We start from the raw sequence: 57671 nt of genomic DNA, 5'->3' as shown, positions 1-57671 counted from the left end.
AACTGTGGCCGATCGCGACATGAGCCTGGACATGATGGCACATACCATTGACCGAAAACTTCCGAAAGTATTTCCGAAATTGATAAAACGCATCGATTTAGGACCTTTGCACAACGTTTTTGCCAAGGATGAAAACAAAATTACCCACGCCATTATAGAAAGTATTGGTAAAAAGGAAGTGGCTCTGGAATCGTATGCCCTGTCACTTAAAGTCCACGAAGTAACCTCGCAAAGTGAATTTAAGGAAGGCGGGTTTTTCAGCAAGCAGATTTTACAAAAATGGGGCGATGCGTTTAAACAAAAATATGTTTTGGCCCCGCATCGGGTCATCCAATTGCTGTATAATAAAACCCCTGAAATTATGAATGGATTGGCAAAACCACCGATTGAAGTGGCTGAACTTAAAATAGATTTAAAAAAATAACGTCATAACGAGGAGCAAAGCGACGTGGTTATCTTTTTAAATTTAACAGATTGACACGTTTCACTAGCAATGAACTGAATACTTAACAGATGGAACATAACTCAACATTCCCCATAAAATTATCAGAACTGGATGTGCTTCGCGATGAGGCCACTTCCTATTTAAAAAGTGTACAATGGGAGCAGGGTTCGCGAGCCAAAAATCGCGATAAAGATGCCAAAGACGAGTCTATTTTACTTTATCTATCGAGAGCGAATAACGGAACGCAAACGGCGCAAATCACTTCGGTTTCCAAAACCATATTGACATTAAAAAAACGCTTATTACCCGATTCGGTTGCCATTCCCGTTTTTTTGAACCAAGCGCTTTTTGCGGTTCAGGAAGGCATCACTTTGGGTATTTGGGTAAAGGATAGTTATTCCGATGCATCGGGGCTTTCGCGATTAAATGAAAGCAAATCAGCCTTAGATACCAACGGAAAACGGGAGTACGAAAGCAAAATGCACACTGCCACGGCGTTTATGTTGTTTGCTTCGGCCTATAAAATATTGAACGATTTAAAACCTTATGCCTCTGATGACTTGAGTGTCATGAAACAAAAGTTTGCTGGCATTCCCGAAGTGTCGTTTTTGTCGCCCATCAAAGGTATTTCGTGTGCTTTATTTTACTACGATAAGTATTTGGGGCATCCCGAAATTATCAAGTCCGACAAGGATGTGATTGATTTTACGGTGGTGTATTTTGAAGCTTTGATTGATGAAATACAACTTCGGAAAAGTACTTTGGAATACACCGAGACCATTGTGGACCGAACTTACAAACTTGAAAAATCGGAGTTTGCCATTTCGGGTTGGAACAATGTTTTTGAGGGTACAGCAAAAAGTATAGAATTCAATAAAATACAATTCGAACAAATTGTTGGTAATCGTGATGCGAAACATTTTGCGCGCCGACTCACCGAGCGTTTGTTGAGTTACGATTTTACCGCAAAGAAAAATCCGTTTCAAGAATTGGGCGGTTTTATGCCCGTTTTTATGGGCTATGGTATTCCGGGTACTGGAAAAAGTATGCTTATCGCCGCTATTGCCACCCGATTGAAGGAACACTGCGATACTTTGGATATTCCGTTTTTATTCCACCCGATGCCCGATACTTTGATTAGTACCTTTCAAGGCGGTTCGGCCGAAAAAATGGTAGAGTGGATGAAACCCATGCAAGACCCCACAAAACTCATTTTTGCACCCATTGATGATGCTGAAAACAATTTGCAGGAACGTACCGCACAAGGTGTTTCGGCAGGTGTAAAGGAAGTTATTGGCGTGTTTTTGCGATATACCGAAGGTGCCTATGCTGTAAATTACGGCAACAGTTCCATTGGGCTGTTTACTAATTTGCCAGAAATGTTGGATAAGGCTGTGATTTCACGTGTTCAGGGGCGTTTTAAAATCGATGGTGCGCGTACCGAAACCGATTTTTTGGACCAAGACCATTTATGGTGGCGGAAACTGGACGATACCATGCCCGATTTTGTAAACATGCAAGGCCCTGAAAATTACAGCTATTTGCAAGACCAAGGTTTAGCAAAAAATATGGGTGAAATTCTCAACACGGTAGAAAAGCCTACTGAAGCGCGCGTACATGAAATTTACGATAGGGTTGAAAAACAATTTAAAACCAATCAGCATTTATTTTACGCGCATTTGTATAAAGACATGCAAAAGGCGTTTCCATTTTTCTCGTCACGTGATGTTCGGAACATTCAAAGTGCCATTTCGTTGCGACTGACCGATTTTGATTTGGATGAAAACTGGTTCGAAAATCCCGGAATTTATTTCAAACAGGATTATGACACCAAATTCAACATGCTTCAAGAATTGATGCGCGCCAATATGAAAGGATTGGATTTTTCAGAAATCCGTCGCCAAGAAGTGGTGCGCTACCTAGATAATGTCGCCACCATTGCCGATACCGATTTTAAGCGAAAAGTTGATGCCCGAGTGAACCAATTGAATATTGAAACCGAAGCGAGAAAGACTTTTGAAAGCCTATAATAGGCATTTGGCTAACAAGTGAATAACAAGGGGGTATGTCGGTTTCAGAAAAGGAATCGTGGAAAACTAAAAATGAAGAATGAGCGATAAACAAATAAAAAACATAGAAAAGAAACTGCTGTCTGATAATTATTATATCCTAAACCGGGTCACTTTTGATTATTTGATGAGCAGCGGAACATGGGTGAACCAAATGCGCGAGGTTTATGATAGGGGCGACGGCGCAGGAATCCTTCTTTATAATAAGGAAAAGCAAACGGTTATTTTAACCAAGCAGTTTAGAATGCCCACCTATTTGAACGATAATAAAGACGGCTTTTTGGTTGAAATCACGGCTGGCATGTTGGATAAAGATAACCCCGAAGTCTGCATTATCCGTGAAACCGAAGAAGAAGTGGGCTACCGATTAAAAAAAGTAAAAAAGGTTTACGAAGCCTATTCGTCGCCCGGAGTGATGACCGAAAAGATGCATTTTTTTGTTGGCGAATACACCGATGATATGAAGGTAAACGATGGCGGAGGATTGGACAGCGAACATGAAGATATTGAGGTTTTGGAGTTGCCATTTGAAAAAGCAATAAACATGCTCAACAATGGTAAAATTGAAGATACGCGAACCATTGTACTGTTGCAGTATGCCCAAATTTATAATTTGTTGGGTGATTAAAATTAGTGGTAATTCGTGAAATTCGTGTCTAAATGAACAAACTAAAAACAGCAAATCTATTTAAAAGTGAACTCATTCCGGTAAGCGGAAAACTGGTGGAGCGTTACAATAAATGCTTGGTGAAGCTTGGCTTTTCGGAAACGAAATTAAAGACTTTCCATATTGACGGAATGGGGTGGAGTCCCGAAGTAGCAGAAGAGAAGGGCGAAAAGTACTATTTATGTAACGGAGAGGCCAATCCGTGTGGCATCATTATTTCACCGTTGCAAAAAGGTAAACCGGTGTATTTGCCCGCCCACACTTTTGACCGCGATATTATGAAATTCGTTTTTAAAGTGCATGGCGAAAAAATAAAGGACATCACTCGCGATTGTGCCATTTGTTTGGATTTCGACCAAGGCATCGATGCGTTCTATGAGCCCTTGGATGTGCTGAAATACGATAAAGTAACCGTTCATTTCCATTTAATCAACGATTTGGATAAAATCCAAAAACAGCAGTTAAAATTGGTCGATACTTTTAGTAAAGGCAATAACTTTATCGATGATAATCTGCATCAGCAATTGTTGGAATCTGCCATAAAACATGGCGATTTGCGTTATCGTGATTTAGAGTTGCACGAACTGGAATACACTACCGATTCCTTCTTTACAAGATCGTTTGGCGGCGTTTACGTATTACGAGATTTTATAAAGCCCATCGTGGTTTTCGAAGATGAAAAGTGGTACAAGGAAGCCATCAAGAATACGAGCCATGACGTTTTGATTTATCACATTTCACAGCCTGAGCTCATGGAAAAACTACGCGACCACGTCATTGTGGAGTGCGATTTGGAAAAAGTGGTTAAAACAGATCAGTACGATCGTATTAAAAAATTTGAATTGGCACAATGTTTAAAAAAACCGCAACACCCTATCAATGATATTTTAAACGATTCCATTTTATTTAAAAGTTACCTGAACAAATTGGATATTGATTCGCGCAAAAAAGTGATGGGCGTAGAGCGCTATTTGGAAAAATTAGAGGTGAGCAACGAATTTAAAATAGGCGATGTTATCGATTTAAAATTCTATGAGGCATTGCACCAACCACATTCTTCGTTGGAAGCAAAGCACCAAGACTTAATTTGGAAACTATTGGTAAACATTTCACCAAAAGACGTGCTGTTTTGGTATTGGTACGATAAGGAAACGTTTTATGATGCCTATATAAACTGGGACGATTCCTTAAAAGATTGGGTTGTGGGGACGATAAGTGGGAACGTTGGTGGTTAGAAGTTAGAAGTTTGAAGCTGGAAGCACGAAGTTTGGAGCTTGGAGATGTAAGAAGAAAGCATGAAGTTTAATTTATTTATAAATGAAATTTAAGTTTGAAGATTTAATCATTTGGCAAAAAGGAATGGACTTAGGGGAAGACATGAATATTTTGGCATCTAAATTTCCTAAAGATGAAAGATATAATTTGTCATCGCAATTAAAAAGAGCTTCCGATTCTATTGCGTTAAATATTTCAGAAGGTTCAATTTTGCAATCTGGGCCTGAATATATAAAAATTTTAGGATACGCTATAAAATCTTTGGCAGAAGTAGTAACTTGTTTACACAAAGCAAAAAGGAGAAACTATCTTGAAGAAGATAGTTTTATTAGATATTATAAAGATTGTTTCGATTTAATGAATATGACCATAGCTTTCAGAAATAAAATAAAAATTAAAGCGCAAGAGTAAGAAAATTCCAGCTTCCCGCTCCGTGCTTCAAACAAAAAAAAGCAGCATGAGTAAGCAGCTTCAAGCTTCAAACTCCATGCTTCAAACTTTATAACTATGACACTAGAACTAATCATCTTCATCGCATCCATACTTTTTGGAGCATTAATTTATTGGCGCGAATCCAACGGAAATGGGCTATACCGATTTTTTAACAAACTTATGTATTCCAAAGAACTGCAAATGAAACCTGCCGATAAAACTGGATTTGTGTATCAGCAAAAATTTATTATTCGATTGGTATTCATTGGTTTTTTGTTTTTGATAGGCATCGTTATCACACGGTTTTTAATCCCTATTGACGTGGCCACGGTATCCATTTTTGCTTCCATGATTGTCGGCACATTACTAGGTACGTATTTAGCCAATTTTATTTTTAAATCGAGTGAAGTGATAGACGAAAAAAGCGATTCATTGGAAGATATGGTACAGGATACCATTGAAAAAGGAAAGGGTTTTATTGAGGATTTAAAAACCAAGGACGCAGAAGTGATTGATGAAGAGCCTAAAGACAGTCTGAAAAAAGAAGAAAAAAGTGCTCGTGAGCGGTTGAAGGATAAAGGGTTGCTTTAAATTTAGAATTAAAATGTCACACTGAGTGCAGTCGAAGTGTCTGTTGAAACGAAACAAGTTAAATTAAAAAAGATTCTGCCGAAGTTCATCTTGAGAGATAGCCGAAAGGCGGGAATGACAAAACATGATAAAAAACTACTGGAATAAAGGCAAAAAACAAAAAACAATAATCATAATTGTTTCCATTATTTTATTAATTGCGCTTTTTGTTTTGCGCGACGATTACCAACCTGCTTTATTATTTATCAGGAAATATATTTTTGTTATCCTGCTGAGTACCTTGGTGTTGTTTTTTGGTCTTCGGAAATTCAGAAAATCGGCCAGTACGGGTGGTAGATTGGGTATTTTGGCGTTGCTACTCATTTTCTTTGGCCTGCTGTATGTAGTGGGTTGGCATTTCAAAATGTACGATTATATGAAAACCTACAATGTTTTCAACCATTTGAATAAAGTTGAAATCAACGAGTTGCCATTAACACAAAACGAGCGCATTCAGCCGTTACGCAATATTTTTTCCATGGCTAACGAAAGTGTAGGCGAAACCAAAGATGTATCGCTGCCGCATTTGGTGCGTATTGGTAACGAAAATAAATGGACCATGGCCATCCAGCCCACTGAAAAATACATGTGGCAGGGCATGACCGATAATACTGAGGAAGTGTTTGCCGTTTCCAGTACCACACCGTTTCCGAGGTTTTCAAGTAAAAACCGAATTCCCGTTACCTTTTCCATTGGCGAATCATTAAAGTTTAGCCGAAATACCTACAACGCAGTGGTGCAACGTTTCAATATTTTCCAATTATTTACCATGGAACCCAGCGACACTTATTACATGAAAAATGATTCTGGGCAATGGGTAGAAGTGGTGAGCTTAATAAAGTGGAAAGGCTTTTTGTTTCCGTACCCAACCTTTGGCGGCGTAATGGTAATTGATAACGGCGAACATGATTTTAACGATTACATAGAGCGTATTTTAATTGGGAAAGGCACTTATGTGAGTCCCGAGGAAATGAAAAACCATCCATATTTAATGCGTCAAAACACTTTAGCGGAAAAGGTGTCGCGGTTGCAAGCGGAATCCTTAAAGTTTTTGGGCGGATTTAGCGATCCGTTGCCATGGAATATGGAAACAGCCGTTAAAATACCAACCATGCCCAAGGATCAAAATCAACAGCCTTACGTTACCGATTTCGTTTTTTCTCAAACCGACGTGGATGCTTACAGCGGCCTTTACCATTGGTTTGGTTTGGAGCCCGTTGGCGACGAGCGCACCAGTTTAAGTTTTAGTGTGTTTGTGCCTGCCGATGGTACCGACAAACTGTATTATTATAATCATGCTGCCAAAAAGCAAGGTTACGCCGGGGTTTCGGCCATGCCGTTAAAGGTAAAAGAATCGCGAAAGGAATACGACTGGAGTGCCAATACGCCGGTTGAATTTCGACCTTACATTAAAAATATCGCCGGTAAAAAGCGTATGTTTTTTATGGGAACGGTTTCGGCCATTAGTGACAGAAATGCGCAACAGTTTGACGGTTCGGCCACACCCGATTTGGTACTGGTAGATAGCGAGTACCGCGATGTGGTTTGGATTGATGTAAAGCACCCCAGCCAATGGGATAAAACGGTTTACGATCAACTCAACGAAGCCTGGCGAGCCAGTGAGGGCATTGGCTATTATTTTGTTGAGGAAAAGAAAGAAATTGATTTTGGTGAAGCTGTGAAAGATTCTATAAACCAAGTGGTTCCTGATACGGACGTTAAGGCTGAATTGCTTGAAAAATTGCAAAAGCAGATTGATTCTTTGAAGGCTGCTAAGTAAATTTTAAAACAGCAGTTTTACCCTGAGCCTTTCCACTTGAGCCTGTATCTAGCGCAGTCGAGATGCTAAAAATCAACTAGAATCGGAGGACATTTCGAATTCTCATTAGATTTTATTTGTATTATGAGATTCCGAAATAAATTCGGAATGACACAATAATATTATTTTTTATTGGCTCGAATAAAATCCGTAATCAAATAAGTAATGAGTTTTCCAACTTGGTCGGCCGATTTTTTTTTGGGTGCTGCTTCGCAAATATGCAAATACGTAGCGTACTGGTTGTTCGCAAAATGGCTCACAAATTGTCGGGCTTGGTTAACGGTAAATCCGCTGGGTGTTTGGGCGCTACTGGGTATGTTTTCAATGGCATCGCAATCTATTTCGATGCCGAAATGGTTTGTGGTAATGTGTTCGGTGGCCCGTGCCAATTCCTTTTTAAATCGGCGTTCATTTCTAATTTCCAAACTTTCAAAAGTGTTGTAATCCAAATATTTTGAATTTTCAAAAGTGCCGAAAATAGCATTTGAAGTATAATTTTCATGCAGCCCGAAAACGAAATAATTTTCCAAAAAACCTTCCGCGAAAGCGTAACTGAAACCGTTTCCGCTGTGCCGCCCTTCAACAGACCTAAAATCGGTATGGGCATCTAAATTAACAGCATTTATGGGGTTGTTAAGAGCCAAACTACTGCCTTTTATGTTTCCGTATGCATTGTTGTGCCCGCCGCCAATTACGATTGGAATTTTGCCCGCCGAAACTATTTGATGGATTATGTATGATACTTCGGTATCCATTTTTTCAACCCATTTTCTGGCTTTTAAAACATCCTTCTTTTTCGTTGGTTTTAATTTTGCAATTTCATTAAGTTCTTCGGTGAAATCCAAATGGCCTAAAATCAAAACATTAGAAGCATGGGTGTGTTCATTGCTCTGTACGTTTAGCAAACTTTTTAGAGCTGTATTCCAAGCGCTTGCAGTACCCGTTTTTCCGTAATTGGCAAACACGCCAACATCTTCGGGAAAACCTAAAATCACATAATTAACATCCAAATTACAGAGTTGTTCGTATATATTGGAAATGCTGGTTAATGTTTGAACATGTTGACCAAACTTAGACTCACCAGAGCGTTTTCTTAAAAGTTTATTTCGGGTAACGCTATTAAACAAAACGAGTTTATCCATAGGTTTCTTAAATGGGTTTGAATGTTAAAAATACGGCATTATTTGTTTATAGTTTTATAAAATTAATTAGATTAAACAAAAATTTAACCTTAACACATTAAATTAAAGATTATGGAAAATAGCAAAAGCAACACGGGGCTTAAAGTAGCCTTGGGAATTGCACTGGTTTTATTTTTAGCCACCGGCTTCTATACAATGAATTTGTATAAGAAAAGCAACGAAACCCAAAAAGAACTTACCGCTGAAAAAGAACTGGTAATGAACGATTTAAACGCCATGGCCAAGCAGTATGATGAAGCCATTGGTGAAAACGAAATTGCCAATGCCGATTTGGTTGAGGCCCGAGCACGTATTCAAGGTTTGATAGATTCTTTGAAAATTTCTGAAACCAATGTAAAAAGTTTATGGCGATATAAAAGTAAATACATGTCGTTACAAAAGGAAATGGATGTACTGTTGGCACAAAACGACTCGTTACGCATAGAAAATTCATATTTAGCAACTTCGCTTGACAGCACAAGAGTGCGTTTGGAAGAGCGTACCATTTTCACGGATTCGTTATTGGTACAAAACAACGCTTTGGCCGAAGTGGTTGAAAACGCATCAGCTTTAAATACCGTAGGACTTAAAGGTTTTGGGGTTATTGAAAGAACTTCGGGCAAATTAATCCCAACAGAACGTGCCAGAAGAGTAGATAAAATTAGAGTATGCTTTACTGTAGCCAAGAACGCATTGGTTTCTGAAGGCGACCAAGAACTTTACGTACAGGTAATTGGCCCAAAAAACAATATTTTAGGATTGAACCAACAAGTTCAGTTTGGCGAAAAGACTTTTAATTACAGTGTGATTAGTAAGTTTAACTACGAAAACACCAGTTTGAATGTTTGTGAGTTTGTGGCCTCAAAAGAAGATGCCGATTTTGAAGAGGGACGTTACGTGGTTAACGTATTCAATGAAAAAGACTTGGTATCAACCACAGAATTCACACTAAAATAAATCTTTATTTAACACTTAAGGTTTTATGAAAAGAGCTCCAAATTAATTTTTGGAGCTTTTTTATGCGTTCATTTTCAGATTCGTTTTTAACTGTTGTATAAACAACTAAACTGTTTTATCTGCTCATGGTAGATTAATTGTAGACCGATAATAAAAAGATAGTATTTTCGAAGTTCTGAAAGTAAATTGATATAGTAAAAAGGTTTTTAAAACTATAATCTCTCAAAAGTTGTTACAATCAAACAAGACTATTAATAGCAGTTTCGAATTTTTGAATTCCATAGGGGATATCCCAGAAGATTTATTCAAAGAACTCGAAAACATTAGTGAATTTAAAAGAGTAGAAGCGGGTACTCAAATCGTTAAGTTAAATGAAGTCCCTACAAAGGTCTATTTACTGCTATCTGGAGTTATACGATGCTATTTAAGTACCGAGTCTGGAAAAGAATACAATAAGAGTTTTTACTTTCCAACCTCATTTATGGGAGCTTTAACGGCTTTGGTTAAAAAACAGCCCTCGCGATTTGTATTTGAATCGATTTCCGAATGCGAACTTTATGAAGTGGACTACCTACAGTTAATGGAGCTATATAAAAAAAACACGACTCTTAAAGTGTTTTATAGCAGGGTTTTAGAAATGGTTTACATGCAGTACGAAAAGCGTTTGGTCGATTTAATTTCGCTGGATGCTACGCAGCGTTATTTAGAATTGCGAAAGCAAAATCCTAATATAGACCGCTTAATTTCACAATACCACATCGCCTCATATTTAGGTATAACGCCGGTTCAGCTAAGCAGGATAAGAAAAAAAATAGGGACGAATTAACATTTGTTATTTTCAAAAACACGGTTAAACTATATATTTGGTTCAACTTCTTATCATGTAAAATACCATCATAAGAAATGATTAATAGCTAACCAACCAAAAAAAAACAGGTAATAGTTTTTACCTGTTTTTTTTTATTTAAAAATAAAAATTTCCAATTTACTTATCGATAGAGCCCAGTACCCTCGACATAAACGTGTTTAGGGCTTCTTTTTTCGTGGTTCCATCCTTAATCATTTTGTTCACTTCCAAGGCACCGTACATGTTCGAAATAAGTTCGCCAATAACATCCAATTCTTCGTCCTTTAAAGAAGGGACTTCTGTTAAGGCTTCGAGGGTTTCAACGGTTTCAATAACGTAATCTTCGTCGTTTTCCTCAATAAATTGGGTTAAATGCTTAATTACTGGTAACTTCATTTACTAGATCTTTTAATACGTCAAACTTGTTGGTTTGCACTTGATTAACAAACGCCCCATCTTTGAAAGTTGCAAATGTTGGTAAATTATCTACTGTTGCCAATTTTCTTGATTCTGGAAATTTTTCAGCATCTACTATAAGAAACGAAGCACTCTCGTTTTCCGTAGCCAGTTTTTTAAATTTAGGCTTCATAATTCTACAATTTCCGCACCATGTGGCCGAAAATTGGACGATAACTGTACCGTTGTTTGAAACAATTTCGTTTAAATTGTCTTCTTCTAATTCTTGAACCATTTTCTTTTTTTTTAAGTAAACCAAAGCCAAACCAAAGTTGATAGGTTTGGCTTTGGTGTTATTGTTGTGGTTTTTAGTTTTTAGCTAAATACTCTGCAGTAGCTTTAGCATTGGCGTTCATAGCCTCTTTGCCTTCTTCCCAGTTTGCTGGACAAACCTCACCTTTTTCTTGTACGTGGGTTAAAGCGTCAACTAAACGAATGTACTCGTTTACGTTTCTTCCTAAAGGCATGTTGTTAATGCTTTCGTGCTGTACTACACCGTCTTCATCGATAATGTAAGTAGCTCTGTAAGTTACATTGTCGCCTTCTACTTGAACGGTACCGGTAGCTTCATCAAAAGTTTCATTAGTAATATCCAAAATACCTAAAATGCTAGACAGGTTTCTGTTGCTATCTGCAAGAATAGGGTAGGTTACACCTTCAATACCACCGTTGTCTTTTGCAGTGTTTAGCCATGCAAAGTGAACTTCTGGAGTATCGCAAGAAGCACCAATTACTACGGTGTTACGTTTTTCAAATTCTGGTAAAGCAGCTTGAAAAGCGTGTAATTCAGTTGGGCATACAAAAGTGAAATCTTTTGGGTACCAAAATAAAACTACTTTTTTCTTGTTGTCTCTTGCGGTTTCAAGAACGTTCAATTTAAAAGTGTCGCCCATTTCGTTCATTGCGTCAACATTTAAATCTGGAAATTGTTTTCCTACTAGTGCCATATTTTTTTCGTTTTTTAAATTATTAATTTGAAGCAAAACTACTAGAATATACGTGTTGACAAAATAAAGTTTGATTATATAATTTTATAACACAATAAGCATTATGAATAGTAATAAGAAAGATGATGCAAACTTGACAATCACATAACTAAAAATGATATAAAGTATGAAATTGTCAATTTACAGTGTTTAAATTTATGAATATTTTGGAGCACCAATAAGTTGCTTAATTTTTATTTGAAAAGCAGCGAAAATTAAAGTCATAAACGGACTTAGCCAGTTGAAGATGGCATAGAAAAAATAGTCGGCCACGGGTACCCCAAGTACGCCCGAGTGGTAAGCTCCGCAAGTATTCCAAGGTATAAGCACCGATGTAACTGTACCAGAATCTTCAAGGGTTCTACTCAAGTTTTCAGGAGCAAGACCTTTTTCTTGATATGCTTTTTGATACATTTTGCCAGGAACAACAATGGCTAAATATTGGTCGCTGGCCAAGGCATTCAGACCAAGGCAACTTATAACAGTACTGGCAAAAAGCCCAAATACCGAATCGAATAAATTCAATATCGATTTACTTATTTTGGCCAGTGCGCCAATGGCGTCCATAATGCCACCAAAAACCATGGCACAAATAATCAGCCAAATCGTTCCCAACATACCGCTCATTCCACCAGAAGAAAACAGGTCGTTGAGCTCTGCACTACTCGTTTCTACCGAAGCATCAACGGTTATAGCATTCATAACTCCCTTGTAGGCTGAAGTAAAAGTTAGGGATTCGGCTTCAGCCACCGATAATACAATATGGGGTTGGGCGATTATGGAAGCCACACCTCCCAAAAGTATACCAGCCAATAGCGCAACTAAGGGCGATGTTTTCTTTACTATCATTAAAATCACCACTACTGGTACTAAAAATAACCATGGTGAAATGTTGAAAGCTTGATCTATGGCTATCAATTTATCTGAAACATCTGGGGTTCCTGTGGTATTTATATTTAAACCGATAATGATGAATGCAATGAGCGTAACCACTACCGTTGGTACTGTGGTTAAGGCCATGTACCGAATGTGCGAAAATAATTCGCCGCCAGCCATGGCAGGGGCTAAATTGGTGGTATCGCTTAAAGGTGACATTTTATCTCCAAAATAGGCGCCCGATAATACGGCACCTGCAGTCATTCCCACCGATACATCCAGTGTTTTTGCAATTCCAATTAAGGCAATGCCAACAGTGGCTGAAGTAGTCCATGAGCTTCCCGTTGCCACAGAAATTATGGCGCATATAATTACGCAGGCTGCCAAAAATATGGTGGGGTTTAATATCTGTAAGCCGTAATAAATCATGGAAGGAATGATACCGCTAATGAGCCAAGTGCCGGCCAAAGCGCCCACCATGAGAAGTATTAAAATAGCACCGACGGTCGATTTTATGTTTTCGGCCACTTCTTCCAGCATTTGTTCGAAAGAGACTTTGTTGAAAAAACCAACAATAGCAGCTACAGCCGCACCAAGCAATAAAATAAACTGATTGCTACCGCTTAAAGCGTCGTCGCCATAAACAAAAAACACATTGTAAAACAACATACCCACCAAAGCAAAAACCGGTATAAGCGCTTCCCAAATGTTAAGTTCTTTATTTTCAATAATATCTTGGTTTTCGGGTTCGCTGGTTTTTATGTTTTGGCTATCCATAAAGCATGTTTAAAATTAACATGGTAATGTTACAACTTTCACATAAGGTATGCAAATACTGGAAAAATGGAGATATTTTATAAAACCCATTGAAGCTACTTTATAGTTTTCAGGAAGCATTTTAGAGGATTTTTAAAGTTTTCATGCAATGGTTCATTTTTTCATAAGTACGTTCAATATCGGCATCCAGCCCAATGGAAAAACGGATGAGTCCGTCGCTCAAGCCCATTGCTTTTTGTTCGTGCTCAGGGATTTCCGAAGAAGTAGAGCTGCCCGGTGCGCTAAAAAGCGTTTTATAAAAACCGAGGCTAACGGCTAAATAACCTAAGTTTTCATGTTGCATGCGTTCCATGAGTTGGTTGGCTTTTTCTAACGAACCCACATCGATGGTAAGCATGCCGCCAAAACCATATTCAGTGTTCATCATGCGCTTAAAAAGTTGGTGTGACGGATGAGATTTTAACCCAGGATAAACGGTCTTTAAGCCATCATTTTCAAACTTTTCGGCCAAAAACAGCGCATTTTTGCTGTGTTGCTGCATACGAATATGAAGGGTTCTCAGGTTTTTTAAAACAGAAGCAGCTCTTAGGCTATCCATGGTCGAGCCCAACAGCATCGACGCACCGTTGTTTACATCACGTAGGTCATCAATAAACTTTTGCGAACCACAAACCACACCGCCCACCGTGTCGCTGGTGCCATTTATAAATTTTGTTAAGCTATGGATGGTGATATGGGCGCCCAAAACTGCTGGAGAAATGGAAAGTGGTGAAAAGGTATTGTCTACCACTAGTTTTAAATCATGCTTTTCGGCCAACTTAGCGAGCGCTTTAATATCGGAAACTTCTAACAAAGGGTTGCTAACCGATTCGCAAAACAGAACTTTGGTTTTCGGTGTAATAGCAGCTTCCACTATTTCTAAGTCGGTAATATCAACAAAAGTTGTTTTTATGTGAAGGCGTGGGGCGAAATTTTTGAAAAAGGCATATGTACCGCCGTAAATGGTTCGGCTGGAAACAATTTGGTCGTTAGCGCCACAAAGTTGAAGTATTGTAGCCGTAATGGCACCCATTCCCGAGGCAAATACACTGGCCGTTTCGGTGCTTTCCATGGCGGCTAAAGCTTGGCCTAAATACAAATTTGAAGGCGAGGTATGACGTGAGTACAGATAGCACCCATCGGCATTGCCCTCGAAGGTATCGAACATGGTTTTTGCCGATAAAAATGTATAGGTGGATGAATCGGAAATAGACGGATTTACACCACCAAATTCGCCAAAATATTGTAAATCTTGTATTTGGTTTGCTGGTTTAAAGCTCATAATGTGTTGTTTTTATATAAATTTACATCATGTTAGTTTAAAAATCAATAGAATTGTATATGTTTAGAATATTAATCTATCATTTCGGTATTTATGGAGATTTTGTTTTAAACAGGGTTTGTCCGAAGCAATTATTTAGAAAAATTTTCAGCTATGATATTTGATGCCATCGATAAAAAGCTGTTGGAGTATTTGCAAACCGACAGCAAACAAACCAATAAAGAGCTTTCGGTTAAACTGAACCTATCGGTTACTGCTGTTTACGAACGCATTAAAAAGTTGGAACGCGAAGGCTTTATTGAAGGTTATACCGTTTTGCTCAACAAAGAAAAAATCAATAAAAATTTTATGGTGTTTTGTCATGTGAAGTTAGCACAACATAGCCATGACCACGTGATAAGTTTTGAGCGCGAGGTGGCCAAACTAAATGAGGTTTTAGAGTGCCACCATATCAGTGGCGATTACGACTATTTATTACGTGTTTTGGTGGCCGATATGGCGGCTTTTAGAGAGTTTATGGTAAAAAAATTAACAACCATTAGCCATATTGGTAGCACCCACAGTATGTTTGTTATCAATAAAGTGAAACACACTACGGTAATCAATTTCGATTAAAATTGCTGTAGGTTGTGCTTGCTCATTTTTGTTGTATTAACCGTAAATGTTGTAGATAAAATCTTTTTATTATTTTAGTCCGGCTATTATTAACCAATACCATTAATATGAAAAAACTAATCTACCTGATTCTAGGCTTTTTGATAGGAGCCGTTTTAACCTATTATTTTTGCCCCAGACCAGAAGTGGAGGAGGGCGAACCCAAAGTCGTTAAACCCAAAGGCGTTATTTCGGTGGAACAAGCCACTGTTTTAAGTGATAACTGGACCAGATACCGCAAGGCTGCTGTAGATTCTGCAGCACAGGCACAAGGTCGCGAGCAGGACGACCGTTCGGTTTATTGGCCGTTGGAAAATGTGGAGCAGTACCTCGAATATGCCAAACATTATTCCGATAGCTTGGGCTATAAAATGACGGGCATACAAGTATATTTGGGCGTTTATGGCAAAGATGCCGGGCCCGAAAAAAGTAACTTAACTACCATGTTCATTACACCCATAGGCGTGAAGAAGGACTCAAAAAGCAGCTCCACACCTTTTAAAATTAGAGTTAACGACAAGCCACCAATACCAGCGTTTAATGAAGGAACAGGAAGCAACGGTGGTTATCCATGATAGCATTGGAAGAGTTTTTATTTAAAAATTGTACGTTGTTAACACACTCGGTTGAGGCCATTGCGGCTTTAACCGGTGTGTTTTTTTATAGAAAATACCGAAATACTTCAACCAGATATTTTATTTATTTTCTAGTTTATATTATACTATTGGAAAAGTCTGGAAGTTATACTAGGTATGTTCGTCCTGATAGATTTTTGGAATTTCTTTTAGGGACGGTCATACAGAAAAATTACTGGATGTTTACAATAGGATGGACTGTTGTTTCCGCGATGTTTTTTGGGTTTTATTACCGAAAAATTTTAGAAAATGAAGCTTTTAAAAAGGTTATAAAATACACTAGCTATGCTTTTTTGTTGTTTTCGTTAAGCTATATTTTATTGCATTGGGATGCCTTTTTCAATATGTTTTTTCCTGTTATAAAAGTATCTGGAGGTATAGTGGTTTTACTGTGTACGGTATTCTATTTTTTTGAAACCTTGCAAAGTGATAAAATATTAACTTTTTATAAGTCTGTTAATTTTTATATCAGCATAGCCATTTTTATTTGGTTTTTGGTAATAACTCCCATGGTGTTTTTTGATAAATACACAAGTTACGACCCGCTAGTTTATGAACGGGATTGGAATTATATTCGCCTTAGAAGCTTGGTTTTTTTGTCATGTAATATATTTATGTATTTAACCTTTACTTTTGCCTTAATATGGTGCAAACCGGAGAACGATTAGCCAGCACCGCCTCAGAGCGGTATTTATTAGTATATATGATAGCCGTTTTAGTTATTGTAAGTACTTTGATTATTGTGTTTTTTGTGGTGTTTTTAAAACGAAAGAATAAGTTGCTGCAAGAAAAAATGGAACAACAGCGTGCTTTTGAGGCGGAAATTGCCCAAGCCCAAACCGAAACCCAGGAACAAACCCTAAAAAATGTGGGGTGGGAGTTGCACGATAATGTAGGGCAATTGCTGTCGTTTGCCAATATGCAGCTCAGCATATTAAAAATGCAGGTTTCGGATGATGTTAAGGAGAAATTTAAAGACACTACCGATGCCCTAAAGGAAAGTTTGGCCGAGGTAAGGGCGCTTTCAAAAACATTGAACAACGATGTGATTTTAAATAATGGTTTTGAAAAATCAATCATCAACGAATTGAACCGATTGAAGAAGATGAAATTTGAGTCGGCCGATCTCAAAATCATTGGTGAAAAAATACCTTTTCCTAATCGAAAGCACGAAATTATTATGTTTAGGATTCTTCAGGAATTTTTGTCTAATTCCGTGAAATATTCCAAAGCCAAAAGCATCGAAATCGTTTTAGATTATCACCCCACAGACTTACACATTACTGCAACCGACAATGGAGAAGGCTTTGATGTAAACGATGTTGAAAAAGGCTCGGGACTGATCAATATGAAAAGTCGGGCCGCTTTAATAAACGCCCAATTGGATTTAAAATCGAAACCTGACGAGGGCACCGCGCTTTCAATTGCTTATCCGTTGGGTTAATCATGGGTTTTAACAACTCTTTACCATCTCATTTTAGTAGGGTTTTGTACTTTTACGGACGCAAAAAAGAATAGTAAAAGAACATGAAACTATCGAAAGAAGCCGTTTTACAACAGGCCAACAAAGTGTGCAAAAACACGCTGATGGAAACCCTAAATATTGAAATGATAGATTTTGGCAAGGATTTTTTAGTGGCCCGTATGCCTGTTAATTCTCGAGTGTATCAACCCGATGGTGTTTTGCACGGCGGCGCTACGGCAGCTTTGGCCGAAAGTGTGGGAAGTTTTGCTTCAAATATTTTTGTGGATAGTGATAAGTTTTTTGTGCGCGGCATAGAAATAACCGCAAACCATATTAAAAGCGTAAAAGATGGCTATGTTTACGCCAAAGCCACATTTTTACATAAGGGGCGTACCACCCAATTGTTGGATATTCGGGTAACTGACGATGAAGATAATCTTATTTCTATTTGTAAACTATCCACCATTTCCCTGCCTAAAAAATAAGAATGATTCAAGACGAGTTTTTTAAGCGTATCGTAACCCAATACCAATCCAATCTTCCTTTTGTCGCTTACCGAAAACCCAATAGGCAAGAGGTAAATGCTTTTATCCAGAAAACGGACGATTTGTTTTTTTCTGAAGACTATTCCGAAATTGGGTTTGTATTCGCACCTTTTGATGATAATGAAAAATCGGTGTTGATACCGTTGGAACATTCCGAAATTCTAACGGCAGATTATCAGGTTTCCGATATAGCAAAAACTTCTGGGGTTTTTAAGGCTTCCGATGCATCGGAAAAAGAAAATCATATCAACCTCGTTAAAAAAGGCATTCAAGGAATTGAGCACGAAAAATTCAAAAAAGTAGTGCTTTCTCGAAGCGAGTCGGCACACCTTAAAGAGAACAATCCTGTTGTCATTTTTAAAAGGCTGCTAAATAATTATCCTTCGGCATTTGTATATTGTTGGTTTCACCCCAAAGTAGGTTTGTGGTTGGGCGCAACACCCGAAACTTTAATAAAAATAGAAGGGGCGCAATTTTCTATTATGGCATTGGCAGGTACACAAAGTTATAATGGCACGCTTAACGTGAAATGGCAAGAAAAGGAAAAGCAGGAGCAGCAATACGTTACCGATTTTATTACCGAAAATTTAAAACCCGCTGTGGAACGCTTAACGGTATCGGATACCGAAACAGTAAAGGCTGGCAACTTGGTACATTTAAAAACCATGATAACGGCACGGTTAAAATCTCATGTACCGTTAAAACAAGTGATTGATGCTTTGCATCCCACGCCAGCGGTTTGTGGCGTACCGAAACTGGCGGCCAAGCAGTTTATTTTAGAGCACGAAAACTACAACCGCTCATTTTACACGGGCTTTTTAGGAGAGCTAAATATGGAAAAAACGGCCAGGCCACGATCCGGAAAGCGTAACATAGAAAATAGGGCGTATGCTATGGCTAAAAAAAGTACGCAGCTTTACGTGAATTTACGGTGCATGCAAATCAAGGATGAAAACGCCATAATTTACATTGGCGGAGGCATAACCGAAAGTTCCAATCCAGAAAATGAGTGGCAGGAAACCGTAGAGAAATCCTTAGTGATGAAAAACATTTTATAAGCATTTTTATTGGCAAGCTAATTTGTTATTTTTGGCTATTGATTAAAACTACATGACCTATCCAAAAATACCACTAGCACAAACCATTGTCCAATTGTGCAAAGCCAAAGGCATTAAGCATATTGTAATTTCACCGGGTAGCCGTAATGCGCCGTTAACCATTGGGTTTACAAACGACGATTTTTTTAACTGCTACAGTATTGTTGACGAGCGCTGTGCGGCATTTTTTGCATTGGGTATTGCACAAAAACTACAGCAACCCACGGCTGTGGTTTGCACTTCGGGCAGTGCGTTGCTTAATTATTATCCGGCGGTGGCCGAAGCTTTTTATAGCGATATTCCGTTGGTAGTCCTTTCGGCCGATAGGCCAAAACACTTGGTTGGTATTGGCGACGGACAAACCATTAACCAAAAAAATGTGTTTGATAACCATATTTTGTATTCGGCCAATTTAAAGCTTGATTTAAAGGACGAAAAGAATGTGCCTAGCCACGAGGAGTTGCCTATTTTCAAAAATCTGGAAAATAAATTCGAACGGTTTTTGGGCCTTCAAAAAGATATCCAAATTTTCAATGAAGAGGAAATCAACACGGCTATTAATTTTGCACTTTTAAAAAGGGGGCCAGTGCATATCAATATTCCTTTGGATGAACCGCTTTATGAAACTACCGATAAACTTTCGGTAAACCCAAAACCCATTGAGGAGACCGAAAAGGAGCCGGATTTTGAAGACTACGTTTTGAAATCTTGTTTGGAAGACTGGAATTCGGCCACTAAAAAAATGATTTTGGTCGGGGTAAACCAGCCCAACCAGATTGAGAAAAAATGGTTGGACGAGTTGGCGCAAGACGATAGTATTTTGGTGTTTACAGAAACGACTTCCAACCTCCATTACTCAGGTTTTTTTCCGAGTATTGATCAATTAATTGCGCCGCTTTCTCCCGAAGAACAAAAAGAACTGCAACCCGATATTTTGCTCACTTTTGGCGGTTTGGTGGTATCAAAAAAAATAAAGCAGTTTTTGCGGAAGTTCCAGCCGAAACACCATTGGCACATAGATCCCAAAACGGCATACGACACATATTTTTGTTTGGAAAATCATATTGAAGCGACGCCAAACCAGTTTTTTGAAACCTTTTTGCCCAAGGTGACGCATTATGTAAAAAGCGGTTACAAACATAAATGGGCGGGCGTGAAACAACGCCGATTAAAAAAACATAAAGCTTATTTGGAGGAAATTCCGTTTTCAGATTTTAAGGTATTTAGCCGGGTGTTAAAGTCGGTTCCGGAAAATTCCGTGCTTCAAGTGGGTAACAGTTCGGCCATTCGTTACACACAATTATTCAAACTCAACAAATCTTTAGAGGTGTATTGCAATCGGGGCACCAGTGGGATTGATGGTAGTACATCAACCGCCATCGGTTTTGCTGTGGCCAGCGAAAAACCTACTGTTTTCATTACGGGTGATCTAAGTTTTTTGTATGACAGTAATGCCCTTTGGAATAATTATATTCCGAATAATTTTAGAATCATCGTGATAAACAATCAAGGTGGTGGTATTTTCAGAGTTTTGCCCGGTCATAAAAACACCGAGAATTTCGATACCTATTTTGAAACCAACCACAATCACACCGCAAAACACCTTTGCGATATGTATGGTTTTAATTATGAAACGGCGCACGACGATGAAGGCTTAAAAACTACTCTAAAATCATTCTATATGGAAAGCAGTCAGCCAAAATTACTGGAAGTATTTACGCCCAAAGGAATAAACGATGAAGTGCTTTTAAACTATTTTGAATTCATTAGGTAAATGTCTTCAAAAAAATAATGATTTAAGTAAAAACTAGTGACTTGAAAGGGTTTTATGTGTCTAAAAAAATAGTTACCTTTAAAGGGTTATCAATTAATTATTTCACTAATACTTAAAAACGAAAATCATTATGAGTAAAAGAGACGAGCTTATTGCAAAATATGCTGAAGATTTAAAAGAAAAGTGCGGCATTAAGGCAGACATGGATTTATTAACTAAAGTAACTATTGGCTGCGGACCATCTATTTATAATGCTGATGCGGCAACAGTTTCAGGGTCGGACCAATCGGAATTGGAAACTGTAAAAAATAACTTTTTAATTAAAAAATTAGGATTGAAAGACGGGTCAGAATTGGATAAAGGCATCGATGCCGTTATGGAAACCTACGGAAAATCCAACCGCAATAAGTATCGTGCTGTAGTGTATTATTTATTGACCAAGCATTTTAAGAAAGAGTCGGTGTATTAAAACCGAAATCCCATAAATATAAAAAGCGTTGCATGATGTAACGCTTTTTTTTCGATTTTACTGATTAAGAAATTATTGTTTGTAACTATGATTATAAACAACGCTATCACTACCTTTGCAGCATGATTAGATTAGGCGAAATAAATACCATGGAAATACTTCGTGAAACGGATCACGGAGTGTATTTAATTGATAAGGATGATGAAGAAGTGTTGCTTCCAAACCGTTACGTTCCTGAAAGTTTTAAAATTTGGGACGAATTGGAAGTTTTTGTCTATTTAGATAATGAAGAGCGCCCAGTAGCCACTACCGATAGGCCTTATATCATGAAAGGCGATTTTGCATTGTTGCGCTGCAATCAAGTGACCGAATATGGTGCTTTTTTGGATTGGGGTATGGTAAAGGAATTGTTTTGTCCGTTTAAAGAGCAGGCCTTTAAAATGAAACCCGGAGGTTGGTATTTGGTATATTGTTATTTGGACGAAAAAACCAATAGGTTGGTGGCTTCGAGCAAAACCAATCGGTTTTTGGACAACAAAGAATTGACCGTAGAGGAGTTTGAGGAAGTGGATTTAATCGTGTCGCATCCATCGGATATGGGCATGAATGTTATCGTCAACAAAACGCACACAGGCTTAGTTTACAAAAACAATATTTTTAAAGATTTAAGTGTTGGTGATAAATTGAAAGGTATTGTTAAAAAAATCCGACCAGGAAACAAACTCGATATTACTTTAGAGCAAGTAGGCTACAGAAATATAGAACCCAATGCCGAAAAGGTTTTACAAGAACTTCAAGACAATGGTGGCTATTTGGATTTAACCGATAAATCGTCACCCGAAGACATTAAGGAAGTGTTGCAAATGAGCAAAAAGAACTTCAAAAAAGCCATCGGGAGTTTATACAAACAACGCAAAATAGAATTAGAAAAGGATGGTATTCGTTTAGTTTAACGAAAATGCACTGCTTTTCACTTTTTCAGAAACGGTTTTTATGGCTTCCGTAATGGTGTTGTAATCTATCTTTTCAGAAACACAAAATCCATTTTCTATTTCGGCATTCATTTTACTGGGCAAATCATGTCCAACCACGCCATAAGCTTTCAAATTTTTCGCCTGGGTTCTAAAATGTGGGGTGTCCATCAGGTTGATTGAATAGGAATTGATTCTGTTAGCTACAATGCCATACGGTTTTGTATTACCAAAATAACTTTCCAATTCATTAATAATGGTTGCAGAATTGTTCATATCAAAATGAACGCCTTCACGTAACTCAACAACGGCAATATTTTCAAAAAAATAAACATCGCCCATTTTATTTTCAACAGTTTTTAAGATTTGATGGGCAAAATTGGTCTCTAATAGTTTCATTTTAATTTCAAATAGGGTTAAAAACAACACTTTGTAAGTGTCTGTATATTAGACGCGTTAAGGTAAAAAAGTCACATTTCAGGTGCTGTTTTTTTAGAAAATTCATGCAAAAGTACTGTGTAAGCATAGTATTTAGGGTTAAAATTTAGTTAAACTTTAAATTGATAAAATCGTTAATTTTTAATTGAGCGATTCTATTATTAGTATTTTTGTAGTATGATAAATAACGATACCATTGTTGCTTTGGCAACACCCGCGGGAGCTGGTGCTATTGCTATAATTCGCTTATCGGGTAGTGAAGCCGTTACTATTGCCGACACATGTTTTAGATCGGTAAAGAAAGATAAGCGCCTGAGCAAACAAAAAACGCATACCATCCATTTGGGACATATTGTTGATGGAAACAAAACGGTAGATGAGGTGTTGTTATCGGTTTTCAGAAACCCTAATTCGTACACAGGTGAAGATGTAATTGAGGTGTCCTGCCACGGTTCGAGTTATATCCAACAGGAAATTATCCAATTGTTTTTGCGGAAAGGGTGCAGAATGGCATCGGCGGGCGAATTTACTTTGCGTGCTTTTTTAAACGGAAAACTGGATTTAAGTCAGGCAGAAGCCGTGGCCGATTTAATAGCCAGCGACAACGAAGCATCACACCAATTGGCCATGCAGCAGATGCGGGGCGGGTTTTCATCTGAAATCGCAAAACTTAGGGAAGAGCTTTTAAATTTTGCTTCCCTCATAGAATTGGAACTCGACTTTGCTGAAGAAGATGTGGAGTTTGCCGACCGCACCCAATTTAAAGATTTAATAGATCGAATCGTTTTTGTACTAAAGCGATTAATAGACAGTTTTGCTGTCGGAAATGTGATCAAAAACGGTATTCCGGTAGCCATAGTTGGTGAGCCCAATGTGGGGAAATCAACACTGTTAAATGCGCTTTTAAATGAAGAGCGTGCTATTGTGAGTGACATCGCCGGAACGACCCGCGATACCATTGAAGATGAAATTTCCATTGGCGGCGTAGGCTTCCGTTTTATCGATACCGCTGGTATTCGCGAAACCAAAGATGTGGTTGAAACTATTGGTATTCAAAAAACATTCGAAAAAATAGCCCAATCGCAAGTGGTTATTTATTTGTTTGATGCTGTATCGGTTTTTGCTAAAAAAGCCTCATTGGATGCCATTAAGGTTGAAATTGAAAAAATAAAGAATAAATACCCACAGAAACCATTGGTGGTGATTGCCAACAAAGTAGATGCCATTAATGACGACGAAAAGACAAGCCTTAAGAACGCCATTCCAGAAATAGAATTGCTTTCAGCCAAAACCAAAAAAGGGGTGGAAGAATTGAAATTAACGCTTACTAATTTTGTAAACACCGGCGCTCTTCGCAACAACGAAACCATTGTCACCAACACGCGCCATTACGATGCGCTTTTAAAAGCTCTGGAAGAAATCCAAAAAGTGAAGTACGGATTGGATACTGGCTTGTCGGGCGACTTATTGGCGATTGATATCCGTCAAGCTCTATATCATTTTGGGGAAATTACAGGTGAAATAACTAATGATGATTTGCTCGGTAACATTTTTGCTAATTTTTGTATCGGAAAGTAACTTACTTTCTTTTGTTTGTTAATGTATTGATTTTATTGACTTTATGAGTTTTTGTTTTCTCTTTTTTGTTGCTTTTTTGCTCTTTTTTAACTAAATTTGTTGTATATCTGTTGCCTTAAATACGGATTTGTTGCCCAAATCTGTTGGCTAAAAGATTGGCGAAATGATGCACCATATTGCCCCACGTTGCACCATAACGCTACATAAAGCACCATTTATGAGCAGTAATTTATACATCCCAAAAACCTGTAAGCATTGCGGTAATGCCTTTACAGCACGTACAACAGTAACTAAATACTGTGGTGATACTTGTGCTAAAAAAGCCTATAAGGCGCGTAAGCGTAAAGAAAAAATTCGAGCTACTCTTACAAAGGATATGCAGCAGCAAAAAGAAGCTGTTCAAATTCCAAACCTCAACACGGTAAACAACAAAGATTTTTTAAGCGTTACTGAAGCCTCACAATTGATTGGTGTAAGTAGATGGACCATTCAAAGAATGATTCAACAAGGACGTTTAAAAGCAGTTCCTTTTGGAAGAAAACGTATTGTAGCCAGATGGCAAATAGAAAACCTTTTTAATTAGCACCCTATGAAAGTAACATTAAGACAACGCAAAAAGAATGATAAAATAAGTCTGTATTTAGATTACTATCATAAAGGAAAACGCAAAACCGAGTATTTGCGCTTATACCTTACGCCTAATCCTAAAACTAAATCAGAAAGAGAGGTTAACAAGAAAACCAAGCAATTAGCAGAAACCATTTGCGCACAACGCCAAATAGAAATTCAAAATGGTATTTATGGCTTTCAGGATATTGAGAAATTAAAAGGAAGCTTTATTACTTATGTTACGGCTTTAGCTGAAAAGAAAAACACCAGCTCTGGCAACTATGGGAATTGGAACAGTATGCTAAAACACTTGAAAATCTTTTGTCCTACGGATGTAAGCTTTCAAGATTTGGATAAATCATTTGTTGAGCGTTTCAAAGAGTATTTAGATAAAGATGCTATGGCAAGAGCAGGTAAAAAATTGTCCCAAAACTCTAAATATTCATACTATGGTAAATTTTGCGCAGCTTTAAAGCAAGCAGTTAAGGATGGTATTTTAAAAGTCAATCCTGCTAATGGTGTAGATTATTTTAAACAAGGAGAACCTCAACGAGAGTTTTTAACCCTTGATGAATTACAAAAGGCAGTCAATACAGAATGTGAATTACCATTATTAAAAAATGCTTTTATATTTTCAGCACTTACCGGATTACGTTGGTCAGATATTGAAAAATTGTTGTGGTCAGAAATCCAACACTCTAAAGAAATGGGGTATTACATACGTTTCAGACAAAAGAAAACCAAAGGTGCTGAAACCTTACCAATTTCAGAACAAGCAAGAGAATTATTAGGAGAAGCAGGAAAACCCGAAGCAAAAGTTTTTGAAGGTTTACATTATAGTGCCTGGTCAAACCTTAAATTGCAACAATGGATGATGAAAGCCGGTATTACAAAAGATATTACCTTTCACTGTGCGCGTCATACCTATGCAACTTTACAGTTAACTTTGGGTACGGATATTTACACAGTATCAAAATTATTAGGGCATAAAGAGTTGAGAACAACACAGATTTATGCCAAAGTAATTGATGATAAAAAGAAAGAAGCTGCTAACCGTATTCAATTGGATTTATAATGAAAGGAAATGTATTTGCAAGTTTGGTATCGATTACCAACGGGTTACATAGAGACAATAGATCAGAACGAGAATTTAATTTTTTGGACTCTGAATTAAAGGAACTACCAAAAGCTGATAATGCGGTTTTTAAAGTAAACTTTAAAAGACCTCTAAATAGTAAAAAAGAATATTACTTTAAGCTGATTTCAAATGATACCGAAACTGAATTAGCAGCATTAAAATCCCAATTCCCAAAAGATGCTACAGAACCCGAAAGCAAGTATAACTATACCGTACAATTTAATAAGTTCAATAAGTATTTAAAGGATATTGCCACCTACATTAAAAAGCAGTCTATAAGTAACGATTTAGGCAATGATGCTGATTATATCATCAATTACTTAAAAGCATCAGCAATTCGCCTATACATCTAATTACAAGAGCAATACGGACAATTTTCAGATGCTGGGTTATTCTCAATTCAAGAAATAGCAGAAAAGTATTTTAATGATACTGATTTTGATACTTCAGTATTTGTGAAATTAGAAACTGATAAAAAAGAGGTAATTAAAAAACCATCTAAACCGAAAAGTAAGCCTAAAACCTCATTTGGTTATAAAAATAGAGATACTTCAAAATTACTTCCAGTTATAAAGCAATTACATTTTAGAATTGACCTATTAGACAATAGAACAACCCCAGAACAATTGGAAAAACTTTTATTAGCAGAAAACTTCAACAATATAGATTACAAGATTTATCTGCAATGTGAAACAACACAATTCAGTTATGTGGTTAAAGAATTGAAATCTTATTTCCATAATTTGAAGCCAGCAACTATAGAGCGTTCAGGAAAATTTATAACTAAAACGGGTGCAGCTTTAAGAGCAGGAAATTTATATAAAAACAAGATTGATAACCCGAAAGAAAAAGAAGAAATCGATAAAACAATCCAACAACTGCAATAAAAAACAGTAAGAATAGTAAGGATTCTTACTGTTGTCTTACTCTCATTTTACACTCTTACTAAAATCGGCAAGCCAATTTCAAACCTTTGTCCTGTTCTTGAAAACCAAGAATGACATTTGGCCAGATGTCCTCATTTATTTAAAACAAAATAAACGATGGACACAAATATCATCGAAAAGTTAGACCGCATTGAAAAACTCTTATTAGAGCAACAAACAATGCAAAAGCAAGTATTAAACTTTAATGAAACTTGTAAGTATTTAGAATTATCTCAATCACACTTGTATAAACTTACAAGTACGGGAACCATTCCGCATTATAAACCGAATGGTAAAAAAATTTATTTCCAACGAGAAGAGTTAGACCATTGGTTACTGCGTAACCGTATGGACTCAAGAGACGAAATCGAACAGCAAGCTGCCGATTACTTAATTAAGAAAGGAGCGGTGAAGTTATGACTGAAATAATCGATTTACTCTTAACGCTCTCTCAAGAAATAAAGGATATTAAAGCACGTATTGAATTGTTACGACATTCGAGAGCAGAAGTATTAAAAGATACGTGGATTGATAATCAGGACGTATTACAGACCTTACACATTAGTAAGCGCACTTTACAAACATTAAGAGATAACGGCACACTTCCTTATAGTAAAGTTAAAGGCAAATTTTATTACAAGGTAGCTGATATAGAGCAATTGCTTCAAGATAACTACTACAACCATAATTTCAAACGAGATGGAAATAAGTAGAGAGGCAATTTTAAACAAAACGCACTACGGCTTAAAGATTTATGCTTATGTGTTAAGACAGTACTATCCTGATACAACAGTCCTTTCTGTAAAAGGAAGGGACTGCGGGATAACTCGAAATCCATTTAATGGTGGAAAGGAAACCTTACGGATTCATATTGATGAAGTAATAGCAACGCATCGAGATACAGAACTAGAAACATTTAAAGGTGATGTATTCGATTTTGCACAATACCATTTTAGAATAACCGATGAAGAAGAGCTGCTAGAGAAAATCAACCAAGAATTGCATCTCAATTTAATGGTTAAGAAAAAAGACGAATTAGAATGGTTGAATAATCCAGACGATACCTGGTATGCTTACTGTAGCTTTTTCAAAGCACCAGTTCGCAATGTGTTTCCTTTGGAAACTTTGCGATTGCATCAAGTATTTGCATTAATCACAAGTGATAAATACAAAAAGATTACCGAAGATTTAAGAGCAATAACCGATGTAAAAGAAGCACGTAAATTCAAAGCTAATCACTTTGATTACGTGACCTTTTCAGGAACTTTTGAAAAACGTAACGATAACAATTTATTACAGCATTCCAATTTGCTAACAATCGATTTTGACCATTTAGAAAACCTTCAAGAGTTAAAATCCAAATTGTTGAACGATGAATATTTTGAGACCGAAATGTTATTTACATCACCATCTGGTGATGGCTTGAAATGGATTATCAGAATAGATATTTCTGAAACATCACATTCAGAATATTTCATTGCAGTAGCAAATTACATTAAACACACTTATAACATTGAGGTTGACCAGTCAGGTAAAGACATTTCCAGAGCGTGTTTTTTACCATACGCCCCAACAGCCTTTCTAAATAAAAGACACCAAGCATTATGACGAAAATATTTAACCCAAAAGAATGGTTAGAAGTTCCAAAAGAGCAACAGCCAACAAGCAACAAGACAACAACTCACGTTGTTGCTGTTGCTAATAACGATATAGAATCTTACATAACAGCTATTGAACAAGCTGGAGCTGATATTACAGGTAATTATGCTAATTGGCGTGATTTAGGTTTCGCATTAGCAGAAGAATATGGAGAAACTGGGAGAGACTATTTCCACCGCATTAGTAAAGCTTATGTAGGATATGAACCCAAAGAATGTGATGAACAATTTAATAAATGCCTAAATGCAAAAGGGCACGGAATAACCATTGCAACGTTTTATCATCACGCACACCAAGCAGGTATTAGAGTACCAAAAACAGAGACAATAATACCTCAACAAAAAGAAGTAAAACAACAAGAAACAATGCCTACTATTCCAGAAAAGGTATATAATTCGCTTCCACAGTTTTTACAACAAGTTGTAAATCCTGCAAGCAGCCAAGAAGAAAAAGATATCTTATTGTTAGGAGCATTAACGGCTTTTAGTGCTTGTTTTCCTAAACTCTTTGGTGTCTACGACCAACGCAAAGTATATAGTAATCTATATCTATTTGTAACTGCACCTGCTTCTGCAGGTAAGGGAAGACTCAACCAAATTAAAAATTTGGTAGACTCTGTTCATAAATTAAAGAGAGAGCAAGCCAAGGTTATAAAACAACAGTTTAATACGGAAAACGCAGCTTACAATATGAATAAAGGAAAAGATGAAAATCTTGAAAAACCAAGCAAACCACCTGAAAGAATGTTGTTCATTCCAGCCAATAATAGTGTAACTGGAGTCTATCAATTAATTTCAGATAATGAAGGGAAAGGATTGATTTTCGAAACCGAAGGCGATACGTTAGCACAAGCCTTTAAAAGCGATTATGGTAATTATAGCGATGGATTTCGTAAAGCCTTTCATCACGAAACCATAAGTTATTATAGAAGAACCGATAGAGAATATGTAGATATTGAAAAACCGTGTCTATCAACCGTATTATCTGGCACACCCAAACAAGTCGCAACTTTAATACCTAATGCCGAAAATGGGTTATTTAGTCGCTTTATGTTCTATTATATGAATATAAAACCAACTTGGAAAAACGTGTTTTCAAACAATAATAATGTAGGGTTGGATGACTATTACTCGCAATTAGGAAATGAGTTTCTGGGCTTATATAAAACACTAAAAAACAACCCAGAAATTGAAATACAATTAACGGAAGCCCAACAAGGGCAATTCAACACGTTTTTTGAGTCCTTGCAAACCAAATACATCAACTTACAACCCGAAGAGTATATCGCAACCATTAGACGATTAGGATTGATAGCATTTCGGTTAATGATGTTATTCACGGCATTTCGTATTATGGAGGATGGTGATGTAAATCAAGTAAAAGAATGTGAGGATGTTGACTTTGATAATGCCCTAACAATCATTTCCATTTTAGTAAAGCACAGCAGTAAGGTATTCAATGATTTACCTATTGAGCAAAAAACAGTAAAACGCTTAAACCGTAAAGAACGCTTTTTAGATAGTTTGCCAAAACAATTCAATAGGCAAGATTATTTAGATTTAGCGACCAAGCATAATATTCCACATAAAACCGCTGAAGGGTACATCACAAAGTTTGTAGATGCTGGGTTATTGCATAGAGAAGCACATAATAGTTACTCAAATCCTGTAGGAGGCAAGTAAAGGAAATCAAGGAAATTAAGGATTTAAAACAATATCCTTTAGTTCCTTAAATCCTCAATTACGCTTTTCCGTAACTATAATTAAAGGTATTTGTTTTTCTTTACTTTTTTCTTGTTTTTTAATTTAATGTTCAATATATTTGAATGTTCATTGTCACTGAACACTAAAAATAAATGAACAATAGACTATGTATCGCAATAACGATTTTATTTATCAAGCTGTAGCAAATTTGGAGAGCGTTATCAATATACCAATTGATATTGAAACCTCAAGAGCTAAATATGATGCTATTTTGAATATCAAAAACATGCAGTTTGTGGTAGAGGCTAAATCAGCAATGAGAGCATCTAACCAAGGTCTTATATTATCGCAACTTGAAGAATTGAGAAATAATACAAGTAAGCCTATAATATTTATTGCAGATTACATTTCAAAAGAAGGAGCAAGTCAACTCAAAGAACGTGGCTTTAATTATATAGATACTGCTGGCAACGCTTTTATTAGTAAAGACGATGTAATGATTTATGTAGAAGGGCAAAAAAGAGCCAGTAAACATAAAACCAATCAATCTAGAGCGTTCCAGGAAGCTGGTGTTAAAATTATTTTTCATTTGTTAAGTGAACCCGAAAACTTACAGCACTCATATCGTACAATAGCTCAAAAAGTTGGGGTGTCTTTAGGTTCTGTAAGTAATGTAATGGCTGAATTAGAAGAGTTAAATTATTTGATTAAGACCAAAGATAAAAGAGTACTTAAAAATAAGGAAGAACTTTTGGAGCGATGGTTAGTGGAATTTAACACAGTTTTAAAACCAAGAATCATAAGAAGTAAAATGAAATTCATTGACCCAGATATGGCTCAAAATTGGCGTAACATGTTGTTAAACCAAAAACAAGGAGAAATACTTTGGGGTGGTGAGCCAGCAGGTGCAATGCTTACCAATAATTTAAGACCACAGGTATTTACAATTTATAGCAACCTTGAATTACCTGAAATTGCCAAAACATTGCGTTTGGTTCCAGATAAAACTGGCAATGTCGAGGTCTGTCAAAAATTTTGGAAAAATAATGATGCAACCAAAGTACCGGCCTTATTGGTCTATACCGATTTAGTGAACAGCGGATATGGTAGAAACGTGGAAATAGCTAACCAAATATTTGAAAATGAGTTACAGCATATCCAGTAAAAAATTCAACCATCCGTTGCTAAAGCCGATTCTTCAGGAATTAACAGCCTTTTTTAAAGACTCTGATATTTCCTTTTTTGTCATTGGTGCGACAGCTCGTGACATTATAATGGAATTACACGATGAAAGTTCCGGACGTTTAACACACGATTTGGATATTGCTATCACCATCAACGATTGGGAACAATACAAAACCGTTGAAGAAGGCATCACGAAATTACCAAATTTTACTAAAGACCCAGACCAGAAACAACGCTTCCAATACTTGGGGAAATTCGATTTAGACATTGTGCCTTTTGGTAGCATCATGAATGAAAATGATAAAATCTTTTGGCCACCAGACGAAGAATTCGCCATGTCTGTATTAGGCTTTCCAGCGGTAAACGATGCAGCATTAAAGGTTAATATCGATGAGGATATCGATATTCAAATAGCATCCTTGGCAGGTATAGGATTATTGAAAATTGTAGCGTGGAGAGATAGAAACCATAAAACCAACAAAGATGCAGATGATATGGCGTTTATCTTGCAAAATTATTTAGAAATTCATAGAGACGAATCTCTTGAATATTTTGAAGAAATATATACCGAAGACCATACCATAATTAAAGGTGGTGCAACCTTATTGGGGATTCACATCAATCAACTATTAAATGCCTATCTAGATGCTAAACAAAGTATCAAGGAAATTTTAACTGCGGAAATAGAACATCAAGAACAAAGTAAATTCATCAACCAAATATTAGAAACCCATAAAGCTTTAAGCTACGATGAGGTTTTTAAAAGCATAGAAAACATAAACAACCAAATAAAAATATAGTCAATACATGGCAACAGAAATAAAAGAAAAAAAGGATAGCACGGTATTAGAGGATAACCAACTACTCTGTGTACTTACTAATCAAGCTAAAAAAATTAGCGCCAAAGAAAACAACCTACAATCGGTAATCTTAATGCTCAATGAAGAGTATGGGTTTGATTTAGATGATATGGAACGTGATTTTACCATTATCTATACAGACCCTGAAACAGATAAATCCAAAAAGCAGAAGTTGGAATTGGTGGTGTTTGCCAAAGGCAAAGTGCACGTACAAGAGAATATCATCCGAATGATAGTGGTTCAGGATGATAAAGTGAAAGTAACCGATAAGAAAAAAGGCCTTACAGCTACATTGGAAAACGCAATGGCTGCTGCCGATGATTGCGAGTTTGGTTTATGGGCAAATGGTTCAAGCTATCATTTTTTACAAAAGGAGGAAGACGAAATTGGTTTGGATTTTCAATTCACAGACTTATCCGATTTTCCTGGTGAAGGCGAAACACTGGAAGATTTAGACCGTAACGACCGTTCTTTTAGTAGAAAACCGGCTAACGATTCCTTAATCAAGGTATTTCAACGCTCGCACGATTACATCTATGGAAATGAAGGACGTAAAAAGGATGCCTTCTGGCAACTCTTAAATCTTATTTTCTGTAAACTCTATGATGAAAAACGTCGCTTTTCTGCAAATGATGATGGGTCAACCTACAGACGAAAATTTTGGGTGGGTGTTAAAGAACAAAACACCGATGCTGGTCGCGAAGCGGTGGCACAACGTATTAAAGGCTTATTTCAGGAATTAAAAGATGATGAAGTGTTCTCTGAAGTGTTTTCTGGAAACGAATCCATCGACCTTACAAACAAAGGTTTAGCCTTTATCGCTGGTGAACTGGCTAAATACTCATTTTTGGATGCATCGGTAGATGTTAAGGGGATGGCCTACGAAACCATTGTAAGTAACACCTTGAAGCAAGAAGCGGGTCAGTTTTTTACACCGCGTAATATCATTAAGGCAATGGTAGAAATGCTAGACCCTAAAGAAAACCATCGGGTATTAGACCCAGCTTGTGGTTCGGGTGGTTTCTTGGTGATGGTGTTAGACCATGTACGTAAGCAAATTACCCAAGAATTATTTCCAGACTTATCAGGACCTTTATTGGAAGCGCAGTACAACAGTCCTCAAGTAAATGAACTGGTAAAACAATATGCCGAAAACAATATTTTTGGTTTTGACTTTGACCCTGATTTGAAGAAAGCAGCACGCATGAATATGGTAATGGCTGGTGATGGTCATGCCAATATTTTTCACGTCAATTCCTTGGCATACCCAAATTGGGAACACCCTTCTGAAATAGAAAAAATAGAAACCAGTATCAAACAAAGCCTCTTGGCAATGGACGAAGTAAGTAATTCCTATGGTTTTGATGCCAGAGAAAAGTTCGATATGGTATTTACCAACCCGCCATTTGGTGCCAAGGTAAAAGTAGATACCAGTATTATTTATAAAGAAGATGGTTCCTTGCGCTACGTGTTAGGAGCTTACAGCAATGCGCCTGAAGTATTGTTTATAGAAGCCTGCTATAACTTTTTAAAACCAGGTGGTAAAATGGCAATAGTATTACCAGATGGTATTCTGGGGAATCCAAATACGCAAAGTGTTAGAGAATGGATACTCGATAAATTTAAAATTTTAGCCTCTATAGATTTAGCAGTAGAGGCGTTTTTACCGCAAGTAGGTGTACAAGCATCCTTATTGTTTTTAGAACGAAAAAGCGAACTACAACGCCAATTGGCACAAGATAAAGATGAAGATTATGATGTGTTTATGGCAATTGCCGAAAAACTGGGTAAAGACAGGCGTGGTAACCCTATTTATTTACGGGATGAGGATGGTGCAGAATTAGTCTTTAGAGTAGAAAAAGAATACCTCGTACAAAAAAAGGATGGTAGTGCATCACAAGTAAAAACCAGAGTAGAGAAAGTAAAAAAACTGGATGACGATTTACCAAAGATTACAGAGGCTTATGATAAATTTTTAAAGGGATTGAGAATATGAAAGTCGGTAAAATAAATTTTAAATATATTTCTGACAGCTTAAGATTTAATTCTGACTTTCATTTGTCAGAAGGTGTAGCATACGATAGATTATTAAGAGCCAATCCTCACTTTACACTTGAAAATTTAACAACAGATATATTTTGCGCAGGTAGAAGTAAGAGGATTTATGTTAGTGAAGATAATGGTTATCCATATCTTGGTAATACCGATATTTCATCCACTTCGCCATTGTCAGGATGTAATTATGCTTCAAAAAAGTTTTGGAATGAAAGGAAAGGATTCCTAAAGGAAGGCATGATATTAACTGGGAGAGTTGGGCAAAATACCGTTGGAGCCTTTAGTTATACTTCTAAAGAATTAGAAGGTTGTATAGGTTCAGATAATGTTATTAGAATTGTCTCAAATGGTACAGTTAAAAATGGATATTTATATGCTTATTTAGCTAGTAAATATGGTTATCATTTGGCAAGGAGGCATATAAGTGGAAACGCTCAACCTTTTATTACTGAAGATATGCTATCTAATTTGCCTGTACCTATAATTCCAAAACCTAAAGAAGAACAAATTCATAATCTTATTATTGAAGCTGCAGATTTGCGTCTAGAGGCTAATAATTTATTAAATGAGGCTGATGAAATGTTTCATGAAGGCAATGGATTGGATTTTCCAGAGGATTGGCTTTCAATTAGTGAAAATGAAATAAAGCTCGGCTTTTCTGTTAAAAACTCATTTAAGTTGAGAACGACGATAAAAGCTAGAAATTATTCATTTAGAGCTAATAAGATTATTGAAGAATTTGACGTAAAAAAGGGCATCAAATTAAAAGACTATTTGAAAATTCCTCTAAAAATGGGAGCCAGAGGTTCTTTTAAAAGAATTGATTCAAAAAATTTTAAAGGACATTCATTATTATCTCAAACAGAGCTTCATACCCAAAATCCTAAAATTTTTAAACAAGTTCGAGCACCAAAGATTACTGAAGATGATATTGCTAAAAGAGGACAGGTTTTAATACCTGCTGCTGGTAATGCTTCTGGTGAAGGTGAAATCTTCGTTAGACCAACATTGGTAAGAAATAATTTTGAAGGCATGCTTTTGTCTGAAGTAATAGGGAAACTTGAATGTAAAACTGAAAATGATGCTGCATATTTATTCATTTTTCTAAAATCCAAAGCAATGTTTAGAATACTTCGGGCAATGATTTATGGAACAAGTTTAAGATATCCTAATTGGGAGCTCATAAAGGATGTAAATATACCTTTAGTATCGGATAAAATCAAAAATGAGATTGGTGATAAAGTCTTATTGGCTTTTGATAAAAGAGGGGAAGCAGATAAAAAAGAAAACCAAGCAATCAACTTAATAGAAAACGAAATAGAACAATGGCAAGAATCATAAAACCACCTTATTTCGAGACTGTTGTTAATGCAGGAGAACAGCGTTTAATAGATTTTCTGGAAGTCAATCTTCCAGATAGCTTTACGTTGATTCCTAATATAGAGCTGGCAGCAACCAACCCACGTAACAACCAAACCCAATATTGGGAGTACGACCTTATTGTGGTGACACCACACGCTGTATACAACATAGAAAACAAAGACTGGAAAGGTCGTATAGAAGGTGATGATAACTATTGGTATGTAAACGACCGCCAAAAACCCAATCCGCTTAAAACAGGGCGTATTAAAACGGCTATTCTAGCTTCTAAACTTAAAGAAGAAGATTATGCTTTAGGTAAAGCTTGGGTAGTAAATATGGTTACGTTGTCTTATCCTAACAGTATGGCACCATCTATATGGCAAGAAGCGGGGAAAGTGAGCTTTCAGTTAGACCAACGTTTAATCAATTTTATTGTAAACCCAGCAAGCGATAGATATGAAAATTCCATTGCCGATATACAAGATAAAATTGTAGATTATTTAGTAGGGCGTTTCAGCGAAAAGAAAACCGAAGACAAAAAAGAACTCTACAGCCACGAGATTCTGGAAATTGTAGACCAAGAAAATTATTATACAGAATATCTTGCCAAACCCAAAGGTGTTACCTCATCCATCCGCAAACGTATCAAGGAATATACGCTTCAGGTAAAAGGCTTGTCACCAGAAGAACTCAAACAACGGGAACTGAAAATCAAAAATGGTTTTAAGGCTTTAGAACATATCAAGAGTAACCCCTTTATTACTAATGTTCAATATGAATTAGATGAAGAAAACCATCTCTTTTATGAAATCACAGATTTTCTAGAGGAAGATTCCTTACGTAATAAGTTAAAAACAAAAACAAGCGAATTCACCTTTTCAGAAAAAATAGATATTTTAAAAAACATTGCGTCAGCCTTAAAAGCAGCTCACGAGCATAATGTATTCCACCGTGATATCAATCCAGATAATATTTATTATAGAGGTGGTTATGCGATGTTAGGCAATTTCGGTAAAGCCTATTTTACCTACCACAATGAAGAAGGCTACACGGTTCAGGCTACTATAAATGAGCAAAACGCCACACCATATCATGCGTTAGAGCTAACCGTAGGAGAAGCCAGTAGAGCATCCGATTTATATTCTTTTGGGATTTTAACCTATTGGTTATTTGTAGGAGAAGAACCTATAAAATCGCCTTACGAATTGAATAACCTAAATGGAAGATTACCGGAAAACAAATGGCCATCTAAAGTAAAACCAACCTTACCAAAGTGGATTGACGACATCTGTAATAAAACCATTTTGGTTGATGAGTTTCAGCGTATTGATAGCGTAGAGGAATTGGAAGCCATCATTAAAAAAGGAACGTCCCAAGAAGTTGAAAGTACAATTAAAAAAGAAACACAAGACTCTAAAAAAGAAGATGCAGATGTTTCGGATAAGGAGTTAGATGAAATAAAAGAAGGCGACCGTATTGGTGATTACACCATCTATAACGAATTGGGTAAAGGTGGCTATTCAAAAGTATTTAAGGTAAAGCATTCCATTCAAGGGACGGAATATGCCATGAAACTGTTTAACACCAGTGTGAATGATGCATCCGTAAAGGACGAATATGCAGCATTAAGCAAGTTAAGTCACCCTAATATTGTACGATTTGTTTGGAATGGAACCACACCATCAGGACAGTTTTATACCTTAACAGAATTATTGGATGGTGATAATTTAAGTACCTATGTGCGTACCGATGCCAGATTACCAATGCATAGAATTTATCAATTGGCAACAGACATACTGTCAGCATTGGTGTCTATGCAATCACAAAATCCACCCATGTACCATCGCGATATTAAACCTCAAAATATTATTTGGGACAATCAGGAACGCTTTGTGTTAATCGATTTTAATGTGGCTTCTTTTGCAGAAGACAACACCGATTTTGTGGGTACAAATCCATACCTCGCACCAGATTTAGTAACAGATAGTAATAATGTCAATTGGGATACATCAGCAGATGTGTTTTCATTAGGCGTTACCTTGTTCCAATTAGTATGTAAACAATACCCATGGGCACCACATAAGATACCTATGATGCATAAGATATCAAATGAGCCTAAAAAGTTAAATGAAGCTATTTCACAAAACTTTGCAGACTTTTTATCTAAAGCCATCAGTACTAAAAAAGAGGAGCGTTTTAAGTCGGCAAAAGAAATGTTGGATGCTCTAGAGGCTATTGGAGAAGATAATTTGTTGGCAGAAAAACAAGATGCTGGAACTGAATTACCAAATACAGAACGCTTATATCATACCGAAATCACGATTTATCAACCAGGTTGTAATATAAAGTTGGCAGATAACATGCAACGTTTTGTGGTACTTAAAGACACGATTGATGTTGCTTTGAGTAAGTTTAAGGATAACCTAAAAAAATATAAATCGTCTATAAAACTTGATGAAAAAATAAAAGTAAACATCAAGGTAGATAGTGAATCTATTGTAAGCGAGATATTTTGGAATGGTGGCGCAAAAACCTTTACCGAAGGAAATGTAGAAAGGGTCTATCAGAGTTTAATAGAAACCGTTGAGAAAAATAAGGACAAAATAAAACGCTTTAAGATAGATGTAGAAGGCCTTAACATTGTAGAATACATCAATTCGTTGTACAGTCAGTCTAAACAAGGAAACTTCGGGACTAGAGCAAGTCAAACCGCAAATCAGTTTGATAAATTAACCTATTCACCATCCTTATTAGACCAAAAATTAATTTCTGATATCCTAGACGACAGATACAAGTTATTAATCATTACAGGTAACGCAGGGGATGGTAAAACAGCGTTTATTAAAGAGATTGAACAAAATCATGCGGTGAAGAACTTGGAGAGTTTTCAACATAAAAATGGAGCGCGTTTCCAGATAAAAGGAACACCATACGAAAGCAATTACGATGGGTCACAAGACCAAGAGGATAATGCCAATAATGACGTCTTGGAAACCTTTTTTGAACCTTTTGAAAATATCAAGGATTTCAGTCGAGCCAAAGAGGGTCGTATCATTGCTATTAATGAAGGGCGTTTGGTAGATTTCTTAATGACCTCATCAAAACATAAAGACCTTTATAATTTAATAGACCAATATTTTTATAATGAAGGTCATTTTAAGTTGCCAGAAGGGGTTATGATTATCAATCTAAACCTGCGCTCTGTGGTGGCAGACACTGAAAATGGAGGCAGCTTATTCAGAAAACAAGTAAAGAAACTGACCAATAAAGCACTATGGACAAAATGTGAAGGCTGTTCACTAGCAAATAAATGTTTCATTAAATACAACGTAGAATCCTTAAACGATTCCGCAGCTGGTGATGAGGTAATCACCAGAATGGAATGGCTCTTACGTACCGTAAGTTTAAAACGAGAGTTGCACATTACCATGCGTGACCTGCGGTCTTTTATAGCTTATACCTTAACCAGAGACCATGAATGTGAAGATATCAATACCTTATATGAAGTAGCAGCTGGTAAACCTGAAAACTATTGGCAATACTATTATTTTAATATTACCAATCCAGATTTGGATGATTCAGGCAACCAAGACAGATTGATTAAGTTGTTGAGGGAAACAGATATTGGTGAAGTACCAATTCCAGAAACCGATAGAAACTTATTTTTTGATAAGCATCAGCCCAAAGAGTTTATTGAGTTTTCTGAACGGGAAATAGACTTAATTGACCTTTTCAATAAGGTAAAGGATGAAGAATTACGTTTGCCGGTTCATGAAAAGACAAATGAAATTCTAGAGCGCATAAGAAACGTTCAAAAATCCTATATCAGACACCATTATTACGAAGGAAAATCCACTTTAATAAAGAGTGAAAATCAAAAAGGGAAAGGGATGCCATCCTTTATGTTAAGGCTACCATACCATTCGGTTTTCAAATTTGTACAATTGCTTCAGGATAAGAGTACCGGCAAAGAAACCATACAAAGTATTTCCAGAGCAATAGCCTTGAATGAGGGGTGTGATAACACCAATATTGATCAAAAAAGTTTGGTTTTGGCGGCTACAGAGGTAACAGACCCATATAGTAAATCCTTTAGGCTGTTTAATCTTAATGATTTCGAACTCAAAGTGAACAACACAGAGCACTTGGTGAAATATCTGGAATACGAACCAGATAGTTTTATGTTCAAGCATAAAACGGAATCACAAATTAAGTTAACCATATCCTTGGATTTATACGAAATGTTGTATTTCATTCAGCAAGGGTTTAGTCCATCACTCAATGATATAAGAGGAAAGTTTGTAGAGTTAATCATTTTCAAAAATCTACTCAAGAACTTAAACTATGAAGAAGTGGTCGTAACAAGAGACGATGCCGATTATTTCAGCATCAAAAAAGACAATCAAAATAGAATAGTAATCGAACCAATAAACTTTTAAGTATGGCGATTAAAATGAATAAAGAGGAAAGTGTGTTTCGTAATGAACTCATTTGTACTATAGATGCAAAATCTATTAATATAGAATACACCCTTGTTAATTTGTTTATGCTCTTAAGATATAATGGGCAAAAACCAAGACAGCTATCAAGAGGTAGAGGAAAAACCTTGATTGAGATAAATCATTTAAAGAATGCATTAGGAGTATTGGAGAATGAGAATAAGGTTGTAGGGTATTCAGATAATTCGGAAGCTATAGAACCTTGGATACGTAACAATTTTGTTAATATGGCTTATCGCGGTAAAATCGATAAGGAAAAAGTAGCCTCATTAAGACCTGTGCATTTAGAAAGCTATAGAGTGCGTAATGCAAGTGTAGCCAGAGATTATTATTCAGCAGATCAAGTCTATTTGATGTTAAGTGCTAATCCACAAGTTAAAGACGACCTAAAAAAATTCTTAATTGAAGGTTGGGATGCAACTACCGATATGCTCAATAGTTTAGATAATCTCGATATAGACAGTTTAGGGATGTTAAACATCATTCCAAAAATATCACCTCGCTTTGTATTAGATTCGGCAACTGCACTAAACAAAATTGAGCCATTATTAAAAAAGCAAGCCGAATTATTCTGCGATGATATTAGGAGGTTATTAGTTTATAAAAATAAAATACCTAGAAGTGTTTTGGTTGACTACTTAAAAACAATCATTTCCTTCCACATGTCATTGTATACCCAAAAATTGGTTCATTTTTTACCTGTAATGATTGAAAAAGGAACAGTAAATATAGAGGATGACTGGAATATTGTAATTGATACAACTGATGATTTTGAAAGTAAAGTGTCTACTTATGCGATAGAGGATGCAGATAGACTATACAATTCTATTTACAAATATATTGTTGCAACATTCAAAATTAATATGACTTTAGAATATTTAGAATTGAATAAGGACAATTCTGAAAATTTAGAAAAGGCATTGAGAGAATTGAAAGAAACCAGTAACGAGAAAGAAATTTACTTCAGGGTAAAGTTTAATAGTCTTTATAAAGATTTGGATGAAGAGGATAAATTATTGGTTGATGATATTACAAAATATGAAGAAACCTATTTTGATAAGTATTTAGCCATTATTCTCAATACGAAATCTAAAAGACAATTAAAGGAATATAGAGGGATGTTAGCAAATTTGAGCCAAAATAATTCTGATAGAGGTTTTATGGCTCAAGGAAGAAGTAAAAAGCACCCGAGACGATTTGTAATGGGGACACGATTATTGGAAACCTTGGTACAGATTATGGTTTTGGAAAGTCAAGACGACCATTTTATAACACGTAGCTTATCTATTGAAGAATTGATGAATAGAATTAGGGAGCGATATGGTTTAATAATAAATGGAATTACCGAGCAAAGATTTAGAGATGCTAATGTCAATACACATTTAGCATTTAAAGAAAATGTGGAAGCTTTTAAACAAAAATTACGTCAAATAGGATTTTACGACGATTTAAGTGACGCATATATTCTGCAAAAAGTAAGACCAAGATACCCATTGAACTAACAACAGTAATTACCAATGATGATAAATACATATTATAAAGAAATAATTGAATTAGTTATTGATTTGCATCAAGAAGAATTGCAAAATGCAAAACCTGGACATTGTATGAAAATTTCAGGTTTGGCATTTAAAGAATTAAATGTCTTATGCGATAAAATTAATGAACTATTTCCAGGAATAGATACCTACATTATATCAGAGGTGAATACAAATGAAAAATGTATTAGTGCCACCAAACTGATTGAATTAAGGAATAATCAGTCCAAACCACTTTTAATTCTAATACCATCCAACAGTAGAACGGCGGCAGAAGATTCTTATGGCAATGCAACTTTTAAGGAGTTGAGTTTAGAAGGAGTAGAAACAAAATTAGTCAATAAATTAATTGATGAAATCCCTTTGGAGTTTAAAAACTCAATTATAGAAGATATTATCAATTTCATAGGTCAAGATAACCTCAAGAATACTCAAATTATAAACTTTCTCATAAGTCTTAAAGAAATTGGTTATAGTGATAGAAGTATAGGGAATAATCTCTATAAACTAAACCTAATACCTGACACAAAATTACTAGAGGATAACAATAAAATTAGGTCGAGAATAAAATTCAATTCAGATTGTGTTGAGGTTCTATCAAACTTCGATAAACCTGTGATAGACCGTATTGCAGACATGCCTATTGAATCGAATACGTTGCAAGGGGAAATTGTAAACTTTATTAAAAATGAAGACCATTTAAATACAAAGCAGGAAATAGCAGAAACCATCTTCAAAAAATACCAAAACCTGAACTTTTCAAACTGGAAAATATCCGATTTAGAAATAGATTTTAGTAAGGTAAAATTATCTGTTGATGAAATTAAATCGAGTGATTTTAAAACAGAAAATGATAGGAAAAAATTATACGCCAACCCTAATAGCGCTTCGAAAATTAAAATAAGATTTTCAACCAATCCAAATCCCAATCAAATTTCCGATTTGAAGTATTTCAAAATTGTCTTGATGGAAGTAGATGGAGGTAGAGGGGGAGAAATTGCTGTTTTAAGAAAATTAAAAAAAACAGCTAATAATCGTCCTTACAGAGATGCCATAGTAGAATTAGAACCTAATCAAATAGATGATGGAGCCTATTTTATTAAAGTATTGGCAGAAAACGAGTTTGGAGAAATTTTGAATAATGATGATGATTTTAAAGAGATTAAAATTCAAGAGGTATGGGAAGAAGAATTAAAAAATGACCCAGATGCTTCGAAAGATGAGTTCCAATATAAACTAACTTGTGATTCCGATGATTTTGATTTTGTGGTTGATGATACCATTGATCGTGAAGACAACCAAAGAAAAGATAAGGTTAAAAGTGTGCTTCAAGCATTTTTAAATCATAGAATCTACGACCTAAAACATGAAAATGAGCCTACAGTACCAGAGCCAGTAGAACCTTCAAATTGTTGGTTAGACGATAAAAAAGTAAGTCACACCTCAATATTCCACATAAACTATTCGCAAAACCATAACTACCAAATACTCTTATCGTCTAAATTAAGAACCATTGAAAAAGAGTTTTTGGATAACGCAGGGTATTTGGGTTATGTTAAAGTAGATGTAAATAACAATGCGTCATTTACAAATTTTAATGATTACAAATTTATAGAGAGCAAGCTAACCTTGAGCGCACCAGAAACTGTATTAAGCTTGCGTTCCAAAGTGTTCAAACGTATTCAGGAATCCAACGAAAACAATGATGGTGTTTTCGAAACAGCAGATATATTTAACTTCAAAGAAGATATTTCAAATTATATTTCAGCATATACAGCATGGACTTCTGAACTTCAAAATCAAATTTCCAATACTGAAATTTCAGAGGAAGACAAAGCTAATTTAGTAGATTTGGTAAGTGAATTACAATTTTTGGATGTCGTTAAACTAGACACTAATCTACCTGATGGCAAAAAAATAGAAGCGTTGCTTTTATCGCCTTTACATCCTTTAAGATTAGCTTGGACATTACAGTTGTTAGATGTGTTTTTTAAATGGGAGCAAGAAACATTAGGCTTTTCAAAATACAAAGAAGCATGGTCAAATAATTTAGAGGTACTTTTTAATAATGAATTTAGTTATTCCAATAATCCATTGGTTATAGTTGGTAATCAGTCTTTAAAAAATTACAATTATTCAGGTGAACTAGCACATGGTTGGGGCTTGTATTTAGAAGGTGTTGACAATAAGGCAAGTAAGTCTTTTACATCAATATCTAGGCAGTTGCTTCATTACTTTAGAGGGCTTTTTAATATCACAAAAGACAACTATATCGATACAGATATAAGTAAAAAACAGGTAGTTACCCATATTAAAAATTATTTAAAGCAACATCCTTATGTGGACAAATTAATTTTGAATTTGGTAAATGCTGGAGACGCCAATGTGTTTTCTGATGCATTAATTGAATTGGAAAAAGAAAACGAATTTAGTAATACAAAATATGAGATAAGATTATTTAAGGATAATGATAAAATCATTGAGCATGGAGACGCACTTAAAAGTCTTTTGAATCCACAATCAATCATTTCTGAAGAAGCTGAAGTGTTTTCGCAGCCGTCCAAAAACAGGCTGTTCCCGAAATTAAGATTTTCAATAAATAACATTTCAGATTATTTAAAGAATCCATTGAAGTTCAATGCGCATATTAGTTTTTTAATAAGCCCATTTCCAATAAAAATTGAATTGGTAAAACCAGATTTAGACACTAGAAATTTCTATGTAAATGGCATTGTTACGGATTATACAGTCAATGTTGAGAACGATGACAATAGATTTAAGTGGAATAGATTTATTAAGGGTAATAACTTACCAATAGTTTATAGTAATCTTGGTCAATTGGGGATTCAATTATTTGAGAACATTCAATCGTTTACAAGTTGTGCTCTGAAATTAGAATATACAGAGGCAATTCCATCAACACAAATGGTATTGAATGAAAGGGATAAAGTGTTAATAACCCATTTACATGATTATTCAGACTGGGTGGTAACATTTGATAAGAATATGGGGCCAGAAGTATATGACCAACCCTCTAATGGTGAAGATATTCCATTTTTATTGGATTATGTACCTGGTGAAGAAGTTTCAGGAATATCATCTTATCTAACTACAAGGCCAACATCAGAAGTACTCGGTTTAATAGGACCTCATTTTAAGGAGTTTGACTTGGATATTCACAATGAAGAACATCAAGTAAAAATTAAGTCCCTTTTGGAAGATTTAAGGGCTTTAAGTAGCTCGCTGGTACTACAACTCAACTCATCTAAAAACAAGGCATTCGAGGTAATTGGTTCTGCTTTTACAAAGAGGGTGCTGGAAAAGAAAGGATTTTTAGAAAACGGCATTTTAATACCAATCGATTTACATCAAAATTTATTTAACCAAAATAGTTTTGAAAGTAAAAGTAGGGCAGATAGTTTGTTGGTATCTCTAGATCCAGAGAAAAGGGAAATTCTTATTACTGTTATAGAAATTAAGTGCAGGAAGGCGCTTAATGAAACAGAACGTGAAGACCTGAAAATGAAAATGAAGGAACAGATTGAAAACACTATAGAGGTTTTAAGATTCCATTTCGACCCACAATACAATCTCTCTAACGATAGGTTGGATAGGGAAATAAAAAATAAGGAGCTACGTGGGTTGCTTGGCTTTTATATAAATAGGTCAAATCGTTATAACTATTTGAGTGATTTGGTATATGATAATTATAACGACTTCTTATTGGATTTAGATTTAGGCTATAGTTTAAAGTTCAATAAAGTAGGTGTTATTTACGATTTTTCTACATCAAAAAAACATCTCAAAGAAATAGCTGATGGTGATATAACTATGTTTACCATGGGCAAAGATTTAATCGAAGATATTTTAGATCCAGATTCCGATTTAAATACCATTCGATTAGAAGGAGATGACTTGGGCAGTGAGTTAGTAGAAGCTTTAGGTGTTGACAATAAAATGAAAACATTTATTCAAAAGCTTAAAAAATCACCATCACTCATAGAACCGGAAAATAAACCTCAAGAAGAGCAAGCTAACAAGTCTGAAGTAGTAGATATAAAGCCTGAAGGAAAATCGATTCAGTCAAACGATTCGATTCAAGAACAAGAAAAGGTAAATGAACCTCAAGAACCTATTGTTACACCTAGTGATAGTAAAAGAACAAGTACAGATAAACCATATTCAGAACCAAATTTTGAAATATTTATAGGTAACTCTAAACCATCTTCACAATATGGGATTTTGGGTGAAACAGCGCATCAAAACAAAAAAATCGCTATTGATTTAAGTGGGGTTAATACAATGAGTCTATTTGGAGTACAAGGTGGCGGAAAAAGTTATTCCATCGGAACCTTAACTGAAATGGTATTAAAGCAATTCAGTAATGTCAATAAGTTGCCATCACCACTTGCGGGAGTAATATTCCATTACAGTGAGAGTATGGATTACGAGCCAGAGTTTACATCAATGATTCAGCCTAACGACCAGCCTAACGAATTAAGAATTTTAAAGGAAGTTTATAATGTAGAGCCCGATAGTATAGATGATATCATAATCCTATGTCCTGAACGTAAAGTGGAAGAACGTAGAAACCAATTTCCATCAGTTGAGGTTGCCCCGTTATTGTTTAATCCTAATGAATTATCAATAAAGGATTGGCAGTTTTTAATGAATGCAGTGGGAAATACATCTGATTATATTAACGAAATTAATTTCATTTTAGAAGAATTATTTGACACCAATAACTTAAATGTAGCAACATTAAATCAAGCAATAAGTGATAGTGAACTATTGTCTAGAAGAGATAAAACATTAGCAACCCGTAGAATTAGGTTTGCCTCAAAATATGTTAAGGATGTCAATCATTTAGCCAATTATTTACAACCATCAAAACTCATCATTATTGATATGAGAGATGAGTTTATCCATAAAGATCAGGCATTAGGCTTATTTGTAACAGCATTGGATATTTTTTCTGCAACAAACAGTTCAGAAAACCAATTTAATAAGTTTATTGTTTTTGATGAAGCTCATAAATACATGGATAATAAAGAGTTGACTGGAAATATTGTTACGGCCATTAGAGAAATGAGACACAAAGGGGTAAGTATATTAATTGCTAGTCAAGACCCACCAAGTTTACCTAATGAAATTATTGAATTAAGCTCAATAGTATTATTGCATAAGTTTAATAGCCCGCAATGGTTAAAACACATTCAAAAATCCATTACACAACTGGCAACATTGACACCAGCAGATATGAGTATTTTAAAACCAGGAGAAGGGTTTTTATGGGCTTCTAAAGCAAACGAAAAAAGGGTAACTAATCAACCAGTAAAAATAATAACAAGACCAAGAGTAACGAAACATGGCGGAGCAACAATTAATGCAGTTAAAAAGGATGAATAGTGAGTTTATTTCAAATATAGGGTCACGTAAGTCTAATCAAGATGTAGTGTTCATAAAGAATCTGGGTGAGGATAATAAGGTTTACTTATTGGCAGATGGTATGGGTGGTTATAAGAACGGAGGGTATGCAGCAAACTTTATCGTTGCAAACCTTTATCAAGGCTTAAATACCATTAAAAATTTTGATAAGGATAGTATTCAAGCTGAAGTGAATAAAGTTACAAAGGCGTTGACACTTGAAAATGAAAAACAAGAGTCTAAAATGGGTGCAACTATAGGAGGTGTAATTCAAGATAATGGAGATTTACACTGTTTCTGGATAGGTGATGTGAAAATTTGGCATATAAAAAATAGACAAATAGGTTTTGAATCTGTGGAACACAATTTAAAAAATGAATTAATTGAAAATAAGGTCTTTGTTGAGGCCAATAGTGCAAGAAAGTACAATCACATTGTAACCAGAGCAATTCAAAATGATATTAAAAAAGCGCAGATAGATTACAAACGCATTGAAGATTTTGAACAAGGAGATTATATCATTTTAGCTTCCGATGGAGTGACAGATGTTTTAAGCAACCATCAATTGTTGGATGTCATAAATTCAGAAAAAAATGTGGATGACATTCTAGCTGTAATAGATGATAAATTACAAGAAACAGCAAAAGATAATTATTCTTTGATATTGATAAACTAAAAAAATAGAATAGCTGTCAGTTTGAGAGCAGTAGAGAACAAAGCGAATTAGATGTCACATTGAGCTTGTCGAAATGAAAGTGCAGTAACCTGAAAAATCAAAACCTTAAATAACGTCAGTTCGAGTGTTTTTTATGAGTGCAACGAAATAAAAAATGTATAGAGAACAACTAAATAAAACTATATGTAAATACTAAAACCCCTCAATACCTATGCAAGAACACTTAAAATTTAACATATTAAGCTTCAATTGGCCACGTAAACTATTAACATTTTATGTATCGCTCAACAAAGTAGATGGAGTAGATACCATTCACCATAGGAAGTTTCCAAGTACAATAACAGAGGTGTTCAGCAATGAGGAGTTAGAGGAAGCAGAGGAAATATACACCACCTTTACCAAACCCAGAGAAGGCTTTAAACCTTTAAAAGTAGATTGCAACAACTATAATCTTAATTTATATAAGCAGTTTTTAAACGCACAAATTAAAGAGCATTTTGATAGCTTAAACATTGTAAATCGTAAAAATGGCGTATTAAAAGACAGGCAAGTTTGGGTGTTAAGTAAAGATGAATATCATAAAGACTATCACTATTACGATAAGTTTACATTAAAAATACAAATTGCCGAAGTATCAGATCATCCCGAGTTGGTAGTAGCATTCGATGGTACGTCTAAAATCCTAAAAAAATCAGTTCAAGAATTAGAGAATACACATCTGGTTACTAAAGCTATTTTTAGAAATCAAATAGTGAATTTTCAAATGGAAACAGATACACCTCAAAAAGAAGCCTTTTATAACAGCCTTATTTTAGAGGAACTATTACCAATTCTTAACAGAGAGTTGCAAAGAGATTTAAACATTCCATTTGAGCTTAAAAAAACAAAAAACAGGTACATCAAATACCTCAAAAAAATACAGGATTTTACCAAAGAGTATCTTTTAATAGATAGCTTCAAACAAATATGTGATTTTAGAAGTGAGGAATTTATAGATGCACCTTTAAACCGTATAGGTCATATAGATAAAGAAAAAGGCTTGTTGGAATATGGCAAAGACGCACAAGGCAACAAGCAAACTGGTATAACACCCAAATTAGAGTTAAACAGATACAGACCTTATTTTAGACCACCCAATCCAAATATTAAATTCTTTTTTATTTATCATAAAGACCACGAAGCAACAATTAAAAAGCTATGGGGCTATCTTAAAAACGGAACTGGTAATTATTATAAAGGTTTAAAAAGTTTTATAGATATTCCTGTAAATTCAGCACCTAACCATTTCATTGAATTTGAAAATAAGGAAAACCTAATTTCAGAGATAGAACAAAAATTAAATGAATTGGAATGGGATACATCGGTAGCCTATTTAGCATTTTATATAAGTCCATTTACAAGATTTGAATCCAATCCACAACTTAAAAACATTTATTACCAGGTAAAAGAATTGTGTTTAGATGAAGGTATTATGACCCAAGCTATAGATTTTGAAGATTTACAGCGAAACATCGGCAATTATCAATGGCACTTAAATAACATATCATTGGCTATTCACGCCAAATTAGGAGGAAAACCTTGGAAACTGGCAGTAACCGAGAAAAAAGAATTGGTTATTGGAGTAGGGGCATTTACAAATCAAGACCATAAACACCGCTATGTGGCAAGTGCATTCAGCTTTCAAAACAACGGTATTTTCAATAAGTTCGATTGTTTTTCAAAAAACGAAACAGATTTGTTGGCAGGAAGTATTATTACAGCAATTCGTAAATTCTTTACACAATCCGAAGCCGATAAAATAGTCATCCATTTTTATAAAGAAATGAGTAAACGGGAAATGCAACCCATATTAGAAGGAATGCATAAACTCAATCTGGAGAATAAACCTATTTACATCTTAAATATCAACAAAACAGAATCAAAAGACATCATAGCTTATGATACCGATTTTGTAAATAATCTAATGCCTTACAGTGGAACATTTGTTAGATTAGGAGAACGTAAATTTTTACTATTTAATAACGGTAGGTTTGAAGAACAACGTTTTTTTGATTCCGACGGTTTCCCATTCCCAATTAAGGTAAGTATGAGTAGCCCAAATGAAGATGCATTTGATGATGATAACATCATTACAGAGCTACTCACCCAAGTATTCCAATTCAGTAGATTATATTGGAAGTCTCTAAAACCTCAAAACGTACCAATAACCATTAGATACCCAGAAATGGTGGCGCAATTAGTACCACGTTTCCAAAACGATATTAAAGAAGAGGCTAAAAATAAATTGTGGTTTTTGTAAAGCCAAAATATGATAATAAAGAACTAACAATTTTTATAGATGAAAATAAAAAGTATAAAAAACTTCAGGTGGCATTATAAAACACAGGTAAGAAAGAGAAATGACCGCAATACGAATACAAATTTTGTTGGTGTATACCATGATGAAGGGAATAAAAGAACTAATGGATATTTTGAATTAACGCATGGAGATAAAAAAATACATAAGTTTTTACCTTCTATATTAAAAATTGCTGAAGATGGTCAAGCAATTTATGAGTTTATACAAAATGCAGTTGATTGTGGTTCAAGTCAGTTTTTTATTTTTTATAATGACAAATATTTCCTGGCGGTAAATAACGGAAAACCTTTTAATCACAAGGATGTTCTATCAATCCTTAATATTGCAGATACTACAAAAGATTATAGCTGTGATAACATTGGAAGGTTTGGGATAGGATTTAAATTAGTTCATAGGCTTGTTGGTAAAGATGAAGGTATTAAAGAGTTAATAGAAGATTATAAAGGGCCAGTAATTTTTAGTTGGAATAATTTAGGAGAATTAAAACAATTATTAGGAAATTCACCAGTTTTCCCAAATTTTGTAAAGAACCCGAAGAATATTGATGACATAACCGGACCTTGGTTATTTAAAATCATAGCAACAAATTTTCCAACAGAACCAGGAGAAAAAGTTCTTGATATTAATTATAAAGAGACTGTTCTATTTCCTTATTCTGAACTAAAAGAAATTATAGACTATTTAAAAGAAAATTTCAAAACACATCAAGGAAGATTTGACTTTGAAAATCTTGAACAAGGGTCATTATTCTTTTTGAAATTAGGAGAAGGAAAAAGGGCATTATTAGATAACGACTACAAAGGTCTTGAAAGTGGGGTACAATATTCCATGAATTTTCTTAAAAATCTAAAGGAAGTTTATATCAATGAAAATTCTTTAAAGAAGAGCGATTTAGTCATCAAAAGTTTTGAGATAAAGAAGGAGTCTGAACTTTTTAATGAAATAAATCCAGAATACTCAAATTGTGATATTAAAATAGCATTGGGATTTACTGATTATAAAAAAGCAGAAGGAATCAGAAAGTCACCAAACTTTTATAAATATTTCCCAATGGGGGATGAAACAAACGGTTTTTCTTTTATTATTCATTGTGATAGCTTTGATATAGAAGCTAATAGGAGAAAATTACACGATAGTAATAAAAACAGAAAGTTATTTCCTCAAATATCAAATTTTATAACACAATATGCAGAGGAAAAAAAAGAAAGTAACAGAAATGAATTTTTAAATTTCTATGCCAATATTTTGGTTTCTAGAATCCCTGTAGAAGATAATAATAAATGGTTATATGATATTTTCTTTGAAAAACTCTTGATTTATATTCAAAGTAATATTCCTGTCAAAGGTGGTTATTCAAACAATTCTCAAAACGTAAAAATAAATAAGCTTAAATCCCAACTAAAATTAGCTGATTTTGGATTAGGCCATATTCAATGGTTTGAGTGGGATAATGATGCAGATAGATTGCTTATAAATGAAGCTATTAAATCTGAAAAACTGGGAATTGAAGAATGGGACATAAGAAATATTATAGAAAATGCGGATATTGATAGTATAAATAATTGGATTGCTAATTGTGAAGAACCAGCGTATAATGACTTTTTAAATGAATTAGAAGAAAGCTATTTGCGAGTAGAAACAAAAGAAAGCATCCGTAATATCAAGCTTTTTAAATTTTCCAATGGAAAGTTTTATTCACTCAATGAAGTAATCAAAAAAGACAATTACGGTAAACCTATTTTTAAATTCACAAATTGTTTTTTCAGCAACAACAAAACCAAAGGAGTAAAAAATGAACTTACTAAATTGGGACTGGTTGTTTCTGAATTGTCAGTTGAAGATTATCCTATAATATTTTCTACAGTTACTTTACCCGATGATAGAAAACATTATGACTTGATTGCTAAATGGTGCATAGAAAATGGAAATAAACTATTAGCCAATGAAAAGAAAAAACTATTTCTTAATTTCATTAACGAAGCAACAAAGTTTGACAATGTCTCTGAAGTCACATTAAAAGATTTACATCTATTTTGTGAAAGTAATTCCGAAATAAAACCACTGAATAAACTTATTGATTGTAACCTTAATACAGCAAGTTGGCTTAATGCTTACAAAATAAAAAAAGATGAGTTTTTTGCTGAATTAGAACCTTATTTGGTGTCCGAGCAAGAAGAAATATTTGAAGAAATATTTATTCCTAATCAAGACTTAATCCTTTCTGAATTAACGGAAGAAAACGAAATAAAATCACTGGTAAAACTTTACCATGACAATCAAAAGCCATTTTTTAAGGAATATATAATAAAGAAAACTGAAAGCGGATTTCTGTTAGTACGAAAAACTAATAATTCTTATCAAGTTCGTCCTTCAAACAAAGAAGTAAGGCTATTTATAAAACAAAATTTTGAAGATACACTACTTGCTTTACCTTTTGAATTTGATGAAGAATGTAAAGACGAAGTTAGTATTGTCAGAGGCGAAGAATTATATGAACTCATTTTATCAAAGATAAATGTTAATGATTTCAAAGAGCAACTAGTAGATGTTATTCACTATGATGAACCTAAACGGAAATTCCTAAAAGACCTTTCAGAATTCAAATTCAATTCGGAAACTAGATACACAAAAGAAGATTTTGAATTCAAAATATTAAACTTGGCTTGCAATGTATTAAATGAAAGAGATTTTAGTGAATTTAGAAATAGTGTTGTCATTGAAACAAGTGAATCAATCTTCAAACTTTCAGACATTGCGATGTTTTCTGATAAAATAAATATTTCAAACAAGGAGTTTAGCTTATCAAAAATTTTACCATCAACACATCAAAATAGTGATTTGATAAGTGATTTAATTTCACAATTTAATGGTTTGGGAATACCAAATGAAAAACTGAACATCTTATTTGGGGTTAATGAAGAACTTGATACAGATGGTGTGTTTCAAAAGTTTATAGAACAAACTGAAGCACTAGAAAACCAAGAGCAATTCTTCTTTTTAGTTTATTATCATCAAGAAAATCCAGGTTCAGATATATTAAAATTGGGTTTTGATTTAAACCATGCTGTTTTCCCGTCTGAATATGCGTTAGAAAATGAAAAACTACCTGAATACTTGCAAAAATGGATAAATAACGAAGAAATTAAATTATCTGAACTTGAAAAATTAGGTATTTGGACTGAAAACACTGTTTTGGTAGAGTTACGTAAGTTTTTGAAAGGAGATATTAATGCATTTTCCAATATTAGGTTGGCACAAGACACTCGATTTAATGAAGATGAAACAATGCTTTTTAATACGTTTGAATGGCTTAAAGAAAAAGGCATAAAACTTTCAACACCAGAACAGTTTGAATCATTTAAGAAGATTGTAGATATTATCAATGAAAGTCGAAAAAGCAAAGGTAATTTAATAATAGAGGAGGAATACAATTTTGAATTGTTAAAGGAAAATTCAACCATATGGCAAGAAATAGAGAATTTCACTATTTTATTGTACGATGATCAAGTGCCTTTACTGGTTGGACTTGATGAAATTAAAGAGTATATTTTTTATTCCTACATGAATGGTGATTATGCTGTAAATAATAACATCATTTATATAAATTCAAAAAAAGATAAGATGCAAACGCTTCTAAAGGTGGCATCTGATGATAAAAATGAATTTTCATCAAAAGAATTATTAGAGTTGTTCGGTGAAAGGAATGAAAATGAAAATGAAGAAGATCAAGACACAAATACCTCTTTCCTTGATGAAGTAAATCAATTTATAACTGAAGAACTCGAAGCTACGGAATGGTCTGATTATATACCTGATTTAAAGAATTTATTACAGGATTTTAATAATCATCCTCAAGAAAAACAGAAACTATTTAATCTAATTGCTAAAATCAAATTAACGAAAGAAAGGAATATTAAATACGAAGATTCAGACGAAGGTTTCAATATTGTGAAAATAGGTAGTGAAAAATTCTTTGTACATAGTGCGAGAGGGGCGTTTGCCTATATTCATCCGAATGAGATTCTAAAAATGATCAATGAGGGATACAAAATGGCTCTGGATTTTAATACTAAATCAAGAATTAAAATCTATGACAAGGCAGAAGACATACTTGAATTAAACACAAACCACATTCTTGCTTTTCAAGGTGCCAAACCATTTGAAGATTTAATTGCTTTTTGTGAAGCGAATAGAGGCGAGAAAAAACATTTACTAATTATTGATAAAGACAATGCAAATGAAAAATCTAAAGCATACCTAAAATTATTTAACAATAGTGAAGATGACTATCAATAATAGTAAGCATATTAACTTAATACAAGACGAACTACTTTATCAAACAAATGAGTTCGAAAAATTGCTGAAAAAACAAGCAGCAAAAATGTTTGTAGAGAATCAACTTTATTTATGTAGATACCAAGGGTATGATGAAGTTAGGGGTAATATTATTGTAAGGTTTGATCATAAAATATGCTTTCCACCACGTAAGAATGAAAATTTACAATGCTTTGTTTCTTCAATTCAAGATGATAATGTGAAAAATTGGGGAGGTCTTACTTATGAGAAATTGAGAACAAATGTTGCGACTCAATTTGAGAGTAAAACGGTGTTTTTTAAATACGAAACCAACCAAACTATTGTTGGGCTATCTGGAGTAAAAGTTGAAGACATTGAAAAGTATGAAAGAAATGCTTTAGTGTTTTTAGCCCCAACAGACCCGCCATTACAATACCTGATTAATCTTGTGGACTTTTTAAAACAAGTAAAGCCAAATACAAATAAATTATTAGAGTTAAACATTGAAGAGCCAAATTGGAATCCACTGCCTTTAGTTGTGGATGAAGACATTATAACTAAAATACAAACAGATTTCTTCAAAACAGATACAATAATTATTCAAGGACCACCTGGTACAGGAAAAACTTACCTTATGGCCTTATTGTGCAGTGCATTACTTAAATCTGAATTTAGAATACTTGTTACTGCATTAACTAACAGAGCTTTGATTGAATTGGCGGAGAAAGAGCATTTAAAAACTGCATTACAACAAGGTAAAGTTTATAAATCGTCATTAACGGCTGAAGAACAAAAAAATGAAAAAGCAAAAGGACTTCAATCTTTTAAAAGTTTGAGCAAGCAACAACCGCAAATGTTGTTGACAACTTATTACATAATGAGTCAAATTGCAACGAAAGCAGTCGTTGATGAACACTTTGATTATATTATTATAGAAGAAGCAAGTCAGGCCTTTTTGTCAACTATAGCGTTAGCAAAAAAGCTTGGTAAAAAATGCATAGTAATTGGTGATATTAAACAACTTGAACCAATTTTTCATAAAGAATATGCGCCCGAAGACATAAATAATTATCATTGGATGATTTGTGGGCTTAAATCTATAAGTTTTTATCTTCCAGATGCAAAGCAATACATCTTAACCGAATCTTATCGTTTAACTGAAAACGCTATTAAAGGAACAAATTTGTTTTATGGAGATGTATTAAAAAGCAAGTCAGATGTAAAGCTTCCACTTGATTTTTCCAATTATCCAATGCTTAATAAGTACTTGAATAATCTTGGTGGTTCGAGTATGGTAAGGTTCCAACTACCCGAAGGTAGGCTTCCTTCTGCTGAATGTTCAAGATTTATTGTGCAATTAGTTGACCAAATCAAACAGTATAATAAGAAATCTGAAATAGCAGTTTTAGCTTTTCATAAAGATTCCATTCGTTCACTTCAAAAAGAAATTTTTGCAAAATGTGTAAACACTGAAAATGTTTTAGTAGAGACAATTGATAGAGTTCAGGGGCTTACAACAGATTTTTGTGTTTTCTTTGTTCCGGTTGAAGGTATTCCATTTGCATTACAAGCAAATCGTTTCAACGTAGCCACATCAAGATCTAAATTTTGTACGTTAATTGTTTCAGACGAAACGATTCCCTCATTCTATTCTGTTATTGATAAAAATGTAAAACAATTCATGCTATCAATAAGCAATTCGAGTTATTGTAAAGAAAAAACAGAAAATACTCAATTAAAAAATATAAGAGAAACACAAAATCAAAAAGGACCAAAAATTGTTGGTTATATAGACCCATCCAAATTTGAAAAACCAAGAAAAGAGATTAATAAAAATAAGAAAAATCTTTATATCATTGATACAAACGTATTTGTAGACTGCCCTGAAATAATTAATAAAATTAATAAGAAGTATCCTGTGATTCTATCAGCAAAAGTGTTAGACGAGCTTGATAAGTTAAAATCTACTTTAGATAATAATGGTAAACGACAAGTACAAAAAGCTTTAAAATCAATAAATCAGAATATAGATAAGAGAGATTTAAAAATGGAAATAGCAGATGTGTCTTTACTTCCAATAGATTTTAATAAACGTTCGCCCGATAATCTAATTCTCTCTGTAGCTTTAAAGTTCAAATCACAAAATCCAATTCTTTTAACTTCAGATAATGGCCTACAGATAAAAGCCAAAGGGTTAAAAATTACAACTATTACACTTAAAGAATATTTAAGTCAATTAAATAAATATTGATTCTAATTGCTAATTAAATCTATTTTGATGAGGTTAAATAAATCGAATACTTCTGGAATTACTATAAAAAGCTTAACGGTAGCTGTACTTCAAAACAAACCAAAAATCTTCCTATATCATTTATTAGCCAATAAAATAGAAACAACCTTTCCTAATAAATTAAATTTTTATAAGTTCTTTACCCATATGCTTAAATGTGCTTATAAAACATCTAAAGGGAAGTTACATTTAAAAATTGAAAATCCAGAATGGGAAGATGAGGGTTACAAGCATTACTGTTTCTACGATAATTACCATAAGCATAGCCGAATCTATGTTAAAATAAAGGAATCCAACGGAAAGCTTTATTTTGATATGGTACCATTTTAATAGCTAAAAATGTCAGATAAAAAAGGTCTCAAACGAAAGGAACTATTTGATTTAGTTTGGTCTAAACCATTAACAACATTGGCAAAAGAGTTAAATTTTGATGCCTATAATTTGCGTAAAATTTGCAGTAAACACAATATACCACTACCACAATCAGGTCATTGGCAAAAGATAAAGCACAATAAAAAAGTGTCTAAAGCTACATTCCCAGTAGATGTAGAAAAAGACAAAACAACAATCCTATTTCTTGATGAAAATGGTCATGCAGCTGTAGCCTTACCCAATTTAAGACACAGCTAAATTCAATAAATTTTCATTAATATCATTCGATTCGGGGAAGAATTCTTCCCCGAATCGAGGTTTATATTCCCTGGGTGATTTATTGCCCAGGGATT

At 34.9% G+C, this 57671-nt stretch carries 45 protein-coding genes and 1 pseudogene (1 of these 46 running past the window's edge); 39 read left to right on the top strand and 7 right to left on the bottom strand.

From position 1 onward, the window contains the following. The 7 genes from HC176_RS08685 to HC176_RS08655 all read left to right on the top strand — a co-directional run. Positions 1–424: the 3' portion of a hypothetical protein gene (locus tag HC176_RS08685; protein WP_167917805.1), read on the top strand. 641 nt of this gene lie to the left of the window's left edge; the window shows 424 of its 1065 coding nt (coding positions 642–1065); the start codon falls outside the window, past its left edge; the stop codon is at positions 422–424. A gap of 89 nt (positions 425–513) precedes the next feature. Next, positions 514–2475 (top strand): AAA family ATPase, encoded by a 1962-nt coding sequence (locus HC176_RS08680; RefSeq protein ID WP_167917804.1) that lies wholly within the window; start codon positions 514–516, stop codon positions 2473–2475. A gap of 79 nt (positions 2476–2554) precedes the next feature. Beyond that, entirely contained in the window at positions 2555–3142 is a 588-nt protein-coding gene (locus HC176_RS08675) for an NUDIX domain-containing protein (protein WP_167917803.1), read from the top strand. Between the two features lie 32 nt (positions 3143–3174). After that, positions 3175–4416: a DUF6638 family protein gene (locus HC176_RS08670; RefSeq protein WP_167917802.1), complete on the top strand. Its 1242-nt coding sequence runs from the start codon at positions 3175–3177 to the stop codon at positions 4414–4416. An 82-nt stretch (positions 4417–4498) separates the two neighbouring features. Then, positions 4499–4867, top strand: a complete 369-nt coding sequence (locus HC176_RS08665) for a four helix bundle protein (RefSeq protein WP_167917801.1) — start codon at positions 4499–4501, stop codon at positions 4865–4867. A gap of 96 nt (positions 4868–4963) precedes the next feature. Then, positions 4964–5479 carry a hypothetical protein gene (locus tag HC176_RS08660; RefSeq protein ID WP_167917800.1) on the top strand — a complete coding sequence of 172 codons (516 nt, stop codon included), beginning with the start codon at positions 4964–4966 and terminating at the stop codon, positions 5477–5479. Positions 5480–5603: 124 nt separating this feature from the next. Beyond that, entirely contained in the window at positions 5604–7298 is a 1695-nt protein-coding gene (locus tag HC176_RS08655; protein WP_167917799.1) for a hypothetical protein, read from the top strand. A gap of 161 nt (positions 7299–7459) precedes the next feature. Here the strand turns inward: HC176_RS08655 and HC176_RS08650 are convergent, their stop codons facing one another. Then, on the bottom strand, positions 7460–8479 hold the full coding sequence (locus HC176_RS08650) for a formimidoylglutamase (RefSeq protein WP_167917798.1): 1020 nt from the start codon (positions 8477–8479) through the stop codon (positions 7460–7462). A gap of 111 nt (positions 8480–8590) precedes the next feature. Here HC176_RS08650 and HC176_RS08645 point away from each other — a divergent pair, with 111 nt between their 5' ends. Next, on the top strand, positions 8591–9475 hold the full coding sequence (locus tag HC176_RS08645) for a chromosome partitioning protein ParA (protein ID WP_167917797.1): 885 nt from the start codon (positions 8591–8593) through the stop codon (positions 9473–9475). Positions 9476–9746: 271 nt separating this feature from the next. Continuing rightward, positions 9747–10301 carry a Crp/Fnr family transcriptional regulator gene (locus HC176_RS08640; RefSeq protein WP_167917796.1) on the top strand — a complete coding sequence of 185 codons (555 nt, stop codon included), beginning with the start codon at positions 9747–9749 and terminating at the stop codon, positions 10299–10301. Positions 10302–10460: 159 nt separating this feature from the next. On the opposite strand, the gene HC176_RS08635 is transcribed toward HC176_RS08640, so the two are convergent. The 5 genes from HC176_RS08635 to HC176_RS08615 all read right to left on the bottom strand — a co-directional run bounded on the left by HC176_RS08635 (position 10461) and on the right by HC176_RS08615 (position 14738). Next, positions 10461–10718 carry a DUF6952 family protein gene (locus HC176_RS08635; protein ID WP_167917795.1) on the bottom strand — a complete coding sequence of 86 codons (258 nt, stop codon included), beginning with the start codon at positions 10716–10718 and terminating at the stop codon, positions 10461–10463. Further along, on the bottom strand, positions 10699–11013 hold the full coding sequence (locus tag HC176_RS08630; protein ID WP_167917794.1) for a thioredoxin family protein: 315 nt from the start codon (positions 11011–11013) through the stop codon (positions 10699–10701). Before HC176_RS08630 ends, HC176_RS08635 begins: the two co-directional genes overlap by 20 nt. Before the next feature lie 73 nt (positions 11014–11086). Continuing rightward, positions 11087–11725: a peroxiredoxin gene (locus HC176_RS08625; RefSeq protein WP_167917793.1), complete on the bottom strand. Its 639-nt coding sequence runs from the start codon at positions 11723–11725 to the stop codon at positions 11087–11089. Positions 11726–11920: 195 nt separating this feature from the next. After that, the gene (gene nhaC / locus HC176_RS08620; protein WP_167917792.1) at positions 11921–13417 is read right to left on the bottom strand and encodes a Na+/H+ antiporter NhaC; all 1497 of its coding nucleotides are present in this window, start codon (positions 13415–13417) and stop codon (positions 11921–11923) included. A gap of 121 nt (positions 13418–13538) precedes the next feature. Continuing rightward, a complete protein-coding gene (locus HC176_RS08615) occupies positions 13539–14738 on the bottom strand; it encodes an aminotransferase class I/II-fold pyridoxal phosphate-dependent enzyme (protein ID WP_167917791.1) in 1200 nt (399 codons plus the stop codon). A gap of 153 nt (positions 14739–14891) precedes the next feature. On the opposite strand from HC176_RS08615, the gene HC176_RS08610 reads away from it, so the two are divergent. The 9 genes from HC176_RS08610 (at position 14892) to HC176_RS08570 (ending at position 22330) form a co-directional block, all read left to right on the top strand. After that, a complete protein-coding gene (locus HC176_RS08610) occupies positions 14892–15353 on the top strand; it encodes an Lrp/AsnC family transcriptional regulator (protein ID WP_167917790.1) in 462 nt (153 codons plus the stop codon). Positions 15354–15460: 107 nt separating this feature from the next. Further along, positions 15461–15967, top strand: coding sequence for a hypothetical protein (locus HC176_RS08605; RefSeq protein WP_167917789.1), 507 nt, complete (start codon positions 15461–15463; stop codon positions 15965–15967). A gap of 35 nt (positions 15968–16002) precedes the next feature. After that, positions 16003–16695 carry a hypothetical protein gene (locus HC176_RS08600; RefSeq protein WP_245234864.1) on the top strand — a complete coding sequence of 231 codons (693 nt, stop codon included), beginning with the start codon at positions 16003–16005 and terminating at the stop codon, positions 16693–16695. Next, positions 16671–17471: a sensor histidine kinase gene (locus HC176_RS08595; protein ID WP_167917788.1), complete on the top strand. Its 801-nt coding sequence runs from the start codon at positions 16671–16673 to the stop codon at positions 17469–17471. Before HC176_RS08600 ends, HC176_RS08595 begins: the two co-directional genes overlap by 25 nt. A gap of 83 nt (positions 17472–17554) precedes the next feature. Further along, positions 17555–17977, top strand: a complete 423-nt coding sequence (locus HC176_RS08590; protein ID WP_167917787.1) for a PaaI family thioesterase — start codon at positions 17555–17557, stop codon at positions 17975–17977. Positions 17978–17979: 2 nt separating this feature from the next. Further along, a complete protein-coding gene (locus HC176_RS08585; RefSeq protein WP_167917786.1) occupies positions 17980–19095 on the top strand; it encodes a chorismate-binding protein in 1116 nt (371 codons plus the stop codon). Between the two features lie 52 nt (positions 19096–19147). Next, entirely contained in the window at positions 19148–20908 is a 1761-nt protein-coding gene (gene menD, locus HC176_RS08580; RefSeq protein WP_167917785.1) for a 2-succinyl-5-enolpyruvyl-6-hydroxy-3-cyclohexene-1-carboxylate synthase, read from the top strand. 130 nt (positions 20909–21038) lie between these two features. After that, positions 21039–21377 carry a DUF2853 family protein gene (locus tag HC176_RS08575; protein ID WP_167917784.1) on the top strand — a complete coding sequence of 113 codons (339 nt, stop codon included), beginning with the start codon at positions 21039–21041 and terminating at the stop codon, positions 21375–21377. Positions 21378–21499: 122 nt separating this feature from the next. Next, positions 21500–22330, top strand: coding sequence for a CvfB family protein (locus tag HC176_RS08570; protein ID WP_167917783.1), 831 nt, complete (start codon positions 21500–21502; stop codon positions 22328–22330). Here HC176_RS08570 and HC176_RS08565 read toward each other — a convergent pair. Continuing rightward, on the bottom strand, positions 22322–22747 hold the full coding sequence (locus HC176_RS08565; protein WP_167917782.1) for a hypothetical protein: 426 nt from the start codon (positions 22745–22747) through the stop codon (positions 22322–22324). The two genes, HC176_RS08570 and HC176_RS08565, sit on opposite strands and share 9 nt — an antisense overlap. Before the next feature lie 216 nt (positions 22748–22963). Here HC176_RS08565 and mnmE point away from each other — a divergent pair, with 216 nt between their 5' ends. The 21 genes and pseudogenes from mnmE (at position 22964) to HC176_RS08455 (ending at position 57576) form a co-directional block, all read left to right on the top strand. Then, positions 22964–24364, top strand: coding sequence for a tRNA uridine-5-carboxymethylaminomethyl(34) synthesis GTPase MnmE (gene mnmE, locus HC176_RS08560; protein ID WP_167917781.1), 1401 nt, complete (start codon positions 22964–22966; stop codon positions 24362–24364). A 163-nt stretch (positions 24365–24527) separates the two neighbouring features. Further along, positions 24528–24947: a helix-turn-helix domain-containing protein gene (locus HC176_RS08555; protein ID WP_245234863.1), complete on the top strand. Its 420-nt coding sequence runs from the start codon at positions 24528–24530 to the stop codon at positions 24945–24947. A 6-nt stretch (positions 24948–24953) separates the two neighbouring features. After that, entirely contained in the window at positions 24954–26048 is a 1095-nt protein-coding gene (locus HC176_RS08550; RefSeq protein WP_167917780.1) for a site-specific integrase, read from the top strand. Next, positions 26048–26998, top strand: a pseudogene (locus HC176_RS20315) (DUF6617 family protein). The gene HC176_RS08550 and the pseudogene HC176_RS20315 overlap by 1 nt, the downstream one beginning before the upstream one ends. A 156-nt stretch (positions 26999–27154) precedes the next feature. After that, positions 27155–27457, top strand: a complete 303-nt coding sequence (locus HC176_RS08535; protein ID WP_027879783.1) for a helix-turn-helix domain-containing protein — start codon at positions 27155–27157, stop codon at positions 27455–27457. Further along, on the top strand, positions 27454–27750 hold the full coding sequence (locus HC176_RS08530; protein WP_167917777.1) for a helix-turn-helix domain-containing protein: 297 nt from the start codon (positions 27454–27456) through the stop codon (positions 27748–27750). The genes HC176_RS08535 and HC176_RS08530 overlap by 4 nt, the downstream gene beginning before the upstream one ends. Then, on the top strand, positions 27737–28645 hold the full coding sequence (locus HC176_RS08525) for a BT4734/BF3469 family protein (RefSeq protein ID WP_167917776.1): 909 nt from the start codon (positions 27737–27739) through the stop codon (positions 28643–28645). Before HC176_RS08530 ends, HC176_RS08525 begins: the two co-directional genes overlap by 14 nt. Beyond that, a complete protein-coding gene (locus HC176_RS08520; protein WP_167917775.1) occupies positions 28642–30378 on the top strand; it encodes a DUF3987 domain-containing protein in 1737 nt (578 codons plus the stop codon). The genes HC176_RS08525 and HC176_RS08520 overlap by 4 nt, the downstream gene beginning before the upstream one ends. Positions 30379–30565: 187 nt before the next feature. Beyond that, positions 30566–31564: a type IV toxin-antitoxin system AbiEi family antitoxin gene (locus tag HC176_RS08515; protein WP_167917774.1), complete on the top strand. Its 999-nt coding sequence runs from the start codon at positions 30566–30568 to the stop codon at positions 31562–31564. Next, on the top strand, positions 31542–32384 hold the full coding sequence (locus HC176_RS08510; protein ID WP_167917773.1) for a nucleotidyl transferase AbiEii/AbiGii toxin family protein: 843 nt from the start codon (positions 31542–31544) through the stop codon (positions 32382–32384). The genes HC176_RS08515 and HC176_RS08510 overlap by 23 nt, the downstream gene beginning before the upstream one ends. A 7-nt stretch (positions 32385–32391) precedes the next feature. Continuing rightward, the gene (mads2, locus tag HC176_RS08505; protein ID WP_167917772.1) at positions 32392–34440 is read left to right on the top strand and encodes a methylation-associated defense system DNA methyltransferase MAD2; all 2049 of its coding nucleotides are present in this window, start codon (positions 32392–32394) and stop codon (positions 34438–34440) included. After that, positions 34437–35840: a methylation-associated defense system restriction endonuclease subunit S MAD5 gene (gene mads5 / locus HC176_RS08500; protein ID WP_167917771.1), complete on the top strand. Its 1404-nt coding sequence runs from the start codon at positions 34437–34439 to the stop codon at positions 35838–35840. The genes mads2 and mads5 overlap by 4 nt, the downstream gene beginning before the upstream one ends. Next, the gene (gene mads6 / locus HC176_RS08495; protein WP_167917770.1) at positions 35825–40300 is read left to right on the top strand and encodes a methylation-associated defense system protein kinase MAD6; all 4476 of its coding nucleotides are present in this window, start codon (positions 35825–35827) and stop codon (positions 40298–40300) included. The genes mads5 and mads6 overlap by 16 nt, the downstream gene beginning before the upstream one ends. A gap of 2 nt (positions 40301–40302) precedes the next feature. Further along, positions 40303–41862 (top strand): methylation-associated defense system protein MAD7, encoded by a 1560-nt coding sequence (gene mads7, locus HC176_RS08490; protein ID WP_167917769.1) that lies wholly within the window; start codon positions 40303–40305, stop codon positions 41860–41862. Positions 41863–41877: 15 nt separating this feature from the next. After that, positions 41878–47307 carry a methylation-associated defense system ATP-binding protein MAD8 gene (gene mads8 / locus HC176_RS08485; protein ID WP_245234862.1) on the top strand — a complete coding sequence of 1810 codons (5430 nt, stop codon included), beginning with the start codon at positions 41878–41880 and terminating at the stop codon, positions 47305–47307. Further along, on the top strand, positions 47267–48001 hold the full coding sequence (locus HC176_RS08480) for a PP2C family protein-serine/threonine phosphatase (RefSeq protein WP_167917768.1): 735 nt from the start codon (positions 47267–47269) through the stop codon (positions 47999–48001). Before mads8 ends, HC176_RS08480 begins: the two co-directional genes overlap by 41 nt. A gap of 211 nt (positions 48002–48212) precedes the next feature. Next, the gene (locus HC176_RS08475) at positions 48213–50300 is read left to right on the top strand and encodes a Piwi domain-containing protein (protein ID WP_167917767.1); all 2088 of its coding nucleotides are present in this window, start codon (positions 48213–48215) and stop codon (positions 50298–50300) included. Between the two features lie 39 nt (positions 50301–50339). Then, complete coding sequence (locus HC176_RS08470) at positions 50340–54656, top strand: sacsin N-terminal ATP-binding-like domain-containing protein (protein ID WP_167917766.1); 4317 nt, start codon at positions 50340–50342, stop codon at positions 54654–54656. Then, a complete protein-coding gene (locus tag HC176_RS08465; protein WP_167917765.1) occupies positions 54643–56907 on the top strand; it encodes a PIN domain-containing protein in 2265 nt (754 codons plus the stop codon). The genes HC176_RS08470 and HC176_RS08465 overlap by 14 nt, the downstream gene beginning before the upstream one ends. 27 nt (positions 56908–56934) lie before the next feature. Further along, positions 56935–57276 (top strand): hypothetical protein, encoded by a 342-nt coding sequence (locus tag HC176_RS08460; protein ID WP_167917764.1) that lies wholly within the window; start codon positions 56935–56937, stop codon positions 57274–57276. Positions 57277–57285: 9 nt separating this feature from the next. After that, the gene (locus HC176_RS08455) at positions 57286–57576 is read left to right on the top strand and encodes a hypothetical protein (protein ID WP_167917763.1); all 291 of its coding nucleotides are present in this window, start codon (positions 57286–57288) and stop codon (positions 57574–57576) included. Positions 57577–57671: the final 95 nt, after the last annotated feature.

It is taken from the genome of Tamlana crocina, assembly GCF_012037625.1.
The sequence above is the reverse complement of the archived record's forward strand: the minus strand, read 5'-3'. Positions and strand labels throughout refer to the sequence as shown.

Excerpts from the sequence above, each read along its gene's own strand:
- HC176_RS08680 (WP_167917804.1), top strand. The coding sequence starts at position 514 with ATGGAACATAACTCAACATTCCCCATAAAATTATCAGAACTGGATGTG.
- HC176_RS08675 (WP_167917803.1), top strand. The coding sequence starts at position 2,555 with ATGAGCGATAAACAAATAAAAAACATAGAAAAGAAACTGCTGTCTGAT.
- HC176_RS08670 (WP_167917802.1), top strand. The coding sequence starts at position 3,175 with ATGAACAAACTAAAAACAGCAAATCTATTTAAAAGTGAACTCATTCCG.
- HC176_RS08665 (WP_167917801.1), top strand. The coding sequence starts at position 4,499 with ATGAAATTTAAGTTTGAAGATTTAATCATTTGGCAAAAAGGAATGGAC.
- HC176_RS08660 (WP_167917800.1), top strand. The coding sequence starts at position 4,964 with ATGACACTAGAACTAATCATCTTCATCGCATCCATACTTTTTGGAGCA.
- HC176_RS08655 (WP_167917799.1), top strand. The coding sequence starts at position 5,604 with ATGATAAAAAACTACTGGAATAAAGGCAAAAAACAAAAAACAATAATC.
- HC176_RS08650 (WP_167917798.1), bottom strand. The coding sequence starts at position 8,479 with ATGGATAAACTCGTTTTGTTTAATAGCGTTACCCGAAATAAACTTTTA.
- HC176_RS08645 (WP_167917797.1), top strand. The coding sequence starts at position 8,591 with ATGGAAAATAGCAAAAGCAACACGGGGCTTAAAGTAGCCTTGGGAATT.
- HC176_RS08635 (WP_167917795.1), bottom strand. The coding sequence starts at position 10,718 with ATGAAGTTACCAGTAATTAAGCATTTAACCCAATTTATTGAGGAAAAC.
- HC176_RS08630 (WP_167917794.1), bottom strand. The coding sequence starts at position 11,013 with ATGGTTCAAGAATTAGAAGAAGACAATTTAAACGAAATTGTTTCAAAC.
- HC176_RS08625 (WP_167917793.1), bottom strand. The coding sequence starts at position 11,725 with ATGGCACTAGTAGGAAAACAATTTCCAGATTTAAATGTTGACGCAATG.
- nhaC (WP_167917792.1), bottom strand. The coding sequence starts at position 13,417 with ATGGATAGCCAAAACATAAAAACCAGCGAACCCGAAAACCAAGATATT.
- HC176_RS08615 (WP_167917791.1), bottom strand. The coding sequence starts at position 14,738 with ATGAGCTTTAAACCAGCAAACCAAATACAAGATTTACAATATTTTGGC.
- HC176_RS08610 (WP_167917790.1), top strand. The coding sequence starts at position 14,892 with ATGATATTTGATGCCATCGATAAAAAGCTGTTGGAGTATTTGCAAACC.
- HC176_RS08605 (WP_167917789.1), top strand. The coding sequence starts at position 15,461 with ATGAAAAAACTAATCTACCTGATTCTAGGCTTTTTGATAGGAGCCGTT.
- HC176_RS08595 (WP_167917788.1), top strand. The coding sequence starts at position 16,671 with ATGGTGCAAACCGGAGAACGATTAGCCAGCACCGCCTCAGAGCGGTAT.
- HC176_RS08590 (WP_167917787.1), top strand. The coding sequence starts at position 17,555 with ATGAAACTATCGAAAGAAGCCGTTTTACAACAGGCCAACAAAGTGTGC.
- HC176_RS08585 (WP_167917786.1), top strand. The coding sequence starts at position 17,980 with ATGATTCAAGACGAGTTTTTTAAGCGTATCGTAACCCAATACCAATCC.
- menD (WP_167917785.1), top strand. The coding sequence starts at position 19,148 with ATGACCTATCCAAAAATACCACTAGCACAAACCATTGTCCAATTGTGC.
- HC176_RS08575 (WP_167917784.1), top strand. The coding sequence starts at position 21,039 with ATGAGTAAAAGAGACGAGCTTATTGCAAAATATGCTGAAGATTTAAAA.
- HC176_RS08570 (WP_167917783.1), top strand. The coding sequence starts at position 21,500 with ATGATTAGATTAGGCGAAATAAATACCATGGAAATACTTCGTGAAACG.
- HC176_RS08565 (WP_167917782.1), bottom strand. The coding sequence starts at position 22,747 with ATGAAACTATTAGAGACCAATTTTGCCCATCAAATCTTAAAAACTGTT.
- mnmE (WP_167917781.1), top strand. The coding sequence starts at position 22,964 with ATGATAAATAACGATACCATTGTTGCTTTGGCAACACCCGCGGGAGCT.
- HC176_RS08555 (WP_245234863.1), top strand. The coding sequence starts at position 24,528 with ATGATGCACCATATTGCCCCACGTTGCACCATAACGCTACATAAAGCA.
- HC176_RS08550 (WP_167917780.1), top strand. The coding sequence starts at position 24,954 with ATGAAAGTAACATTAAGACAACGCAAAAAGAATGATAAAATAAGTCTG.
- HC176_RS08535 (WP_027879783.1), top strand. The coding sequence starts at position 27,155 with ATGGACACAAATATCATCGAAAAGTTAGACCGCATTGAAAAACTCTTA.
- HC176_RS08530 (WP_167917777.1), top strand. The coding sequence starts at position 27,454 with ATGACTGAAATAATCGATTTACTCTTAACGCTCTCTCAAGAAATAAAG.
- HC176_RS08525 (WP_167917776.1), top strand. The coding sequence starts at position 27,737 with ATGGAAATAAGTAGAGAGGCAATTTTAAACAAAACGCACTACGGCTTA.
- HC176_RS08520 (WP_167917775.1), top strand. The coding sequence starts at position 28,642 with ATGACGAAAATATTTAACCCAAAAGAATGGTTAGAAGTTCCAAAAGAG.
- HC176_RS08515 (WP_167917774.1), top strand. The coding sequence starts at position 30,566 with ATGTATCGCAATAACGATTTTATTTATCAAGCTGTAGCAAATTTGGAG.
- HC176_RS08510 (WP_167917773.1), top strand. The coding sequence starts at position 31,542 with ATGAGTTACAGCATATCCAGTAAAAAATTCAACCATCCGTTGCTAAAG.
- mads2 (WP_167917772.1), top strand. The coding sequence starts at position 32,392 with ATGGCAACAGAAATAAAAGAAAAAAAGGATAGCACGGTATTAGAGGAT.
- mads5 (WP_167917771.1), top strand. The coding sequence starts at position 34,437 with ATGAAAGTCGGTAAAATAAATTTTAAATATATTTCTGACAGCTTAAGA.
- mads6 (WP_167917770.1), top strand. The coding sequence starts at position 35,825 with ATGGCAAGAATCATAAAACCACCTTATTTCGAGACTGTTGTTAATGCA.
- mads7 (WP_167917769.1), top strand. The coding sequence starts at position 40,303 with ATGGCGATTAAAATGAATAAAGAGGAAAGTGTGTTTCGTAATGAACTC.
- mads8 (WP_245234862.1), top strand. The coding sequence starts at position 41,878 with ATGATGATAAATACATATTATAAAGAAATAATTGAATTAGTTATTGAT.
- HC176_RS08480 (WP_167917768.1), top strand. The coding sequence starts at position 47,267 with ATGGCGGAGCAACAATTAATGCAGTTAAAAAGGATGAATAGTGAGTTT.
- HC176_RS08475 (WP_167917767.1), top strand. The coding sequence starts at position 48,213 with ATGCAAGAACACTTAAAATTTAACATATTAAGCTTCAATTGGCCACGT.
- HC176_RS08470 (WP_167917766.1), top strand. The coding sequence starts at position 50,340 with ATGAAAATAAAAAGTATAAAAAACTTCAGGTGGCATTATAAAACACAG.
- HC176_RS08465 (WP_167917765.1), top strand. The coding sequence starts at position 54,643 with ATGACTATCAATAATAGTAAGCATATTAACTTAATACAAGACGAACTA.
- HC176_RS08460 (WP_167917764.1), top strand. The coding sequence starts at position 56,935 with ATGAGGTTAAATAAATCGAATACTTCTGGAATTACTATAAAAAGCTTA.
- HC176_RS08455 (WP_167917763.1), top strand. The coding sequence starts at position 57,286 with ATGTCAGATAAAAAAGGTCTCAAACGAAAGGAACTATTTGATTTAGTT.